The following is a 55,487-nucleotide window of genomic DNA, read 5'->3' on the forward strand; positions in this document are numbered from 1 at the left end:
AACAAAGAAAAAAGGGGAATTAATCAAACGTTTGTTTAAGAAGTATGTTCGGTAGGAAGAAAGCGATACAGCTCAAGGGTTAACAAAGAAAAAAGGGGAATTAATCAAACGTTTGTTTAAGAAGTATGTTCGGTAGGAAGAAAGCGATACAGCTCAAGGGTTAACAAAGAAAAAAGGGGAGTTAATCAAACGTTTGTTTAAGATATATGTTCGGCGAGTGATAAGAGAAGAATCTAAAAAAAATTTATATATTTATTTTTCCTTAACAAATGGCGGAAAAATAAGAAAAATTTGCAGGATTATTAAAAATTATCACGAAATAAGTAAAAGTTTAGCGAATAATCGTTTGAAATAATAAAACGTTTTCTATATGATAAAGGTAAAGGTTAGTAAAAAAGTAGGTGAATTTATGACAGTAACATTTTATTCATATCCAAAGTGTGGCACATGTCAAAAAGCAAAGAAATGGTTTGAGGCAAACGATGTAGCATATGAGATGATTCATATTGTTGAAAATCCACCATCAAAAGAAGATTTACGTAATTTACATGAAAAAAGTGAATTACCATTAAAAAAATTCTTTAATACAAGTGGAATGCGTTACCGTGAACTTGGTCTGAAAGATAAGTTAAAAGATGCAAGTGAAGACGAAATGTACGAGCTTTTAGCATCTGATGGCATGTTGATTAAACGTCCAATTGTAACAGATGGAACGAAGGTAACACTTGGTTTTAACGAAGAGCAGTTTGAAAGTGTGTGGAAAAAGTACCAATAAGGTATTTTTACATAATTAATACATTCACTGGAGGTACAGTCATGAGCATTCCAAATAATTTACGTTACTCTGAAGAACACGAATGGGTAAAAACTGAAGGTAATGAAGTTGTTATCGGTATTACTCACTTTGCACAAAGTGAGCTAGGCGATATCGTATTCGTTGAACTTCCAGAAGTAGGTGCAACAATCGAAGCTGACGAGCCATTCGGAAGCGTAGAATCTGTTAAAACAGTTTCTGAATTATACGCACCTGTAAGCGGTAAAGTTGTAGCAGTAAACGAAGAATTAAGTGACCAACCAGAACTTGTTAACGAATCTCCATACGAGGGTGCATGGATGGTTAAAGTTGAACTTTCTGATGCAAGCCAAGTTGAGAAGTTATTAACTGCTGAAAAATATGCAGAAATGACAAACCAAGACTAATTATAGTCGACTGAAGGACAGCCTTTGTGCTGTCCTTTTTTATTTTATGTAAAATAATGAACGTAGAATCATATACTAATTATCGTGTGGGAGAACGTTTTTTGGAAAAACTTTTTTGTTTTAAGCTTTATATAGTTCTAGCTGTTTTCGCTTCTTCTTGCAAGGCAAAAAGCGCCTTTACGTCAGAAGCTCCATCCCCCTCGCAATCTGAACGAGCCGCTTGCGCTTTTCTTTTGCAAAAATAAACAGGAAACAACATGAAAATAACGAATATACTATATACTAAGTTAAAGGTTGTATAGTATATGGTGATCGGGTGATGACATATGGTTTATGTAGAAAAAGTCATTATTGTAGAAGGTACATCAGATAGAAGAAAGATTGAATCTATTATTCGGGAACCGGTGGAAATTGTTTGTACAAATGGTACAATTGGTTTGTCGAAAATGGATGAGCTCGTTGATCAGTTTTTTGATAAGGAAGTGTATGTACTAGTGGATGCTGATGATGCTGGAGAAAAGTTAAGGAAACAATTTCGAAAAGAATTCCCGCAAGCAGAGCATATTTATATTGATCGCTCGTACCGAGAAGTGGCAACTGCGCCATCTTCACACTTAGCAAATGTATTATGGGGAGCTGACATTGACGTTTATACAGAATATTTACGGTAAGGAATGATAGAAGTGATTGACTGGACAGGAGCCGAAGCTACAGCTCTAATAGAGAATGAAGAAAAAACAGTGTTATATGTATATACTCCAATGTGTGGAACATGCCAATTAGCAAAAAAGATGTTAACTGTCGTTGAGATGACAATTGAAGGTTTGAAAATTGGAATGTTAGATTTAAATTATGCTCCGCATTTCGCGAAAGAGTATGGGATCGAAAGTGTACCTTGTTTACTTGTTTTTGAAAATGGGACACTGATGAAGAAGATATACGCATTTCATTCGGTTGAATATTTATATACGGAATTAAAGTAGGCGGCAAAGTTTTTGCCGCCTCGACATATTTCTCGGGAAATATGTCGAGATGCAGGGTGGTTACAGTATTTGTCGAGCGAAAATAACAGGATTGCTCTTTAGTGAGAGGGAATGGTATGTGTAATAGAAAGTGATATGAAGGATGTGATTTAGAGTGAAATTATATTCTTTGCTGCAATCATTTGTAAATTACGCTAATGGTCAATATCATTTAGAACCGCTTTTAAGACAAGGAGAAAAAACTGTTAATTTCCGCTTTGGAGATGAAAGTTGTTCGTTACAAATTTCAAGAGATTATATAGAGCTGTTAAAAGAAGAAAGAGGAACAGAGCAAATTGTGTGTGTAGATGAAGAAGATGTAAAAGAATTGGTGAACGGCAATGTACGATTGCAAATGTTAATGAACGATGGACGTGTACAATATTCGGGAACGTATCGAACGATGCTATTAGTTGAATCGATGTTTCATATATGTAAACCGATGTCAGTAGGTGCTTAAAATTCTGAAGTTTCATTTTTTGCGAAAATTTCTGTTGACATGGTGTGTGGATATTGATACAATTCAATTCATAAAATATAGATAATTTCATAAATTACAAATCAGACGAAAATGTAATCTGATTTCTCTTATCAAGAGAGGTGGAGGGACTGTGCCCTGTGAAGCCCGGCAACCGTCAACTTTATGTTGAAATGGTGCCAATTCCTGCAAAGCAAATGCTTTGAGAGATGAGAGAGAGGGATAATGTTGTTATATACGCACATAAACCTTTCTGCTTCTCTAAGGCAGAAAGGTTTTTTTGTTGTTTGAATGTGGAGGACATTCAAATAATAAAAGTAGTGATAACGGTGGACTACACGCATTAAACATAAAAAATTGCGGAGTCGATCCAAACAAAAAAGGGGTGATACACCATGATTCTATTAGAGAATGTAAAGAAAATATATAAAGCAAAAAGCGGTGATGTCACTGCTGTAGATAATGCCAATTTAAAAATAGAGAAAGGTGAGATATTTGGTGTTATCGGATATAGTGGCGCTGGAAAAAGTTCTTTAATTCGATTATTCAATCAGTTGGAGAAACCAACTTCAGGCCAAATTACAATTGCAAATCGCGTGATTTCAGCGATTACAGGAAGCGAACTTCGTAAGGCAAGGCAAGAAATCGGAATGATTTTTCAACACTTCAACTTACTTTGGTCACGAACTGTACGTGAAAATATTGAGTTCCCACTTGAAATTGCAGGTGTTGATAAGGCGAAGAGAAGAAAACGCGTGGATGAGTTAATCCATCTTGTTGGATTAGAAGGAAGAGGAGACGCGTACCCATCTCAGCTGAGCGGAGGACAAAAGCAACGTGTTGGTATTGCGAGAGCGTTAGCTAACAATCCGCAAGTACTTTTATGTGATGAAGCAACGTCAGCTCTTGATCCAGAAACGACAGATCAAATTTTAGATCTATTATTAGATATTAATAAACGTCTCGGTTTAACGATTGTACTCATTACACATGAGATGCACGTAATTCGAAAGATTTGTAATCGTGTTGCAGTAATGGAAAAAGGGAAGATTGTAGAAACAGGTCCAGTACTTGATGTGTTCCGTAATCCGCAGCAAGACATTACGAAACGATTTGTACAGCAGTTAACAGATTCTGAAGATACAAATGAAACGATTGAAAGTTTAATTGAAAAATATCCAGATGGAAAAGTAGTTCGTTTGCAGTTTATCGGTGAAGCGGTAGAAAGACCAGTACTTCAAAGATTAATGCAACGCAGTGATATAGAAGTTAGCATTTTGCAAGGAAATATCGCACAAACGAATAACGGCTCTTACGGTAGTTTAGTTGTTCATTTAAATGGTGAGGAAACAGCGATTCAGCAAGCAATAGAGGGAATACATCAAGATCAAGTAGAGCTGGAGGTGATTGCACATGGATAAGTTACTCACAAATGTTGATTGGAATCAAATGTTGGAAGCAACTGGTGAAACGTTATATATGACGGCAATCGCCGCTCTTGCCACATTTGTTTTAGGACTCATTTTAGGATTGTTACTCTTTATGACAGCGAAAGATAATTTATGGGAAAACAAAGCGGTTAACACAGCGATTGGAGCTTTCGTAAACATTTTCCGCTCGATACCGTTCATTATTTTAATCATTTTATTAATTCCATTCACAAAGATTTTGCTTGGAACAATTCTTGGAGCGAGTGCAGCACTTCCAGCTTTAATTATTGGAGCGGCACCATTTTATGCAAGAATGGTTGAAATTGCACTTCGCGAAATTGATAAAGGTGTAATTGAAGCTTCAAAAGCGATGGGAGCAAAAACAAGCACAATTATTTTGAAAGTGTTAATTCCAGAATCGTTACCAGCGTTAGTATCTGGTATTACGGTTACGACAATTGCTTTAGTGGGCTATACAGCAATGGCGGGAGTTGTTGGTGCTGGTGGTCTTGGAACACTTGCTTATTTAGAAGGATTCCAACGAGGAAATAACGACGTAACAATCGTTGCGACAATTTGTGTATTACTAGTTGTATTTTTCATTCAGTGGATTGGTGATCGTGTAACGACTCGAATAGATAAACGATAATAAAAAACGGGAGGATGTTTCAAATGAAAAAACTATTACTGACAGCACTGATTTCAACTTCAATTTTTGGGTTAGCTGCTTGTGGCGGGAAAGATAAAGATGAAAAGAAACTAGTTGTGGGGGCTTCTAACGTGCCGCATGCGGTTATTTTAGAAAAGGCTAAACCTTTATTAGAGAAAAAAGGAATTGAGTTAGAAGTGAAAAAATTCCAAGACTACGTATTACCAAATAAATCGCTAGCAGATAAGGATTTAGATGCAAACTACTTCCAGCACATTCCGTATTTAGAAAAAGAAATGAAAGATAAAAAATATGATTTTGAAGTAGCAGGAAAAATTCATTTAGAACCGATTGGTGTATATTCTCAAAAATATAAGAGCTTAAAAGAACTTCCAGACGGAGCGACAATTATTATGAGTAATTCAGTTGCTGACCATGGACGTGGTTTAGCAATTTTACAAAAAGAAGGTATTTTAAAAATTAAAGACGGAGTAGATCCAGTTAAAGCAACTCCAAAAGATATTGCGGATAACCCGAAAAACTTGAAATTCAAAACAGATATTGAGCCTGGTTTATTGCCACAAGTGTATAACAATAAAGAAGGCGACGCGGTTCTAATTAACTCGAACTATGCAATTGATGCGAAGTTAAACCCAGAAAAAGATGCAATTGCAATTGAAAGTAATGATTCACCATACGCAAACGTAGTAGCTGTTCGTAAAGGCGATAAAGATAAGAAAGAGATTAAAGCTCTTGTAGAAGTATTACATTCTAAAGAAATTGAAGATTTCATTAATAAAGAATATAAAGGGGCAGTTGTTCCTGTAAAAGAATAATTGCTGTAAAAGAGCTGGTGTATGCCAGCCCTTTTTATAACTACATAATTATACGGGAGAAGGGGACATCATATGAAAAAGATTCTATTGTCAGTTGTTACAGCGCTGTCTGTAGTTACATTAGCTGCTTGCGGAGGAAAAGAGGAGAATAAGCTTGTTGTGGGAGCTTCTAACGTACCGCACGCTGTTATTTTAGAAAAGGCACAGCCAATATTAGAGAAAAAGGGTATTAAATTAGAAATTAAAAAATTCCAAGATTATGTGCTGCCGAATAAAGCGTTAGCGGATAAGGAAATTGATGCAAACTACTTCCAGCACATTCCTTACTTAGATAAAGAAATTCAAGAAAAAGGATATAAAATTGTAAACGCAGGGAAAATTCATTTAGAGCCAATGGGCATTTATTCTAAGAAATATAAAAGCTTAAAAGACTTACCAGATGGCGGGACAGTGATTATGAGTAATAACGTAGCGGAGCGTGGCCGTATGCTAGCGCTGTTACAAAAAGGCGGCGTTATTAAATTAAAAGACGGAGTAGATGTTGTGAAAGCAACAGTAAAAGATGTTGTAGAAAATCCGAAAAACTTAAAGTTTAAAACAGATGTAGAGCCTGGTCTTTCACCGAAGTTATATGAAAATAATGAAGGTGATGCATTATTTATTAATTCAAACTATGCAATTGATGCAAAATTAAATCCAACAAAGGATGCGATTGCGATTGAAGGATCAGACTCTCCGTATGCAAATATTATTGCAGTTCGTAAAGGTGACGAGAAGAAAAAAGAAATTAAGGAGCTAGTAGAAGTGCTGCATTCAAAAGAAATTCAAGATTTTATTAATAAAGAATATAAAGGTGCTGTACTTCCGGTAAGTGAATAGATATAAGGAAAGGGCTGGAAATTTACCAGTCCTTTTTTCTTTATATAAATAAGAAGAAAGGTGTATCATATAAGGATGCAAGTGAAATACTTATATACATTTGTGAAAAAATTGTTACTTTTTTTCATCGTTTGCGATATCATTTTATTTGATATAAAATTAGAATGAGAATAAAATGAGAATATGAACGTTTTAGGAATTTTTAAAATGTATATATAGGATTAATGGAGGTATTGAGATGGCTGGTTCTACATTAACGGTTAAAGACTTACACGTATCAATTGATGGCAAAGAAATTTTAAAAGGTGTAAACCTTGAAGTAAAAGGTGGAGAAATCCACGCAATTATGGGACCTAACGGAACAGGTAAATCAACTTTATCTTCTGCAATTATGGGTCACCCAAAATATGAAGTAACAGAAGGTAGCATCATCATCGACGGTGAAGATGTATTAGAAATGGAAGTAGACGAGCGCGCGCAAGCAGGTCTATTCCTAGCAATGCAATATCCAAGTGAAATTAGCGGAGTAACAAACGCTGACTTCTTACGTTCTGCAATTAACGCACGTCGTGAAGAAGGCGATGAAATTTCTCTTATGAAATTTATCCGTAAATTAGATAAAAACATGGAATTCCTAGAAATGGATCCAGAAATGGCACAACGTTACTTAAACGAAGGTTTCTCTGGCGGTGAGAAAAAACGTAACGAAATTCTTCAATTAATGATGATTGAGCCAAAAATCGCAATCTTAGACGAAATTGACTCAGGTCTTGATATCGATGCATTAAAAGTTGTATCTAAAGGTATTAACGAAATGCGCGGCGAAGACTTCGGTTGCCTAATGATTACGCATTACCAACGTTTATTAAACTACATCACTCCAGACTTCGTTCACGTTATGATGAACGGTCGTATCGTTAAATCTGGTGGCCCTGAGCTTGCACAACGTCTAGAAGCTGAAGGTTACGACTGGATTAAAAAAGAATTAGGTATTGAAGACGAAACAACAGAGCAAGAAGCGTAAGAGAGGAGCATAAACATGACAATCGGTACATTACCTTTCGATCAAGAAACAATCCGTCAACGCGCAAGCGAAGTAAACGAAGCAGCTTGGTTGACTGAGTTCCGCTTACAAGCTCTTGCACAAGCAACTGAACTTCCAATGCCAACTCCTGATAAAACGAAAATTGACAAATGGGACTTTATCGGAAAAGGCGACGCTGCTAAGCAAGAGCCTGTAAGTTCTTTAACAGAGCTTCCAGAAGCAGTGAAAAACTTAATCGATGAAAATAACAGCGTATTAGTGCAACGTACTGGTACAACTGCATTCGTTTCTTTAGCAGACGAAGCAAAAGAAAAAGGTGTTATTTTCACAGACATCGTAACAGCTGCAACAGAGCATGCTGAACTAGTACAAAAGTACTTAATGAAAGACGGCGTGAAGGTAGACGAGCATCGTCTAACTGCACTTCATGCTGCATTAATCAACGGTGGTGCATTCGTATATGTTCCGAAAAACGTTGTTCTTGAAACTCCACTTCAAGCTGTATTCTTAGTAGACGGCGAAGAAGCTAACGTATATAACCACGTATTATTCGTAGCTGATGCGAACAGTACTGCAACTTATGTAGAAAACTACGTTGCAAATGAAAATGCTAAAGGTATTGCAAATATCGTAGCAGAAGTAATCGTGGAACAAGGCGCACAAGTGAAATTCGGTGCGGTTGATCTATTAGCAAAAGACGTAACAACTTACGTTAACCGCCGCGGTATTGTTGGACGCGACGGCCGCGTTGATTGGGCTCTAGGCCTTATGAATGACGGAAACACAATTTCAGAGAACGTTACAAACTTAATGGGCGACGGTTCATATGCTGATACGAAAACAGTAACAATTGGCCGTGGTAACCAAACACAAAACTTTACAACTAAAGTTGTTCACTTCGGTAAACATTCTGAAGGTTGGATTTTAAAACACGGTGTACAGAAAGATAGTGCAACATCTATCTTTAACGGAATTGGTAAGATTGAACACGGTGCATCTAAGTCAAATGCACAACAATCTTCTCGCGTTCTTATGTTAGATGAGAAAGCACGCGGTGATGCAAACCCAATTCTTTTAATTGACGAAGATGATGTTATGGCAGGTCACGCAGCTTCAGTAGGTCGCGTAGATCCAACTCAACTATACTACTTAATGAGCCGTGGTATTCCAAAACGCGAAGCAGAACGTTTAGTCATCCATGGATTCTTAGCACCTGTAGTTAATGAGCTTCCAATTGAAGGAGTAAAAGCACAGCTTGTTGAGGTAATTGAAAGGAAAGTTCGCTAATGAATATTCATGAAATACGCAAACAGTTTCCAATTCTTGATCAAAAAGTGAACGGCAAACAACTTGTTTATTTCGATAGTGCAGCAACTTCTCAAAAACCAATTCAAGTCATTGAAACGTTAGAACGTTACTATAAAGAATACAATTCTAACGTGCATCGCGGTGTTCATACGCTCGGTACGAAAGCTACCGACGCGTATGAAGGTGCACGCGAGAAAGTTCGCAAGTTTATTAATGCGAAATCAATGGAAGAGATTATTTTCACGCGCGGAACGACAACTGCATTAAATACAGTAGCGGCTAGCTATGGTCTTGAAAATGTAAAAGAAGGCGATGAAATCGTTATTTCTTACATGGAGCACCATAGTAACATCATTCCGTGGCAACAAGTTGCGAAGAAAACTGGTGCAACTTTAAAATATCTTCCGCTTCAACCAGATGGGACAATTTCAATAGAAGATGCTCGTCAAACAATTACACCGAATACAAAAATCGTTTCTATCATGTATGTTTCTAATGTACTTGGAACGATTAACCCTGTAAAAGAAATTGGAGCAATCGCACATGAAAATGGCGCAATTATGGTCGTTGACGGTGCACAAAGTACACCTCATATGAAAGTAGATGTACAAGATTTAAACTGTGATTTCTACGCATTATCTGCTCATAAGATGTGCGGACCTACAGGTATCGGCGTATTATATGGTAAGAAAGAATTGCTAAACAATATGGAGCCAATTGAATTTGGCGGTGAGATGATTGATTTCGTAGATTTACAAGAATCTACTTGGAAAGAGCTTCCGTGGAAGTTTGAAGCAGGTACACCGATTATCGGTAATGCAATCGGACTTGGTGCGGCAATTGATTTCCTAGAAGAAATCGGTCTTGATAATATTGAAAAGCATGAGCATGAATTAGCGCAATACGCTTTAGAAAGACTATCAGAAGTAGATGGCGTTACAATTTATGGTCCAAAGCATCGCGCTGGTCTTGTTACATTTAATATTGAAGACGTACATCCTCACGATGTAGCGACTGTATTAGATGTAGAAGGTATTGCAGTTCGCGCAGGACACCACTGTGCACAACCGCTTATGAAGTGGCTGAAAGCTTCTTCAACAGCACGTGCGAGCTTCTATTTATATAATACAAAAGAAGAAATTGATACATTTGTTGAATCGCTAATCAAGACAAAGGAGTATTTCACAAATGTCATTTAATAATTTAGATACGTTATATCGTCAAGTTATTATGGATCATTACAAAAATCCTCGTAACCATGGCGTGCTAGAAGATAGTGTTACAGTTAACTTGAACAATCCAACTTGTGGCGATCGTATTCAACTTACGATGAAAGTAGAAGAAGGTATTGTGCAAGAAGCGAAGTTTGAAGGAGAAGGATGTTCTATCTCAATGTCTTCAGCTTCCATGATGACACAAGCAGTAAAAGGTAAGAAAATTGAAGAGGCGCTTCAGCTTTCTAAAATTTTCTCTGACATGATGCTAGGAAAAGAGTACGATGACAGCATCGATTTAGGAGATATTGAAGCATTACAAGGCGTATGCAAGTTCCCTGCACGTATTAAATGTGCAACATTAGCGTGGAAAGCGTTAGAAAAGGGCTTAAACGAAGATAAGTAATGTTAAAGGTTCCTAAAAACGAGGTTATCTAAGGAGGGACACACCAACATGGCGAAGCAACTGCCAGATATCGGCGATTATAAATATGGTTTCAAAGACAAAGACGTTTCGATTTTCCGTGCTGGACGCGGTTTAACAAAAGAGATCGTTGAAGAGATTTCACGTATGAAAGAAGAACCACAGTGGATGTTAGACTTCCGTTTAAAATCACTGGATAAGTTCTATGAAATGCCAATGCCACAATGGGGCGGCGACTTAAACGACTTAGATTTCGATGAAATTACGTACTACGTAAAACCATCTGAGAAATCTGAGAAGTCTTGGGATGAAGTACCTGATGAAATTAAAGCGACATTTGATAAATTAGGTATTCCAGAAGCTGAGCAAAAATATTTAGCTGGTGTATCTGCACAGTACGAATCTGAAGTTGTATACCACAACATGAAAGAAGACCTAGAAGCTCTAGGAATCGTCTTCAAAGATACAGATAGCGCATTAAAAGAGAACGAAGATATTTTCCGTGAGCATTTCGGAAAAGTAATCCCACCAACAGACAACAAATTCGCAGCATTAAACTCTGCAGTTTGGTCTGGTGGATCATTCATCTACGTTCCAAAAGGTGTGAAAGTTGATACACCACTTCAAGCGTATTTCCGTATTAACTCTGAAAATATGGGACAATTCGAGCGTACGCTTATCATCGTAGACGAAGGCGCACACGTACACTACGTAGAAGGTTGTACAGCACCTGTTTACACGACTAACTCACTTCACAGTGCGGTAGTAGAAATCATCATTAAGAAAGATGCATATTGCCGTTATACAACAATCCAAAACTGGGCGAACAACGTATACAACCTAGTTACAAAACGTGCGGTTTGTGAAGAAAACGCAACGATGGAATGGATTGACGGTAACATCGGATCTAAATTAACGATGAAATACCCAGCAGTTATCTTAAAAGGCGAAGGCGCTCGTGGTTTAACATTATCTATCGCGATTGCTGGTAAAGGCCAACACCAAGATGCTGGTGCAAAAATGATTCACTTAGCACCAAACACGTCTTCAACAATCGTTTCTAAATCGATTGCGAAGCATGGTGGTAAAGTAACTTACCGTGGTATCGTACACTTCGGACCAAAAGCGAAAAACTCTCGCTCTAACATCGAATGTGACACGTTAATCATGGATAATCAATCTACATCTGATACAATTCCTTACAACGAAATCAAAAACGATTACGTTTCACTTGAGCACGAAGCGAAAGTATCGAAAGTATCAGAAGAACAATTATTCTACCTAATGAGCCGCGGTATTTCTGAGCAAGAAGCTACAGAAATGATCGTAATGGGCTTCATCGAGCCATTCACTCGCGAACTTCCAATGGAATACGCAGTTGAAATGAACCGCCTAATCAAGTTTGAGATGGAAGGTTCTATCGGTTAATATATGTATGAAGAAAGCGCCCTGCTGTGCAGGGCGCTTTTTTTATTGTGTGAGCTTGGCTTGGGGTGGGGTTAGCCGAGATACCCAGGTGGGTTTCTGGCTAAATATATCAGCGATTTTTCAAATATATCGACGATAACTCCGAATATATCAGCGATTATTTCAATATATCGACGATTCGACAAGGAATATCGACTTATCAACAAATTACGACATAGCAGAGCGGGCGTATACCTCTCAATATTTAGATGATATGCATGAAGTGGCCGAATGGAAGTAGTTGAGGCTAAGATATTGACAAACCCCCACAAGGCCCCCCACAAGGAAATCCACCAAACACCTCGTAAAACACTCAACAAACTTTCTGACAAATCCCCCCCACGTTCTACCAACTAACCCAACAATTAAAAAAGAAAGTTTTTCATATGAAAAGGGCAATCTTTTGCTTTTTCTCACAATGCGAGTACAATGTAAAATAGCAAGAAAAGACGAAAAGTATTTACAGGATTATTGCGTGCGCATAGCGTAAATGGCAGTAAGGAACTGAGAGGAGGTTTTTTCTCTGAATATAAATAAAGAAACAATTATCCACCTTTATCATACAAACGATATACATAGTCATTTTGAAAATTGGCCGCAAATTTCTCGGTTTGTACAAGGAGAGAAAAAGCGAAGGCAGGAAGCGGGAGAGACCGTTTTGACTGTAGATATCGGCGATCATGTGGATCGTTTTCATAGTATTTCGGAAGCGACGAATGGGCTTGGCAATACGAAGCTTTTAAATGAGGCGTTATATGATTATGTAACGATCGGAAACAATGAAGGAATTACGTTAGCGAAGGAGCATTTGAATCGTTTATATGATGATGCTGGATTTGAGGTGCTTGTCGCGAATTTATTTGAAAAAGAAGGGGTACGTCCAGAGTGGGCAAAGCCTTATAAATTACATACAACGACAGATGGGATTACGATTGCTTTTATCGGATTAACGGTTGCGTATCCAGAGTTTTATCAAATGTTAGATTGGCATATTGAAGATCCAATCGAGCATTTAGAGTCTATTTTAGAAGAAGTGAGAGGTGAGGCTCATATAACGGTTGTCCTTTCTCACCTTGGAAAAAGCATGGATGAGCATATGGCGGAGCATTATGATATAGATGTTATTTTAGGGGCACATACGCATCATTTATTTGAGCGTGGTGTTCTTATGAATAATACGTTACTATGCTGTTGTGAGAAGTGGGGACGTTACGTTGGGCACGTTCAACTTACTGTGGATAAAGAGACGAAGAAGTTGTTGAAAAAGGATGGTAGAGCGATTAAAACTGAACGTTTAGGTGCTTATAGCAAACCGTTATCCACAATTGAAGCGCTGCAGGAAGAAAGTGAACATATTATGGAAGAGCCTGTCGTTCATTTAAAGGAATCATTACCGGTTAATTGGTTTCATGAGACAGCATTTTCGCACATGTTAGCAAATGCGCTGAAAAACTGGTGTGGTGCAGAGATTGGCATGGTGAACGCTGGTGTACTTCTTGAAGGATTAGAAGAAGGCGTTGTGACGCGCGGAGATATTCACAGAATTTGTCCACATCCCATTAATCCATGTTTATTGAAAGTGCCTGGGAAAACGTTACGAGAAGTGATCTTGAAAGCACGTCGCCCGAATATGGAGAACCTTGAGGTAAAAGGATTCGGATTCCGCGGGAAAGTAATGGGAAAAATGATTTACGCTGGTGTAGAAGTCATTCCAGATACGATTCCTGGGAATAAAATTTTACTCGAAGATGTATTGATTAACGGAGAATCGCTTGAGTTAGATCGTATATATACAGTAGGAACGATTGATATGTTTACATTCGGCTACTTATACCCAGAGCTATCCACACTTTCTGACAAACAATATTATATGCCAGAACTACTTAGAGATGTGTTAACAGACATGTTAATAACTTATACATCTTCCGTCAAACTATAGGCTAGTTAACTTGTAACACTCATTTTTCTCTTGTCATACAGATAAGAAAGAGAGGAGTGTGAACTATGGTTAATGTGGAGCCAATTATAATCGATAATTATACGTTTATTGCGGTTAGCGTCAAACTTCCAAAGACAAATTTGCTAGCTGTAATGAGCGATAAAGGATATATTATGTGCGGTGCATTAGATGTAGGTCTTTTAAATGAGAAGTTAGGGGATCGAGGTATTATTGCTGGCCGCGCGGTTGGTGTAAGAACGATTGAACAACTTCTTGAAGCACCGCTAGAATCAGTAACGATTGAAGCCGAAGCGTTAGGTATTACGGCTGGCACAATCGGAAAAGAAGCATTATTAAAAATGAGATAAGCATATATCGTCCCTCCTTCTTGCATAGAAATGATATAAGAAGGAGGGTTTTGTATGAGTATATTTCGTTCGAAAAATTCGCGGTTTCGAAGGGGACCTATTTCCTTTCGGCACATACTGCTTATGTCGTTTATTCTTTTTATTATATTACTCGTGCAAGGATTATGGATTGTGAATAGCAGCATTCAGCCGACATTAATGAAATATGGAGAAGTAGAGACACATAAAATGGCGACAGCGGTTATGACGAAGGCGGTAAAAGATAGGATCGATGAGGGATTCGATGTCGATTCATTAATGAAAGTACAAAATGATAAAAACGGTAAAGTGTCTACAATTAATTTAAATACGAAGCAAGTAAATGAAATCGTAACGTCAACGACCACATACATAGAAAAATATTTACAGCAAGTAGAACAAGGGAATTTGAAGGGGCTAGGTATTTCTGAAAAAAATGGGGCAACGATGGCAGTTCCGTTTGGCCGTGTAACAAATAATGCACTTCTTGGAAATATCGGACCCGACATTCCAATTGATTTCACAACGATTGGTCATGTGAATACGGATATTAAACAAAAAATTGAGCCGCACGGAATCAATACGACAGCGATTCAAATTATTATGGAGATGGAAGTGACGTTGCAAGTCATTATTCCATTTCATACGAAAGAAATAAAAGTAAAACAAGATGTTCCGATTGCGACGCGTATCGTTCAAGGGGAAGTGCCTACGTATTATGGAAGCGGAAGTGTTGCTGTACCTGATAAAAAGAAAACGGATAGTTAGTCGAATATAAAAAATAACCGTAGCAATGTGCTACGGTTATCGTTTTGTATTCGCGCGTTCTTTTCGCTCCCAAAGACTTAAATGCATGTATGGATCGAAAGCCCATTCTGTATAACCATTGTCTTTATACATGCCGAAATGTAGGTGGGGCGGGAATTTTCCAGCTGTGCCGGGAGGTCCGTAACCGGTGCTACCAACAAATCCGATTACTTTTCCAGGCTCGACAATTTGCCCAAGCTGTATTTCTTTTGAGAATCCGCCTAAATGAGCGTAATAATGGTAATTATTATGAAGGTCGCGAATGCCGATGCGCCATCCGCCAAGGCGGTTCCAGCCTTTTGTTTCAATAATGCCATAGCAAGTGGATCTTACTGGTACGCCATAGCCTGCAAAAATATCAGTTCCTTCATGAACTCTTCTTCCTCCAAAGCTTCTTCCAGCGCCGAATGTACTACGGTAGCTATGGTCACTGCGAATAGGGAGAGGAAACGCATTTCCTTCTAAATTAATACGTCCATAATGTTTATAAATTTGGGCGTATTCGGTAATTAATTCAACTGTTTTCGCACGTCTATAATATTCCCAGAGCATGATTTTAATACGTTCTTCTGACGTTCCTTGTTTCTTTAAAATCGTTGCTGCTGTATGCAAAAGATCACGGTCGTTATTTGCATTTGCAAATCCATCTTTGTCACCATCTAAACCTAACCCGCCAAATAGAGCAATTGTATGGGGGAGAGTGTCGTTACCATTAACAGGTCCAGCCCATATTTCTGGTTTGAAATAAAGGGAAATGATGGCATCTGGTTTTTTCGGAATATCTTTTCTTACGCTCCGTATATTTCTTTCGTATTGATCCATTGCAGCTAAGTAATACCACGGAATGCCTGAAGATTGCTCGGTTTCTTTATATAGTGCCATGCGCTTTTCGTATATGCTTTGCTGATTATCTTCACCGTAAGCGATGTTTTGGTGGAGAAGAAAGCAAATCGAAAGCAAAAGAGAAATTTTTCGAAGCATGAAATAGACTCCTTTCACATCATCACTCTTTTTAGTGTGGGATATACGGAGTATTTCATTATAGGGAACGATTGGAAAAAATCTTAGAATCTTCATTTGAGCAAATCGCTTTCATACGTTAGAATAGATATGTTACATTGAAAGAAGCGAACACGGTAAACTATTTCATATTGTGCGGAGTTGATAACCATGACAAAACAAACAGAATATAAGCGCAAGCCCGAATGGTTGAAAATTAAGTTAAACACGAATGAAAACTATACAGGCTTAAAGAAAATGATGCGTTCTAAAAATCTTCATACAGTTTGTGAGGAAGCAAAATGTCCGAATATTCATGAATGCTGGGCTGTAAGAAAAACAGCAACATTTATGATTTTAGGTGCGGTTTGTACACGTGCTTGTCGTTTTTGTGCGGTTAAAACAGGCTTACCAACTGAGCTTGATTTACAAGAGCCAGAACGCGTAGCAGATTCTGTAGTACAAATGGGCTTAAAGCACGTTGTTATAACAGCGGTTGCACGTGATGATTTAAAAGATGGTGGAGCAGCTGTTTTTGCTGAAACAGTACGCGCTGTACGTCGTAAAAATCCATTTACGTCAATCGAAGTATTACCATCTGATATGGGTGGAGTAGAAGAAAACTTAAAAATGTTAATGGATGCAAAACCAGATATTTTAAACCATAACATTGAAACAGTACGTCGATTATCTGACCGAGTTCGCGCTAGAGCAAAATATGATCGTTCATTAGAGTTTTTACGTCGAGCAAAAGAAATGCAGCCTGATATTCCAACTAAATCGAGCATTATGGTGGGCTTAGGTGAAACGAGAGAAGATTTAATTGAAGCAATGGATGACTTACGTGCAAACAATGTGGATATTTTAACTCTTGGACAATACCTACAACCATCTAAGAAGCATTTACCAGTTCTTAAATATTACCCACCAGCAGAATTTGCAGAGCTAAAAGAAATTGCACTTAGCAAAGGCTTTAGCCACTGTGAAGCTGGCCCACTTGTGCGTTCTTCTTACCATGCGGACGAGCAAGTTCGTTCTGCAAAAGAAAACACAGCAGAAGCAAAATAATGAAAAAAGGGAGCTAATGATTAGCTCTCTTTTTGTTTGTACTCCAAAACAGTATTTGAACATGTTAATAAAATCTTTTTTAATTCTTCTGTGGATAATTCAATTGTAAATTCAGGTACACCAGGTGTAATTAAAATTTTATCGTACGTATAAATAGCGTTATCCACAATAATTGTTACATCGTGTGAATACCCGAAAGGAGCTACACATCCCGGCGTACAACCAGTTTTGTCTCGCAGTTCATCAGGAGAACAGAGAGATAAGCGTTCTCCCGTTAGTTCTTTCATCTCTCCGCGGTTAAGCCTTGTGCCCTCTAACGTGAAAAATACGTAATAATCTCCAGCCTTTGATTTTAAAAATAAGCTTTTACTTGGAGTGCCTTGTAAGCCAAGCCTCTCGCGTACGATCCGATCTGTCTCATAATCGAGTACCGGTTCATGTTCAAACTTTTCATAAGAAACATTTGTTTTATGTAGTAAAGCAAGTACATCTTCGTACATATGGAGTGATACCCCTTTCTATTATTAGTACAGTTTCTTCTCGTGGCGTCAACTGAATGTGTTGGAAAGAGATATTACTTGGACGGTGCTTTCCATAATCGTTTTAGGCTACATTGTTCATCAATTGTAATTTCGTACATATCAGGATTCGTTAAAGCTTTCCATTCATGAAAGCCGATCGTATGATCAAAGTGCTTTAAAATGAGCGTAAGTAAGTTTCCATGTGTAACGAGTAATATTGTAGTATGGTTTAATTTTAAAACGTCTTCGATAATCGATATAGCACGGTCCGTTGCTTGTTTTGTTGACTCTCCGCCTGAAAAGGCAATATCTATATTTATAAAAGTAGATTCTAGTTTTTGCATCCAATCGTCCATTGGAACGTCGCTTAATATGCGTTCAGCTAATCGTTCATCTTCTTGGATAGACAAATTAGCTTGGAGTGCATAGGGCCGAATAGAATCGATAGCTCGCACAAATGGGCTTGAAATAATATGATCTATTTGTAGTTGGTTTTCTAAGAGGAATGTAGCAAGGGTGTTTGCTTGTTTTTTTCCATCGGTCGTTAATTCGGCATCACGTTCTTGGCCAGTTGCTGAACAATGTCGTATTACAATAATTTTCTTCATAATTCATCCCCATCTTTCAAGTTGACGCTATATACTTCGACAAATGCGAAAAAAATTCCTTTTTATTGGAAACGGCATAGTGATTTATATATGTGGAAAAGTAATGTGGATAATGAAAATTGAGGTGCCAGTATGAAAAAAATGATATGTATCGTACTCATGATGTGTTTTCTGACGCAAATGTCCACAACATATGCACAGTCCAATCAAAAGTTAGGTTATCCAAGTAATCGAAATAAGCCATTTGTGAGCGAAGATGTGTTTTACGAACAGTTAGATAAGAAAATGTATAAAGAATACAATAATGCAGCGTATAGTGTTCGAAAAAAGATTTTATTTAAAGAAGTACCCGATGAAGAACTTTCTTTTCTACAAAAAACAGCCGCGGGTTGTCGGGGTGAAGTGGTGCTTCAAGATTCTTTTATTCACCCTGATCGCCAAGTTTATTTTTTCGCTTCCTTTTCTCAAAATGAAGTAGAAGAGTTACACAAGTACATCGTTATAGATGCAGAAACAAAGAAGGAGCTGCAAAGTGGCAAAAGTTATCATCACTATGATAATCCTTATAAAAAATAACCCACCAATTGGCGGGTTATTTTTTATTCCGGCACACTCATTAATTTCTCTTTCATTTTACGAATAAGAATGATAGCACCAATTGTGAAGAGAAGGGTGATTCCTTCTGCAACAAAGATGTTAATTGTTTTCGTTTGGTAAAGTGCCGCGAAGAAGTCTACAAGTGCGTGGAATAGTATAGCGTACACAAGGAAGATATATTTCTTCTGCTTCACTGCGTATAAGACAAGCATTGTAAAGGCGATTTGCAGCACGAGTGCCATAATTCTTTCTAAGCTACCAAGGAAGTATAAGTAGGCAGGTTGCTGAATTAACATGTCTTGTAGGCGGCTTAGTTCTGGCATTTTTTCGACCATCTGGGCGAAGCTACCGTTGTTAATTGAATTCGCAAATATAAGTGCTTGGAATGCAGAGAATCCGCCAACTAAAATGGATTCTATCCCGCCGTGACCTATTCCGTAAGCAAAGCCATCTTTATATTCTTGATATTTTTTTAGTAGGAAGAAGAAGGCAACGAAGCGTCCTAATTCTTCAAAAATACCAGCAGTGAGTCCGCCATAGAGTGCGAAGACAAATGGATTTTCTAAAATTGGAGCGATTGCTGGATTACCGCGCATAAATAGGTGGAATGGTGTTTCGAGAATTTGGGTAAATCCGATAAAGATAAGAACACCAACGCCGACCACTTTCCAATTTATATTATATTTTTTACGGAAATAAACGAGTACAATAATTGGGACCAGAATCGAGACAATGAGTTGAAAGATGATGCTGGCAATTACAGTATTTGAAACCATACTTTCACCGCTTTCTAATATATGTACATATCTATTATGCATGAAATATAGGAGAGATGAAACTTTTTAAGATAAAATGAATTTACTTATTGACTCTAACGTTGCGTCATACTTTATCGTATGTATTAAGGGGGAGATACACATGACAATGAAGGTAAAAGAAGTAGCTAGTTTAGTTGGAATTAGTGTGCGCACACTGCATCATTACGATGAAATTGGGTTGTTAACCCCAGACGAGACGACAGAGTCTGGATATCGTTTGTATTCCAATGAAAATTTAGAGACGTTGCAGCAAATTTTATTTTTTAAAGAACTAGGCTTCCCTTTGAAGAAAATTAAAGACATTATCATGAGTCCATCATTTGACCGGAAAGAGGCACTGCAGCTTCATAAAAAAATGCTTCTTGAAAAGCGTGCTCGGTTAGATAAAGTGATTGCGACGATTGATAAGACAATTCAGCATACAAAAGGAGAGATTGAAATGACGAACAAAGAGAAATTTGAAGGCTTCGATTTCAGCCATAATCCGTACGAAGAAGAAGCGCGTGAAAGATGGGGAGACGCAGCTGTAGATAAAGCGAATGAATATGCGAAAGGTATGTCAAAAGACAATCAAGAAGAGTTTAATACGATTTATAGAAACTTAGCGGCGCTTAGACATGGTGCACCAGATTCTAAAGAGGCACAAGAAGCAATTGGAGTATGGTACAATTACTTGCAAAACTTCGGTGAATATTCATTAGATGCTTTTAAAGGACTTGGTCAAATGTACGTCGCTGATGAGCGCTTTACGAAAAATATCGATAAGTTTGGTGAAGGATTAGCTCAGTTTATGTGTGATGCGATGGAGGTTTACGCAAATCGTAAGAAATAGTAAAAAAATAAAGAAGATGGAGGTTTTCTCCACCTTCTTTATTTTTTTATCATATCATTCAAAGTCTGATCCCCCGTATTGTTCAAATGAGGATTTTTACTCATTTCACGTTTTAACATATCGAGGCTCTGTGTATATTCTGTATCATTTAAGGCACCAGATTGAAGGCCTTGAATTTGAGAAATCAACTTTTGGTCTGTTGATACATATGCTTTATAATAGCGAGGGACGATGGACAAAGCAGCTCGATATACTTGATCCGCTACGAGTTTTGGATCTGTTGTGTTTGCACGGTATACAACAAATACTTCATCATCGGTAACGAGCGTAGCAGCGTTTGTAACGTCAGGAAGTTTGACTGTCATGCTTGTAATCATTTCAGCGACTTTCTCACGGTTAATGGCTCCTACTTGTTTGTTAGACACTTCATGCTTTTGTTTAGATGAATAACCGACTCTTGTAAGCCGTGTATTTGTATTTTCCGTATGATACATGTCGTTTTTATTGGAAACAAGAACACGACTTCCTTCTTCACGTTCCATTTCGGCTTTATTCGTTGATTGGCAGCCTGCAAATAAGGAAAGAGTGAGAAGAGAAAGGATAATTTGTTTTTTCACGATGTATCACCTCCTTCTCCATAGCATGCACTAATTTTCAATTTTTTGTATTTGAAATTGTTGGTTGGTATGCTTTGTGATACGATAAAAAGAAGAATGCTTAGAGAGGAAGTTAATGATGGAGCAAAAGCAAGAGATTCATGCTACGGTGAGCATTAATAATGTGCAGTACGAAGTAATTAAAAACTTTCGTGACGGTTTTAGTGAAGAAGCATTTAAAGAGCGCTATGCAGAAATTTTAAATAAATATGATTACATCGTTGGGGACTGGGGTTATGAGCAACTTAGATTGCGCGGCTTCTTTGATGATAGTAACCAGCGTGCGACATATGATACGAAAATTAGTACGTTATCGGAGTATTTATACGAGTACTGCAACTTCGGTTGTGCACATTTCGTATTACGAAAAGTGAAGAAATAAAAAAATCCTCTTACGATTGTAAGAGGATTTTTTGCATTATAAACAAATCGAGATACGATCGCCTTCAGAAAGTATTGTATTTGGTTTCATTTGTTGTCCGTTCAATTGAATATCACCGTTTTTAATTTTATTCACAATGCGTGTACGGCTCCAGTCGGAAATATATGTGGATAAAGTTTTATCCATCCGGTGGGAACCGAAAACGAGGTCTAATACAATTGTGATTTCGGCTATGCCACTTTCTTTATGCTGTGTAATGGAAATGGTAGTAGTTGTTTCCGTTTGATCTTGCTGAGGCATATCGACTGTTTCCACATGATCAGTAAATGATTTATAAATACGAAGTTTTTGATTCCACGTATGATCTTTCGGGCATTTATAAATAGCAAAACGATATATATTTTTTCCGTTGGCATTATGCCTACGAATATTTGTGTCGGTAAATAGGGTAGTGCGTCTGCAATTTTTACAATACTTTTCGATTGTGTTTTGTTCGTTTTCATATAAACTCCAAGAAAGTTGTACTTTCTGCATTTTCCTTCACCTCTTATAGTAGTGGCAAAGAAACGTAATACAGCTATTTGGATGTCTTGTAGTATGAAGACATGAGGAAAAGACAAAAATAAAAGGAGGTTCCCCAAAGAGGAACCTCCGTAAACATCATACTACAGATGCAATACGTTCCTTTGTAATGGGAATGGGCAGACTACTCCCTTGAAAAAGCATGGTGCTTTTTTGAGAGTAATGCTATCCAATTGCTGGTCCATTACAAAGTAGTTATTGGCATACGTAGATAACGTCCTTTCTATCCAAATAGATTTATTTTTCATTATAACACAGAAGATTGAAAATTGAAAATTCTTATGATAAAAAACACCAGCTAAAAAGCTGGTGCCTAAAATAAATTATATAAGTTCAAATAAAAATGAGCGTAGTTCTTCTGCAATTTCTTCAGTCATAGAAAATGCGTGCTCTAAGTAGCCTGGTTCGTTTAAATCGTCAGCGCCGATGATTGCGAATTTATTACGCTGCATATCAAGGACAATTGTTTTACCGTAATGACGATCGGAGTATAATAGCGCTAAATCGTGACGCTCATTTTCTCCCATAAAGCTTACGAAACGAGTTTTTGTAGCGACAGTGTCGTCGTACAGAAAGAAACGTTCTTCCATACACATGGCTCCTTTTATTAAATATCTAAGTTTAAGTGTGGCTTATGATCTAAATGGTGATGCGTTTTAATGAATCGTACTGTTCTTGTTTTGTAACGCATTACGATAGAGTATGTTTCAGCTAAATCTCCGCCTAGGAATTTTACGCCGTCTAATAATTCACCAGCAGATACACCAGTTGCTGAGAAGATTGCGTCATCACCAGATACTAAGTCTTCTAGCATTAGAAGTTGACGAGGGTCTTCTAATCCCATTTCACGGCAACGAGCTTCTTCTTCTTCGTTCATTGGAACTAAGCGAGCTTGCATTTCACCTTCAAGGCATTTTAATGCTGCTGCAGAAATAACACCTTCTGGAGCTCCGCCGATACCTACGAATAAGTCGATACCTGTTCCAGGTAGTGCTGTTGCGATTGACGCACCAACATCACCATCACCAAATAATTTTACGCGTGCACCTTTTGCACGAACACGATCAATAATATCTTGATGACGTTCACGTTCTTGAACGATAACTGTTAGATCGCGAATCTTTTTATTGTTAGCTTCTGCTACAATTTCAATTGTTTTTTCAATTGGATCATCTAAGCTAATTTTACCAGCTGCTTTTGGACCAACCGCGATTTTTTCCATGTACATATCAGGAGCATGAAGAAGGTTTCCTTTATCTGCGATTGCGATAACTGCCATTGCATTTGCAAGACCTTTTGCAACGATGTTTGTACCTTCTAATGGGTCAACGGCGATATCTACTTCTGGACCGTTACCTGTTCCTAGTTCTTCACCAATATATAACATCGGTGCTTCATCAAGTTCTCCTTCACCAATTACAACTGTACCTGCCATGTTTACTGAATCGAACATATCACGCATTGCTGTAGTTGCTGCATCATCTGCTTCGTTTTTCTTTCCGCGGCCCATCCACTGTGCGGATGCTAATGCTGCTGCTTCTGTTACACGGACAATTTCTAGTGCGAGTTCACGTTCCAAGGTTCCATTCCTCCAATTTCAAAAATCATACAAATATAACTATAACAAATAACGGAGAAAAGGTGAATTCGAAAAATTGTCGATTTTTTCAGAAGAAAGCGTTACAATTAAAATGTAAATGCTTTAATTTCCAGGTAGGTGACATTCATGTATTTTGTAGACAGAAAGAAAATAGAACAAATGCTAGTATGTTTAGAACGAGCAACAAGTACATTTCAAGAGAAAAAGATATATGAAACCGAGTTTGAATTTTACGCATTAGAACGCATAGCTCATCTAATGATTGATTGTGTATTAGATGTAGGGAATGCGATGATTGATGGATTTATTATGCGCGATCCAGGAAGTTATGAAGATATTATCGATATTTTAATGGACGAGCGAGTGATAAGTACAGAAGATGGACAAGGGATGAAAGAAATTATCCTTCTTCGAAAAATGCTTACGCAAGATTATATTCAAATGAATCATGATGAATTATATAAGACGATTCAAAAACATATTGCAGTGGTAGAGAAATACCCAGCAAATATTCGCAGTTATTTAGAGAAGGAATTAGGACCTGTATCTGCATTTGTACCAGAATAATTATGCTTATAAGATCCCCAGGGAATGCCTTTTGGGGGTCTTATATTGTATGTGAGGGAGAAGGGTGAAGCATGGGGGAAGCACGTACGACGAAAGATGAAATTGTGCAGTTGTTGAAAGTAAAGGGAGAGCACACCGTAGCGGAACTAGCTGAAATTTTAGAGATTACAGAAATGGCAATTCGAAGACATTTAAGTAATCTTGAGAAAGATGGTTTCATCTATTCCAAGATGGTAAGGCAACATGTCGGAAGACCAACTTATTTGTATGGATTAAGCGAAAAGGGAGAAGATACATTTCCGAAAGAGTATAAGCAATTTGCGATTGATATGCTAGAAGATTTAGCTCGAATGGGCGATGAAAAAATACTTCGTTACGTTTTAAAAGAGAGAACGAAGCGTATGGAAGAACAGTTGCAAAAGCGAGTGAGTAATCAAAAGAATTTAGCATATAAAGTGCAAGAGATAGCAGCTATGCAAGAGAAAAATGGTTATATGGTTCAAATCAAGAGAGATGGAGAGAACTCTTTCGTAATTGAAAAACAAAACTGTCCGTTAAAGGAAATTGCAGAGAGATTCCCGCAAGTGTGTGAAGATGAAAAAGAGATGTATAATCGTTTATTTGCGAACGCAGATGTGAAAACGCTAGCAAACATGTGCGAGGGCGATTGTAGTTGTTCTTACCAAATAAAAGAGAAAAAATGAACGTTATGGGGCGCTTTAAGGTAAAGCGTTTTTTTCTTTTGGAAAAGCGGGTAATATAAGAGTGGTATGATAAGGTGAGAACGTTAGCATAGAAGGAGAGACATAATCGATGTATAAAGGTTACTTAATTGACTTAGACGGTACAATGTATCGCGGAGAAGAACAAATTGAAGAAGCAAGCGACTTCGTCAAAGCGTTAGGAGAGCGCGGCATTCCGTATTTATTCGTTACGAATAACTCAACTCGTAAACCAGAACAAGTGGCAGAAAAACTTGTTCGTTTCGATATTCCAGCGAAAGCAGAGCAAGTATTCACAACGAGTATGGCAACAGCAAACTTCATTTACGAACGTAAACAAGACGCAACTGTATATATGATTGGTGAAGAAGGTTTACACGATGCGCTTGTGGAAAAAGGATTTGAACTTGTAGATGAAAATCCTGATTTCGTTGTTGTTGGTTTAGATCGTGACATCACATATGAAAAATTAGCAAAAGCTTGTCTTGCTGTGCGTAACGGCGCAACGTTTATTTCTACAAATGGAGACATTGCCATTCCGACTGAGCGCGGATTATTACCAGGTAACGGTTCATTAACATCAGTTGTAGCAGTATCAACAGGTGTGGATCCAATCTTTATCGGAAAACCAGAATCAATCATTATGGAACAAGCCTTGAAAGTGCTTGGCATAGAAAAGAATGAAGCATTAATGGTTGGGGATAACTACGATACAGACATTTTAGCAGGAATAAATGCTGGTATGCATACACTTCTTGTCCACACTGGAGTAACAACTGTGGAGAAGTTAACAGAATACGAAGTTCAACCGACGCAAGTTGTGCATAACTTGACGGAATGGATTGAGAAGATGTAATGAAAAAAGCTGTTCCAAACTTTGGAGCAGCTTTTTTCTAATATTTGCGGGTAGCCCGATTGGTGTGGGCTAATATTCAGTTGTAATTAGTGTCGTTTTTTGTCGATAAGTCGATATATTTAGAAAATCGCCGATATAATTTGAGTTGCGCTGATATATTAAAAAAATCGCTGATATAATGTTATTTAAAACGCACGATTCACAACATCTTTAACCTCTTCAAGATATTGTTTACGCACACTGTCATCCACAGAAGGGACACTTGTATAGAATGTATGCTCAATTGTTTCAATGCCTGTAAATTCAAAAATACCAACATCCGCTGTTTTTTTCATTGCTTCAAACATACCGCCTGCTGTGTATGCCTCTTTCGTATTTCCCATTGTAGATAATAATAATCCTTTTTTACCGCTTAATAACTTTTCAATACCATTCTCACCGTAAGCATAAGCGAAGCCGTGGCTAAATACACGATCAACGTATCCTTTTAAAATAGCAGGAAGTCCCGCCCACCAAACTGGGTAAATGAATGTAATGCTATCAGCCCAAGAGATATGCTCTTGCTCTTCTTTAATATCTGCTGGTGTGTTTCCTTGAGAAAATGAGATGAAATCGGAAGCGCCTAATACTGGGTTGAAGTTTAATTCGTATAGATCGCGAACGCGTACCTCATGATCTTTTTCTTCTAATTCCTTTTTTACCGTTTCTAAAATCGCATGGTTGAAGCTTTCTGTATTTGGGTGTGCATAAACGATTACATGTTTCATTGTTCTTCCTCCTATTTGTGGATATGTGAATGGTTTCACTGTAACCATTATTGTTACTTCTTTTGCGAAAGTCAAGTAATACATATGTATAAAAAGACGCCTCAAATCGTCTTTCTACACTCCGCTCATACAAAGAACAAAGAAAACAAATAAAATGATAACAATACCAATGCCGAAGTTAAATACGAGAGTACTATCCATATTATGTAACCTCCTTGTTTGAAAGTAAAAAGCACTCTAGCCAAGAGTGCTTCTTTATTTTGAGTCTACTTCGCAACTTTTAGAAAGGGATTCATGCGTGTAAAGAGTTACATTATTTTATGTGTTTATGCTTTGAAATGAGTAAGTCCTTGTAAGGTATAGAAAAAAAGACACTCTTTCGAGTGTCTTTCAAGATGACAAAATGTGCCAATTGCTTGAGTTTGATAAGGCGCTAATATCCGTTTTAACGCCTTTTCTTTGATCAAGAAGTGTAGCAACAGCGATTCGAATAAATTGTACCATTTGTTCCATGGGCGTGCGTATGCAATTGTGCATATTTCAATTATGAGGTAGGTGATGAACTGTGAATGATTTGAAGTGATTTACTTACGATTTCTTCTGCGGCATATATGCCGATTGCATCTGTTTTTACAATATGGGGTTGTAAATGATTATATGTTGCCCCTAATTCACCATGAAGTGGTGCGAAGGCATAGTTCGCCTTTTCAAGCATGCATAAATCAAGTAAAGAATCCCCAGCTGTAATAATAGTATCCATTTGTAGTATTTCTTGTATATATTGCACGGCGTCCCATTTGTTAATTGGTTTTGGTACAAAGTATAGTTTCCTACCTTGAAGTGAATGATTCCAGCCCTGTTTGTCTAACCAGGAAGTGAAGGATGATAATTCATCATAAGGAATGTTCTCTCGTTTAATGATGCAATAGTGGAATAAATCATCAGCCGTTTTTTGTGATATAACCCAATCTTTATGAGCGATTTGTTCAAATTCCTTTAGTATATCGTTCCTCTCTATACATTCTACTGAAATTCTTTTTTTTATTTCTTTGTTCCAAGTAACATCTTGCTTACCGTTATGAAGGATATTACCGCCGTTACTTGTAATGGCATATTCAGGAATGATTTCATTTTGGAATAAAGTAATACGTTGAAATTGTTCAATCGTTCTTGTTGTAACTGGGATAAAATATGAATGCAGTTGCAATTTTATTAGTAGTGTAATGGTTTTATATGTTATGAAAGAAATTTCTTTTCCATCTAAAGTTTCAATGAGCTGAATTGAATTATCTTCTATATGAGCACGAAATGATTTACGGGAATAAATAAGTGTCTGATCAAGATCACTGGCGAAAATCATATCGTATTCCCCCTAAGAGGCTTAATGAGTCCGCAACATGAATAAGTCATATTCTCATATATTTCAACAGGGACATTCTTTTCTTTAGCAAGAAGTAAAATATGCTTTAAATCAGGAGTGTCTTGCTTTCGTATTAAAATTTTCCACGGTATTCTCCGGAGTAATACGCGAGTTGTTTCACCGACTCCTGGTTTAATTAGATTAATATCATCAATTTCAAAGTGAGTTTGGATAGATTGTATATCTTTTAATCCTTGCCAAGATGGATCGGTGTATGTTGAAGCAATATAATGTAATTGATTATCTATATGAGAATGAACAGAAGGGAATAAATCTGTTATCTCATCGATAAAGAAATTTGATAAATCTTCTTGTTCTAGCTCTTTATAATATTTAACACCATGAAAATCATTTGGGTCAATATAGGTGTCATTTAGTACAGTGCGGCTAATTAGTCCAGAGACGGTCGCATTTAAGCAAGCACTAGGGATAAGAAAATCTTCGCGTGTACCGTAAATTGAAGTACAGTAACCGGGATCAGCAAGTACAGCCATACAATGAGAAAGGTGTGTATTATTTCTCTCGTTAAATGTATGTACTGCCTGTTCCAATTCCTTTTTTATTGCGCCCTTTCCAGTCCAGCCATCAATGAATTGAATTGTTTCTGTAGGATGATGTTCTAAAATATAGTGAAGTGCATTTTCATCGATGCCGCGTCCACGAATAATAGAAATACAATAGTGAGGTACATCAAGGTTATATTGATAGCGTATGTAGCGTTTTATAAGAATACCAATAGGTGTACCAGCACGCGCTAATGAGACGAGGACGAGATTCGTTCCTTTAGTCTGTATAATTTGTTCAGCGACAACTCCGACAGCGATGGCTAGTTTGTGTTTGTAATGTTGCAGGGAAGAAAAGAATAAATCCATATATGCTTTAGATGGTTTATATTCCGTTGGTAACATTTCAGAATAATGTATGCCAGCTTGAATGGCTTGTTCTCTCGTTTCTGTGGAACTTTCTTTCATTAAATCACTAATATCTTTTAATAGAAGAATAGCATCATTTGGATCGTAACTACTAATATGGGAATTTACCTTTACCATAATTATCAACCTTCCTTTTCTATGCTATTTGAAAATGAGACGATATGAATACAAGGAATAACTGTTTGTAAATGCTGTAGAAGAGGTGATAAGGCTTCTTCTCCTACATCACGTTCCATAAACACAAATACTTCATCGTATTCATGGGGTGAAATATTATAAAAGTAATTTGTAATAGTAGAATCTTCGGGATTTGGATAAGAGAAATGATTATGAATGGCGTAGTTCACATCATTTGAAACAGGGTGGATAGGGCTTCGTGTTGTAGATTGATATAAAATATTTTCACCCATTTCAGCAGCAATTTTCATTGGAATATACATAAACTCACCCGTTCCGAGGCAGAGTGTTCGTTTTCCAATTCTTTTTCTTTGTAACATTTTTCCTGCTTCTTGAGCAAAAGAATGAATGTGCTTTTGTTCATATGATGAAATGCCAAAGCGTCCAGTATATTTTATATAATTTGATGTATAGGATAATGCTGGACAAATAATCGTATGTTTTTTGAAATAAGGTTTTGTTTCTTCAATATGAGTATCTGTTTTTGTAATATTCAATGGCTGGCCAGTTGTGTGAATGCGGCCTTCTAATAAAGAAATAACATGAATTTTTATTTGAAGTTCTTCTTCTAGTTGTTTAAATTGTCTTCTATTAGTATTAGAACGCCAGTCTAATAAAGAAGCGATGGTATACTCTTCTCGTGGAAATTGCTGTTGAATAGACCTGATAATATTTAGTGCGGTTTTCCCAGTTGTCATCTCATCATCTACGAGAATGATTGGATTGTTGTTTTGAAAAAAGCTTTTATCCACATAACAACGGTGTGATGTTGCATGGGAATGTTCTTCCTCAAATGTAATGACAGATTCGAGATTGGGTATCGATTCCCTAGTTGTATGTACATACTTTGCATTTTGAAAGCATTGAAACATAGAATGGCCAAGTGCTGTTGCTGTTTCAGCGAATCCGATAAATAAAACTTCTTCTGGCAAGGGATATTGATAATGAAATATTTCTTCTGGAATTTCATCAACTTCTAATGAAATAAGATTTAAAATTTCTTTTTGAAATGGATGAAAAGTATTATGTAGTATTTCCATATATCTTGCAGCGAGAGCAAATCCACTTGCTAGAGAGACTGCAGGTTTAATAGGAAGATGCTTTCCAAGAATTGTACTTACAAATAAAAAACTCCGCTTCTTATTGATTCTCGCAGCCATTTGAAAAAGATTGTCTAATTCTAAGTTATATGGATTATCACGTACTTCTACATGAACCTTTATATTATTCAAAACGTTATACGTGTTGTTTTGCGTTTGTAATAAGGAGATCGGTGAATTGTTTGTTTTCATGTAGCACCCCGTAAATATTAGATTTTAAAATGGTTTTGCGAGCCCAGTTATAATGGGGCTTTACTTCATTCATTTTGTTAGCAAAACTGCTTTTTAGCACTCCGTTATACGTATTTGCATGTTGTAAAATTGACCTTGCGTCTAAATAATCTTCCATTGTAACAATGTGCATTGCTTGTACAACTTTAATATGAGATGGGTGAATGACTGTCTTTCCAATTAATCCATTTGCATGGTCAAGCGATACCTCTTGAATGAGCCCTTCTTCGTAATCATTAGAAAAATATTCCCATACACATCCTGAAATAACATATCCATTTGTTGCTCTGGAGAAAATATTAATAATGTCGGAAATACAATCACGAACAACAGTAATATGATAGATAGGGGTGTGTTTATTACGCCGAATACCAAATATGCTTGAAAAATCAGTAGCACCAATGCGTACATTTAAGATGTAATCACGATAGGAATCTAGTAGATCTTTTATTTGTAACAATGATTTTACACGTGTTTCTCTATACATAATTTCTGGGGATTCTAAAATCGGCATTCCGTAAAGGGATAATGAATATAGCTTGTTTATATAGGCAAGCTGATCGATATAAGACTTTCCATTAACGGGTGTGAATTTTGGAAAGACAAAACCACATAAGCAATGAACCGCACTACCTAATTCAGTAACAATTGTCCTCATTTGACTTGGCTGTCTAACTCTAATAAAAAGAAGGGGGATGTCTGCTTGATTTAGTATGTTATCACTGACCAAGTTGGAGATTTGCTGTATTTGAAAGACGATATTTTGCTCTGCAAACTTTACTTCCTTATCGCTGATAGAGTCTTCTAGACAAAAAATAATCGAGGTAGCTTCCACATGTTTTTTTCTAATTATATCTTCCGCGATAGTTTCTTTCGTGCCAGGAGTATATAGTGTAGCACCTAATGCGTACGCTAATTGCTCTTTCTCTATATTTTTTGAAAAACTAAGAGGTTCTTTATAGAAAAAATTTTGACGTTCTTCTAAGGAGAGATAAGAAAAATAATTCAAATTGTCACCACCTTATTTCAAATGATTCTGTTTAATCGTAACATAATAAGAAATATCTTCCATGGAAATAAAGCGAGAAATTAAAAAAATATATTGAGAAAGATGAATTATAAGATGAGTATCGAATATTGTTAGTAGAAATATAATAGGGGGAAGAGAAAGTGGAAATACATGAGCTGACGGTAGAAGAAGCAAATGAGATAAATACGTGGACGTACGAAGAACCTTATAATTTGTATAGTTTTTCAGGCGAGAAAGAAGTAATAGAGGAATTATTAGATGGGACGTATTATGGCTGTTGTGACGATAATGGAGAGTTTATCGGTTATTTTTGTTTTGGGGAAAATGCACAAGTGCCAGGGGGAAGAGATGCTCATTTATATGGTGGAGAAGATGTAATGGATATCGGACTTGGCATGAAGCCGGAGTTAACAGGGAAAGGGCTGGGGAAAATATTTTTTCAAGCTGGGATAGCTTTTGCAGCGAAAGAATATAAGCCGAAAACGTTTCGACTTAGCGTAGCGACATTTAATACAAGAGCGATTACGCTATATAAAAAAATAGGTTTTCAACAAGGTCCTATTTTTTTGAGCCGTCGAAGAGAATTTATGCTCATGGAATACGAAAGACCGTCAGTATGACACTGACGGTCTTTCATATTTCACTCCGAATGCTCAGCTCTATGCGCTAAACGGCTTGAAGCAGCGGCAGCAATTCCGCCAACGATATCATCAAGGAATGTATGCACCTTTCCAGTTGATTTATCATTTAAGTATTCTAAAATACCAGGTTTTAATTTATCGATATATCCAAAGTTCGTGAAACCGATAGAACCGTACACGTTAACGATAGAAAGTGCGATCACTTCATCAATTCCGTATAAGCCTTCATCACGTTTTACGATATCTTGTAATGGCTCACTTAACATTCCTTTTTCAGCGAGAACATCGAGTTCGATACCAGTAATTAGTGCGTTTTGTACTTCGCGTTTTGATAATACACGCTCAACGTTATAACGGCATTCTGACATCTCTAAATTTGGATGATATTTTTTTTGAAGAAAATGAACAAGCTCAGCAATATCGTCAATTGTTACACCGCGTTCTTGTAATAGTTGTAATGCTCTTTCTTGTAGTTGATTTGATTCTTTCATGTTTATCACCTTTTTTTCTTTTTAGTATTTGTATACGTTTCGTTGCTTTATCATGTGCATAGGAATGAAAGGCGAGCACAAGCTCATATATATAAAGAAAAACCATAGGTGGCGACTGCGATGATTCATCATATTTATGAGCATTATCATATGCATGTTAAAGAATTAATCCCCCTTGGCCCCTATAAAAGCTTTTGGATTCGCAACAAAATTTATGTACTTGTTCCAATTGGAGAAATGGAGGAAGAAGTACTTGTAGAGATGAAAAAGCTCAGTGATTATATGAACCAGCAAGGGGATATAACTGTAGCGACTTTCGTTCCGACTATACACGGCTACTATGTAAGTGAGATAGAAGAACAAAATTACTGCTTATTAAAAGGTATGCGTACGTTAGAGCGGCATGCTATATCATTAGGAAGTGAGCTTTCCATATTCCATAAACGAGGTGCATTCTTTCCAGAAGAAATTGAGCAACTAAGCCGCATTGGTGAATGGAAAGCGTTATGGGAAAAAAGGCTCGATCAGTTAGAAAAGTTTTGGCAGTCACAAGTGATGAACCACCCTACAGACGTATTCGATCAATTGTTTATTGAATCCTTCCCGTATTACTTAGGAGTTGCGGAAAATGCCATTCAATACGTTGTTGATACAGAGATGGATGATACGCCGCAACTAACGGATGCAGCAACAATTTGCCAAGAACGATTCACACCTTTATTATGGCATCAAACGAAGCGTCTCAAACTTCCTTTTGACTGGGTGTATGATCACCCGACTCGAGATATAGCAGAATTAATCCGCTATATGATGATTGAAAAAAAGAAAGACTGGGAGCAAACAATCGTTCAATTTGTTACAGATTATGAACGGAACTATTCGCTATCCTCATTTGGGTGGCGCCTATTATTTGCAAGGCTCCTGTTCCCGCTTCACTATTTTGAAACAGTCGAACGATATTACCAAACTGGAAACGAAGAACAAAAAAGCATATATAGGGATCGCTTAGAAGCCATTTTACACGATGTGAACCGCTCTGAGCAATTTATGAAACATTTTTATGGCTCACTTCGTTTACCAGTTGATAAGCTCGGGATTAGAAAATTAGATTGGCTGTCTTAAAAATATAAAAAAGAGACCGATTGAGGTCTCTTTTTTATATACCACAATTATATGTAATACATTATGCCCCTACCTGTTGATCTGCACATATATTTAAAATGAATTGATGTTGTTCGATTTTTTCATTTACTTTACTCAATAATTCTTGCTGGATTTCTTTAAATAAAAATTGATAGCTCGCATTCCATGTCGGTATAACGGATGAAAGGTCTAATAAATACTCTTTTTTCTTTTCTAGTTCTTGAATTGTTAAAAACGTGTTCCCCATTTTTGGCATGTGTCGTCCCCCTATGTTTTTTACTTTATATGTGTGAACGATTCACTATATAGTATCAATTATCGCATTTTTTGAGAAGGATTTCCAATTTTGTTTTATGATGTTAACGGATAAATGTGATTTGTATAAAAAAAGGAGACCAAATTTGGTCTCCTTTTAGAAGGCGATTCTGAACGAGCCGCTTCTGCTTTTAGATTAAAATACTTGTTCTACTTCGATAACGCCTGGTACTTCTTCAAGTAATGCGCGTTCGATACCAGCTTTTAGTGTGATTGTAGAACTTGGGCAGCTTCCGCATGCACCCATAAGGCGTAATTTTACGATACCTTCTTCAATGTCTACTAATTCAACGTCTCCGCCATCGCGAAGTAAGAATGGACGTAATTTATCTAATACTTCTAGTACTTGTTCTTGCATATGTGGGTTTTCCATTTTTATCGACTCCTTTCATCAGTTTTATTATAATCAAGATAGAGGGGAAAATCTATTTTTTCTGTTCTTGTTTTATTGCCGAAATTTTTTATCATGTTTACAACGTGTTTTTTCAGTATAGGGGTATGGAATGAGTTTGTAAAATGATGTGCTTATGTAATAAGGTATCTGAATATACTGTTAGAACAAGAAGTGGGGGAGAAGAAATGGTTAATGTGCAAGTGTATGGGACGAAAGTAATTTGTGCGAGCTGCGTTGGAATGCCATCTTCAACAGAAACGTTTGAGTGGTTACAAGCGGCGATTGGTCGTAAATATGAAGGACAAGAAAATAAATTTAATTTCGAGTATATTGATTTTCAAGAAGAACAAGAAGATGAAGATAAAAAAGCATTCGCAGAGCGCGTAGTGGAGGAAGATTTATTTTATCCGGTCGTTCTTGTAAATGGAGAAATTGTTGGAGAAGGAAATCCTCGTTTGAAGGATGTTTACGAAGAAATCGAGAAATATTTATAAAGCAGGAAGCCTTTGCGAATTTGCAAAGGCTTTTTTTATTGGAGGGATAGATGTGGAGAATGTAGTGAAGCATGCGTTACTGAAAGAAGTAGAGCAGTTGATGGAGCAGTACATAGGAGGACTGAAAGAAATTTTTTTAGATGAAAAAATAGTCGGGGTATATATTTACGGATCCATCGCACTCGGTGCATTTCATGCAGAAACGAGCGATGTTGATTTTGTCACGGTAATAAGTGATCCCGTGAATGAAGCTGAAAAACAGCAACTTGTAGAGCTTCATAAGAAACTTAGTGGTAGTACGTTAGGGAAAAGAATGGATGGTATGTATATTCCGCTTGCTGATTTAGGAAAATACAATGATGAAATGAATGAGTACGTGTATTGTGCAGATGGTAAGGCGAATATAGGACATTGGGATATTAATGCAGTCACATGGTGGACATTGAAAAATCAAGGTATTACAGTGATCGGGAAAGAAGCAGAAGACCTTTCGTTCCAAATAAGGTGGGATGATGTAGTAAATACGATGAAATACAACGTAGAACAGTACTGGAGCGGGAAGGCGAAGCAGCCATATTTATTCTTTATAGAAGAATGGGTAGAATCAGCGGTCGTTACGATGGGGCGTATTTTATATACACTAGATCATAAAACAATCGTTTCAAAAGATAGAGGATTGCAATACTTGTTAGAACATTCATCGGAAGAATGGGGACCTTTATTAAAAGAAGTAGAGAGAATACGGCAGAATCCAAAAGAAAAGCGAATGCTCTCAAGATGGAGAAGGGCAGATATGACGAAGAGATTTTTATTGCATTTAATTGAGACGTGTAGAGGGAAGTGGACGATACAGTAAATTGTATCGTCTCTTTTTGTGTCGTAATTGGTATATAATGGTTTTAAAAGTTTAATTATACTGGAGGGGATAGGATGGAAACGGAATTAGTTACATATAAAGAAAAGAATGTACAAATGAGTATGCTAGAAGTAATCGGTATGATCGGAATTATTTTTGGGGTAATGTATGGAATTGGTTATTTGAACTTTTTATATGAATTCTCATTATATCCGTGGTATGTAAATCATCTCATTTCACCCTTCACGTTTTGTATGATTATTGTAATGTATGCACCAGCAAGAAATTACTGTGTGCAGTTAGTAAAATCAATACAGTTCAACCATTTTAAACATTATGTAACAATAGTAATGACGATGATCGTACTGCTTATATATCTTGCGGTATTAAATTTAGTTTTACCACATGGGCTTGGTGTGGAGGGATCTAATATAGTAATAGAGCCTACTAAAAATGAAATCATTTTATATGTAGTTGTACTCACGATTTTTGCGCCGATTTGGGAAGAGCTTGTATTCCGAGGTATGTTTTTTATGAAATTATCTCAGCGCTTCTCTACACTTAGTAGTGCCGTTATAAGTGCTTTCATATTTACTTTAGGGCATCCCCTTACAGTAGGGAGTATTTTATATATTTTTGGTATAGGGATATGTTTAGCCTACACCTATAAGAAAACAAACAATTTACTCGTTCCAATTGGAATTCATGTATTAAACAATTTATTTAATTTATTAGTAAATTTTCAACTGTAAAAAAGGCGCCTTTTTGAAAGGGCGTCTTTCGTATTTTGTAGAGGAAAGATAATACGAAATATGGATAGTTTCATGTGAAACATTTTTATTATCAAATATACAAAATGGTTAACCTAGTGTATTAAAACTATCATTCATAAGTATTCTAATATATTTAAAAGTAACATGGAATAAGAAACGGATAATTGTCGGAATATATTCGATTTCTGTTCATTTTTATGAAATATATGTACTTTTTGTTAGATTCCTTCTTTTTATTTCTATAAAATACACGTATGTAGATATGAGAAAAGGATGATGTACGTGAAGGACACTGTTTTACAAGAAACGATTTCTCCACAAGAATTACATAAAGTTGTTCAAAAGAATACAGCTTATTATGACTTTAAGTGGGGCAAAGTAGAAAATCCAGCGCAAGGGAATACGTGGAATTGGGTAGCCTTTTTCTTCCCACCTTTTTGGTTAGCTTACCGTAAAATGTATAAATTTTTTATTATCCTTATGTTATTATCGGTTCCTAGTATACTTATACCTCCTTTTATAGACATTCCAGATGGAATTTTTTTATCAATTGGTCTAGTTTTTCAATTAGGAATGATGATATTTACTGGATGGCAAGGAAACCGTTTATATTATAAGCACGCTGTTCGTGTATTACATAAGGGAGAAGATATGCCAGATCATGAGAAGGCATATTATTTACAATCAAAGGGTGGAGCTAGTTTTGCTGGTATGATTGGTTTACACATTATAGTAGGGTTAGTATTTGGCGGAGCAACCTTTGGACTTTCCTTATTACCAACTGAGCCAAATATTAAAAATGTTGTTCGTTCAAGTGGTGAAGGTGTGACTTTAGAGATTATGACGGATAATCCGACTTGGAAGTTTGTGAAGAAAGAACAAGATTATGATGTAGTAGAATTTACTGGCTATGATTATACAGAGAAGAAAAATGTGAAAATTAAATTTGCTGTTTATTTTAGTGAAGACTATTTTGAATGGAAAGAAGTATATGAGAATAATAAGAAATTGAGTGAAGATGAGTTAGAAGAGTATCAATTTTACATTGAAGAAAATGGTTGGGGATTCTAGTTAGAACGCGCTCATTTTGAAAAGGAGAATCTTGTGAGGGTTCTTCTTTTTTATTGTAAAACACCATACGAATTGAAATTTTGTAAAATACAATAAAAAATGAGAATTCCAGGTAGGCTTGTCAATAACGTGAGACTATGGCACTATAAAGAAATGCTGTACAAATTTTATTTATCGAGATGTAAACATCAATTTTGATTTTTACGTATAAATAATGAACGGAGGAAATGAATTTATGGCTACTTTACCAAATTGTCCAAAATGTAATTCAGAATATACGTATGAGGATGGCGTTCTTTTCGTATGTCCAGAATGTGCTCATGAGTGGGGCCAAGAAGCAGAAGCTGAAAATAATGATGGTGCAAAAGTTGTAAAAGATGCGAACGGAAACGTTCTTCAAGACGGCGATGCTGTTACTGTCATTAAAGATTTAAAAGTAAAAGGAACTTCTTCAGTTGTGAAGATCGGTACGAAAGTAAAGAGCATCCGTCTAGTTGATGGTGATCACGATATTGATTGCAAAATCGACGGTTTCGGAGCTATGAAGTTAAAATCACAATTCGTGAAGAAGGCGTAAGTAAAAAGAGGAGGCGACTAGCCTCCTCTTGTTTATTGTCATTTTTTGTCGGTAAGTCGATATTCCTTGTCGAATCGTCGATATATTTCAAAAATCGTTGATATATTTTGAGTTATGATAGATATATTCGAAAAATCGTCGATATAATTTCACTCACCGAGAAAGGTGCATCATTTACCGAGCAAAAAGCCAGATTACCGTCCGCCATAGTCAATCTCCTTCAACTGACACCGCTTATTAAAGAAAGTTTTATATCCAAGCTGCAAGAAGATAATAACAGCAAAAGCGGTACTTCCTGAAATACCGAGTATAATGGCAATTTGATATTGAATGGCTGTAAATGGTGATACACCAGATAAGATTTGACCGGTCATCATGCCCGGTAAGCTTATAATTCCCATTCCGACCATAGAATTGATTGTTGGTAAAATAGCAGAGTCAAAAGCGTCGCGTATGAGCGGAGCAGCGGCTTCTTTCGGTGTGGCACCGAGCATAAGTGCCCCCTCGAGTTGACCTCTTTGCGATTTCATATTGTTTAAGAACGTATTTGCACCGAGAGAAACACCTGTCATCGCGTTCCCAACTAACATTCCGGTAATCGGAACGATATATTGCGGTGCATACCACGGATCGTGTCCGATAATAACAAAGATAAATAGTAGAAGTGGCCCAATTGATCCGGCGACCATGGAAAGAGCGGCTACTCGTTTTAATTCTTTAGACATTGGGATATTAACTCGTTTATAAATATTAAAAATTGCAAAGGTAGTAATAGAAGTAATGAGAGCAATTGTATAAAATGGATTACTGTTTTCAAATACGTATGTAAGGACATAGGCAACGAGTACGAGCTGAATCGTCATACGGAACGTTGCGAGCGCGATTTGTTTTTCGCGAGGTATCCCTTTTAATTTCACGAGCCCGATTAAAATAAGAATAAAAATATATGCAGCGGCAAGTTGCCAAATTTGGAGTTCAATAACGCCCTTCAACTGAGAGCACGTCCTTTCTAGTTGCACCGTTTGCTTTACTAATCTCAATAATATCGTCTGCAATTTCTTCTGGAAGTTGTTGCGAGTGTGTGATGAAGATAACTGTTTTGTTCTTTTCTCTTGCTAGCGTAGTGAATTGCTTCATAACGCGTCGTTCTGTATCGCTATCTAGCGCCGAAGTTGGTTCATCTAATAAATAAACAGGTGGATCCATAAGTACGATACGTGCAAAAGCAAGTCGTTGTTTTTCCCCGCCTGATAATGAATTAGCGTTGTCTTCTAAATTTTTTTCTAAGCTAACAGTCGTTAATGCACTTCGCAAGGCAGCATCATTTAGAAATGGTTTTTCGGAAAGACGAAGTCCCATTAATAGATTGTCTTTAATGGTTCCATCGAAAATAGGTGGCGTTTGCCCAAGCATGACTACGTCACGTCGTAATTGAATAGGGGGATAGTCAGAAATCAATTTTCCGTTATATTCAATTGTTCCAGATGTTGGAGATTGTAGATCATTTAACATACGGAGCAATGTGCTTTTTCCGCTCCCACTCTCACCGATTATACATGTGATTTTTTCTTTTTGAATCTGTAAATAAGGAATGTGCAGTATATCTTTATATGTAACGTCTTTTAATATAAACATAGATGGCTCCTTTCTGATTCTAGTTCTATCGTATCAAAAAAGAGAAGGTAACGGTTATAAAGAGCAACGTTTTTTCTTCGTCTTGATTTCTATTAATAAGTTAAGTAAACGATCTAATTCTTGGCTGAAAGAAATTACTTTATGATGAGTGAATCCATATTGTTCAACGAGATGAATCAACTCTTTCTTCTTCGCTTCTATTCGATCGTTTAGTTTCGTAACGTTCATAAGTGAAATGGAATGCCTCCTGTAAAAGTATTTACAACACAAAAAATAAGACCGAATGAATTCGGCCTTAAAGGAAATAAAACAACTTATAAATAGCATACACTGTTTATTGGTAGTTTTTAATATGAAAATGAAAAATAAATCATGATTCATATTGAGAAAGATGTGTCTGATAATTATATTTTAACGAATAAGAGAGGCTGCCTACTTAGTAGACAGCCTGTAAAGTATTAACCGTTATGATATTTGTACATCCAGAGGATACCGGATTTTAGTAACCTTGGTACACGTCCCATTAATGGTTGGTTTGCTAGCAAACCAAAGCCATGCTTCTTACCAAGAGAGCCGAGAACACCTTTTAATTTAATGACAGGTAGTTCGTCAGGAAGTGGTTCATTATTCCAACGTTTTAATAATATTTGGACAATTTGTTCTCCTTGCCCTTCAGCAAGTTGTGCAGATGGTGCGTGTGGAAGTGCTGCACAATCTCCTACAACATATACGTGCTCGTTATTTGGAATATTGTGATATTTTGTTAAAACAACCCGTCCGCTACCATCTTGTTCAACTGGAAGGTTTCGAACAACTTCATTTGCTTGAATACCAGCTGTCCAGACAATTGCATCACATTCAAGTGGTTCATCGTGGTTGTACACAATATTTGGCTCTACTTTTGTAATGTTAGAGTTTCGTATGATAGTAACTTTATGTTTTACGAACCATTCTTCTACATATCTACTTAATTTCTCTGGATATGGGAATAGAATTCTATCTTTTCGATCAAATAAGTAGATTTTTAAATCAGAACGACTCTCGCGAAGTTCACTTGCAACTTCAACGCCACTTAATCCAGCGCCAACGACAGCTACTGTTGCATTTGGTTCTAGACTATTTAATTGTTCATATGTCTTACGTGTTTGTTCAATCGATTGTAGGCTATGTGTATATTCCTTCGCCCCAGGAACGTTATGGTATTTATCCTCACAGCCAAGTCCAATAATTAAATCATCATATTGGATCGCTTCGCCGCCATCGAGATGAACAGCTTTTTCTTCGAGATCAATATTTGTTACTGTGCCGTATTGAATATTGAGGCGTGGGTGTTCAGGAAACGGTATACGAATATGCGTTTCTGAAATAGTACCCGCAACTAATGCATAATATTCAGTTTTGAAGCAATGATATGGTACTTTGTCGATTAATGTCACTTGTACATCATCTGGAAGTTGGTTGCTTGGAAGTAGCCGCTGCAGAATTCTCATTCCACCGTAGCCGCCACCTAATATTACGAGGTGTTTCATGATGGATTACCCCTTTTCTGTTGAAATATCCCCTAATCATAAAATTTTATATTAATAAAATATTTTGACTTTACTCAATCAAATTATATCGAATTTGTGAACAAATAACAATGCATGAATGAATACTCTGTTGTACAATAAGAAGAAAAGTAGAGTAAACTGTTTTTCTTATTTAGTTACCATTTCATCGCAAGTAGCATGTTATATAGAAGGAATCATCTATTTTGAAGTGAAATAATGAAGTAACTAAATAGTTTAGAAGGTGTAATGAAAACAACAAGAAACAGCTTAGTTTTTTTCTTATAGATGAAGTCAGAAAGTAATTTGTTTTGTAGTACAGGGGGGAGAATTTTGATTAAACCATTAATTGAATTTTGTGTAGGTAACCTTGCAAGTGGTTCACAAGCAGCTTTAGAGAAATTAGAAAAAGATCCGAATTTAGATGTAATGGAGTATGGTTGTTTAGGATATTGTGGCATTTGTTTTGAAGGACCGTTTGCACTTGTAAATGGTGAAGTAGTACAAGGTGCTACAGTAGAAGAACTTGTTAATAATGTATATGAGTATTTGGATGAAAATCCAATGTTTTAAGGTGTTGCAATCGGCAGCACCTTTTTCTTTTTCTATGAGATAAAATCTTCTTTCGCAGGGAGATAATATTGTATATAAATAAAAAAAGGCCCTTTTAGAAGGGCTTTTTTCTTACACAATTTGCGCAAGACTGGCTCATCGCCAAATGTTGTCAAATATGAGAAACGGGGGACATTCATATTGTGTTCTAAAAGCGTGCATTTTATACTTGAAATAACAAATTATTTTTGGAGTGAATACAAATGAGCCAATTTTCTTTTACAAAAATGCATGGTCTTGGCAATAGTTATATATATGTAAATATGTTTGAAGAACAAATTCCTGAAGAAGATTTAGCTCTTGTGGCGGAAAAGGTTTCAAATATTAATACTGGTATTGGAGCAGATGGAATGATTTTAATTTGTCCATCTGACGTAGCGCCGGTGAAAATGCGCATGTTTAATAATGATGGATCAGAAGGAAAGAGCTGTGGTAACGGTTTACGCTGCGTAGCGAAATATGCGTATGAGCATAAACTAGTAGAAGATACAGTTTTCACAATTGAAACGTTAGCTGGCATTGTAACGGCGGAAGTAACGGTAGAAGAAGGGAAAGTTACATTAGCGAAAATCGATATGGGAGCACCTCGTTTAACACGTGCAGAAATACCGATGCTTGGTGAAGGTGAAACACCATTTATTCGTGAAAACTTCTTATACAATAATCATCGTTATGCATTTACAGCTGTTTCAATGGGAAATCCGCATGCAGTTATTTTTGTTGATGATGTAGACCAAGCACCTCTTACAACGCTTGGTCCAGTCCTTGAGACACATGAAATGTTCCCGGAACGAGTAAATGTTGAATTCATCGAAATCTTAAATGAGGAAGAGATGAACTTCCGCGTTTGGGAACGTGGATCTGGTGTAACACAAGCTTGCGGAACAGGGGCGTGTGCTGCAGTTGTAGCCTCTATTTTAAATGGAAAAATGGAACGTGGTAAGGAAATTACAGTTCATTTAGCTGGCGGCGATTTAATGATTGCATGGACAGAAGAAGGCAACGTGTTAATGAAAGGACCAGCGGAAGTAATTTGCCGCGGAGTGTATGAGTACAAGATAGAAGCGTAAAGATGTATAATAGAATGAGAACAGAAAGGATGGTGTATTTCATGATTGAAGTTACAGAACAAGCAGCTTTTCAAATTAAAGATATGTTAAAAGATGCTGAGGATGGAGAGAAGTACGTGCGCCTTGCTGTACACGGCGGCGGATGTAGTGGTCTTTCTTACGGCTTAGGATTTGAAGTAGAACCAAACGAAGACGACACAGTTCTTGAGTTTTTCGGTGTCGAATTTGTTATCGATAAAGAAAGTGCTCCCATTGTTAAAGGAGTAAAAATTGATTATAAACAATCTATGCTTGGCGGCGGATTCACAATCGACAATCCAAACGCAATCGCATCATGCGGATGTGGATCATCTTTCCGTACAGCGACGAATGCTGGTAAGCCAGAAGAGTGCTAAGTTTTTAGCTGAAATAGAAAAAGACCTTTTTAGCGATGGAATGCAATCGTTAAGGAGGTCTTTTCTTTTGGCATAAAAGTCCAAAATGAAACTTATGTAAAAAACTTTCGCTCAAAAGTTAGAAAACAATATATAGTCACTTCATCATTTAGAAATTTCTTTTCACATATTGAAAACGAAACTGCTAAAGTAGCTTTAGGTTGTTCAATTCATTCATTGCTAGTTATTTGAGCTTCTTTTAAAGTTCTCTTTTTTCGAGTTATAATTGAAGGGCAGAAAGAGAGGATATATGCTGGAAAATATTTTTGAATTTATATTGAAGTACATTATAGGTCCTATTCTTAGATTTATAAGATACATTGTGATAGATATTATAATAGAATGCATAATAGAAGGTGTAATAAACGGTATAAGGAAATTACGTGATAAAGCCCATGATAAGTGGCGAAACTGGCGTGAAAGACGTTATTGGCGGTAATCGGTACATAAAAAATTGGTAGTAAAGAGATAGTGGAGAAAAAGCCTTAAGGGAGATGAATGATAAAATTCATCTCCCTTAAGGCTTTTTCTTTTGATATTATGTATACAAACGTATACACTTGTGATTAATAAAATAAACGTATACATTTGTATACAAAGGGGGATTTGAAATGAGAAAAGATAAGTTCATGAAAGAAGGACACCACCGTGGTGAGCGTCATAAAGGGAGAGATGGATCGCATCATCGCGGGCCGAAAACATTTCGACGCGGGAGAGCAATTGCTTTTTTAGAAATGATGAATTTGAAACGAGCGACAATTAAACAACAGTTAAGTGAGCCAGAATTCCAGTCTATTCAGCAAATTTTAATTGGGGAATTAAAAGCAATTGATATGGTTATTAATGAATTTACACAACTATTTGAAATACATGAGAGTGAAACAGAAGAAGCGCCTATGTTAGATGAGAAGGCAGATTTAGAGAAAGGGACTGCATCTGATGAAACAAATTAATCGTTATATTGATTCCGTATTTTGTAGTCAAGATACACTTTTGGATGAAGTGATTGCTTCCATAAAAGAAAACGAAATGCCGCCCATATCGGTATCGCCTTCTTCTGGTAAACTTTTGACGATGTTAGTTTCTATTTCTGGAGCGAAAGATATTTTAGAAATAGGTGCATTAGGTGGGTATAGCGGAATTTGTCTTGCGAAAGGTTTTGGAGAAGGGGGGACGTTAACTTCACTGGAACTAGAAGAAAAATATGCAAAGGTAGCACATAGCAATCTACATAAAGCGGGATTCGGAAAACAAGTGTCATATATGACTGGTGCTGCCTTACAAAGTCTTGAAATATTAGCTACAGGTAATAATCGATTTGATTTTTTCTTTATCGATGCCGATAAGGAGAATTATGAAAATTACTTAACGTACTGCATTAAGCTTGCTAAGCCAGGTGCTTTAATTGTTACAGATAATGTTCTAGCTGGTGGTAGTGTAGCTGATGAAGGTGCGAAACAAAAACGTTATACAGAAGTTATGAAGAAGTTTAATGAAGTAGTAGCAGCTCATCCAAATTTAGAATCTGTACTTATTCCAATTGGTGACGGGATGACGGTTTCTAAAGTGAAGAAATAATTACTATCTTACAAAAGTGTAATGTTCATGTCATGTTTTTGAATTTCTTCTTTAAGCTCTGGGCTTTAAGATAACAATATAAGAAAAACACATGAGGTGAAGGAAATGAAAAGATATATTGCACTTTTTAGTATTTTAGTTGTATTTGCGAGTCTTTTAGTTGGCTGTGATTTAAATCGTATGGGTAAAGATGAGTACTACGTTCAAATTACAGTAGATGGAAAAGAGTATAATGGTAAATCTGATAATGGTGAACCATATAAAGATTACCAATATAAATTAACTGGATTTGATAAAGAAGGTAAAGAAAAAGAATTAGAATTTATGGCACAAAAAAACCTTCGTAAAGAAGCATTCTTACGCGTATACCACTCAGATAAAAAAGGTGTATCAGCTTGGGAAGAAGTGAAGAAAGACGAGCTTCCAGCGAAAGTGAAAGAAAAATTAAATGTGAAATAAGACAGAAAAAAGGAATTGACGAACAGGGTCAATTCCTTTTTATATTCTCAAAATCCTCTTCTGAAATGACTTTCAATCCATGTCTTTTGAATAAAGCGGTTGTTACCCCGTAACCAGTTTGTTTATTTCCGTTAAATTCTCCCGTATAAATTGTAGAACTACCACAAGAGGGACTACGTTCTTTCAAAATAATATATTCTGGTTGTAAATTTTTAATTTGTTCTAGCGCTTTATAAGCGCCACTCACGAAAGATTCCGTGACATCTTCACCGTCTTTTGTCATCACTTTTGCTTTTCCATCCAAAACGTCATCGCCATTCCCGCCGATAATCTCAGCCGAAGGACGAGGCGTCGGTAATCCTCCTAATACTTCAGGACAAATGAGGACTGTATCTTCTTGTTGCAGCAAATCCTCTATTTTTGAAACGAGATTGTCATTTCCATCATACCGACAAGCAATACCACCTAAACAAGCGCTAATTACGATCATATTTTCATCTCCACTAAAAAAATATTAAATAGCACGCCAAATTCCCTTCCTGCCTCTTACTTATAAATGAGGTGATAAAAATGGGCAGCTTATATAACTTAATGAAACCATATAGTGAATTTCGAAGTAAAGAAGAGTTTAATACATATCAAAAACAAGTTTTGAAACATTATCAATTTCAATTAAATAAAACGGATGCTATCATTATTCATTTTTTAGGAAAGTATGCAGTGAATGAGAAACAGAAAACAGTGGGAGTTACTTGTCCGTTAATGGAGACAATTGCTACAAATGTTGGAAAAAGTATTCGTACAGTACGTCGCTCCATTGCAAAGTTAGAGGAATTAGGAATTATAAAGCGTGTTGCAACAAAAGAAAGACATAGGCGAGGCGGATATAGTGCGAACTTATATGTTTTTCTTACATCTGCAATTGACCGCATGGATGACCGTATGAAAATGTCCGCATGTGAAAGTGAGAATGATGCAGCTAGCTGTAGTAAAAATGAGCAAAAAAATGAGGGGGAAACAATTCTTTTTAAAAACTTTCCACAAATAAAAGAGAATAGAAAAGGAACGTACGAGCTTGATGAGACGTATTGCCGTCATGATATACCGAAGCCTTTTATATATGCACTTCTACCGATGACGAGTAATCCGAAGAAGATTAATATATTTTGGAGTAAGGTGGAACTTGCATATAAAAAGAGTGGGTTACTAGAGCGAGGTGTTTTACTGGAGCAAATATTAGCTGATGAAGAAGTGTATGGAAATTTCATTTGGCGCGTGAAAAGTGTTGTGAGAGCTTATAAATACGGGGAAATCCGTAAAAATGTGAAGGCTCTTTTATATAGTACAGTGCGGGATTTATTTTTAGAAGTTGGATTAGAATGGGGAGCAGCCGTGAGAAGAAGTAAGGGGATACCGTTATTTGATCCGTTTAAAAAAGAGCCATGCGTATAACACATGACTCCAAGTAGTTAATCAAACTTCCTTACAACTGGAACACGAATCGCTACAAATAGTACGAAGACGATAACGGCGATTGCACCACTTTTCATAACGGTTACGATTGGAATTCCAATTGCAAGCGCGATGGATGTGAATGCATAAGAAAGCGGGATAAAGCCCATTGATGATAGCATAAGCAAACTCATTACGCGTCCCATCATTTCTTCTTTTACTGTCGATTGAATCATCGCCATAAGTGGAACGATAGCCATTGCGATTGTAATACCATAAAACATGCCAGCTAATAATGCTTGCCATAGTACAGTGCTAAAGTTGATGGATAAGAAGAATACACCAGACAGTAGCATCATGATAATGCAAAATAGACCGCGTCTACGATTAATATTTTTTAAACCGACAATGACAGCACCTATCGCCATACCGCCACCTACAGATGCTTCTAAGTAACTAAACTGAAGCGAGTCACCATGCAGAATATTTTTAACGAAAAGCGGGAAACCGACTTGCATCGGACCGATTAAAAATAAGTTTAGAAAGGCGCTACAAATAAGGAAAGTTGAAAGGAATGGCGATTCCTTTACATATAAAATTCCTTCTTTAATAGAAGTGAACATGCCTTTGTCTGTATTTTGCTGCTCTGGCATCGTAAATTGTATTTTTTGAACGAGTATCGCTGCGATAATGAGTAATAAAATTGTAATTGAGAAAATCGTTTCATAGTTCGTAAATTTGATAAGAATGCCGCCAAGTACAGGGCCTAAGATGACCGATGCTTGGTTTGTCATTTGTGTAAGTGAGTTTGCTTGTGTTAAACGGCTTTTTTCTACAAGTTCAGGCAAGATAGATCCATCAGCTGACCAGAAAAAAGCATCAGCAAGCCCGAAGAATAGAGCGAATAAAGCAAATGTATATAGTGTTACATCACCTACGATAAACCATGTAAGGATGGTTGCGACAAGAATAGCACGAACAATATTAGAATAAAACATAATGTTTTTTTTCGGGAATTTATCAGCTACAGCGCCGCCGATAATCATAAAAATAAGCCTTGGAACACTAAGAGCTACGAAAACAACACCGAGTGATGCCTCAAGGTTTAATGTTTTTGCTATGTACCACGTTTGTGAAAAAGTAAAAAAGGCTAAAGCGAAACTTGAAAAAAGAGTAGCTGCCCAAAGAAAAAGGAAATTCGTATTTTTTAATAACGGTTTTCCGCTTCCTTCTAAAGCAGATTTATTTTGTTGTAGTTCCTCCATATTGCTTCCTTTCTATGCGACAAATTTAAACTAAAAAACTTGTTAACAATCACTTTATCCCGCGTTAACGGGCAGTAAAACTCCCACCTCAAAATTTGGCTCGAGCAAAGAAGTTAGGTGGGAGACTAACTGCCCGTAAACGTCCGATTGGTTCAACTAATACTCAGTGGTGGGGGATGAATCCCCCCCACCACTGAGTATAGTTTCACTTTATACAGTTTCTAATATTTCTATACTGCACTTTCTCATTGTAGACAATTATGCTGGATTTGCACAGTGGCTATTTAACGACAAAAGAGAAGATACCATTTGGTATCTTCTCTTTTGTCGTTTAGGCTAATGCAATATAAATATCCAATTGTGCGTTGTTTGGATCTGTTGCTTTTTCATCGTATAGCTCGAAGTCTATTGTGAAAGCACGTTTGTTTCCTTTTGACCATTTCCAAATATATTCCCAAGCTTCGCAAACGACTTCAGCAACTGGTCCTTTTCTCGTTGTAAATACCGCATACGTAGCGGCAGGTATTGTTAAAGTTGTCATATTTTCAGGAACGTCTTCTAATGAAGAAACGGGCATACCAATTGTGAATTGATATGTACCAGTTTCATCTGATTCGTAGTTTGAGTAAAAAGCGAATGTTTCTTTCGTTTGTTGATTTGGGATGTGATGCATGATTTGTTCGTGGAAGTAGCGATTCCAAAGCCCGGGAATTTTTCCTTCAGTAGATGCCTCTTTTTCATTGGTCGTCGTAATCGAAATGCCGATTGCTTGGAAAGCTTCTTTTTTTACGATAGTAGGTTCTTTCATTTTTAAATATCCCCCTTATTAGATAGAACGTTTGTTCTTATTTATTGTAACATATTTTGGAAGGGAACGATAGCGTAATAAAAAAGAACTCCTTCGCATAAAAGGAGTTCTTTTCATTTCTATATTAAAACATACTAGAGCTATGCATCGGTTGAAGTTTTGCGTTTGGATCGAAGTAAGCTTTTGCATTGTTTACTGCTGTCGGTGCTTCACCGAAGCCGCAAGCAATGAGTTTTACTTTTCCTTCATATGTACAAATGTCACCAGCAGCGTAAATGCCAGGAATATTTGTTTCCATTTTCGAGTTCACGAGAATGCTGTTTTTTTGTATATCTAAGCCCCAGTTTTTTATTGGTCCAAGGGAAGAAACGAAGCCGTAGTTTACGATTACATCATCAACATCGATGATAATTTTTTCTTCCGTTTTTACATGCTGAAGAACGACTTGTTCAATTTTGTCATCACCAATGAGTTCTACTGGAACGTATGGTGTGCTTACTTCTGCACGAGAGTTCATTAAGCTTTCTACGCTATGTTCATGCGCACGGAATTTATCACGACGATGAACGATTGTAACTTTGTCGGCGATTGGCTCTAACATCATTGTCCAATCAACAGCTGAATCGCCGCCGCCAAATACTACGACGCGCTTACCAGCAAATTTATTCATATCATCAACGAAATAATGTAAGTTTTTCTTTTCATACTTTGCTGTTCCTTCTAATTCTAAGCGGCGTGGTTGGAAAGCACCATTGCCAGCAGTAATAATTACTGATTTAGAATAGTGAGTTTGCTTATTTGTAACAAGTTTAAATATACCGTCAGCTTGTTTCTCAAGCGTATCAACAGCTTCTTCTAAACAAACGGTTGGATCAAATTTCTTCATTTGCTCTTTTAAGTTATCAACTAATTCTTGTGCACGCACTTTCGGGAATCCGGCTACATCATAAATATATTTTTCAGGGTAGAGCGCGGATAATTGTCCTCCAAGCTGAGGTAAGCTTTCAATAATTTTTACACTTGCTTGTCTCATACCACCATAAAATGCTGTGAATAGTCCTGTTGGACCACCACCAATAATTGTTATGTCGTAAACTTTTTGATTTTCTGCCACTTTCATTCCCCCTATAGATGGAATTTTGATATTGATTTCATATATTGTTCATATGTACACGAAAATCCTGCAAATGATGACACTTTCAAATAAATGATAGCATATTTGAGTTCATAATACTTCTGAAAACGACTGAATTGTGTGTAAGTTTTCGCATAGATGTTTTTTACATTGTATAAAATATACAGAAAGGAAAATACATGAAAAAAAGGCTGAAAAACCCTTGAAAACGCTATGTTATTTTAAAATATTGATAATTCTCCAGACGCTTGAATTCTGGAATAAAACCGACTAATATAGGGAAGTATTATGTTAAATTTCTATGACAAAATTCGTACGATTTTTTGACTGCGTTTTGTTATGATATAGAATGTGATAAATTCCACATTCTTGACAAATAGAGTTTTTAGTACTTGGTATTATTTTTCATTACTATTATATAAAGAAAAGGGTTGTGATTTGGTGAAGACTCCAAAAATCGTAGTTTTAGGTGCAGGTTATGGCGGGATGATTACGACTGTTCGTCTGCAAAAAGCATTATCTGTAAATGAAGCTGAAATTACGTTAGTAAACAACAACAGCTATCACTACCAAGCGACTTGGTTACACGAGAGCGCAGCTGGTACATTACAAGATGAAAAAATCTGTCTAGATATTCAAGACGTTATTGATACAAATAAAGTGAACTTTGTACAAGATACAGTAGTAGAAATTAAAGCTGCTGAAAAACGCATTATCTTAAAAGACGGCGAGTTAGAATATGACTACTTAGTAATCGGTCTTGGTTTCGAATCAGAAACATTCGGAATTACAGGATTAAAAGAGCATGCATTCTCAATCGCTAACATTAATGCAACTCGTCAAATTCGTGAGCATATGGAAGCTAGCTTCGCTAAATATGCAGATGAAAAGCGCGATGAGTTAGTAACAATCGTTGTTGGTGGTGCTGGATTTACTGGTATCGAGTACGTAGGTGAGCTTGCAAACCGCGTTCCTGAACTTTGTAAACAGTACAATGTACCACGTGAAAAAGCACGTATTATTTGTGTAGAAGCTGCTCCAACAGCACTTCCAGGTTTCGATCCAGCGTTAGTAGAATACGCTGTGAAACAACTTGAGAAAAAAGGTGTAGAATTCCGCATCGGTACAGCAATTAAAGAAGCAACTGAAGAAGGTATTATCGTTGCGAATGGCGATGATACTGAATTAATTAAGTCTGAAACAGTAGTTTGGGCTGCAGGTGTTCGTGGTAACGGTATTGTGGAAGAGTCTGGTTTTGAAGCAATGCGCGGACGTGTAAAAGTTGATGAGTACATGCACGCTCCAGGATACGAAGATGTATTCATGGTTGGTGACGCAGCGTTAATCATTAACGAAGAAATTAACCGTCCATACCCACCAACAGCACAGATCGCAATTCAACAAGGTTACAACATTGCGCACAACTTAACTGTGTTAGTTCGTGGTAAAGGTGAAATGAAGAAATTCGTATTCGACAATAAAGGATCTGTATGTTCTTTAGGTCATGACGATGCAATGGGCGTTGTCATGGGCAAAAAGTTAACAGGTTGGAAAGCTTCCTTCATGAAGAAAGTTATCGATAACCGTTACCTATTCTTATTAGGTGGACCTTTATTAGTTCTTAAAAAAGGTAAATTAAAGTTCTTTTAATATATAGTAGAGAAAGCAGAAACGGCTAAGAGCTGTTTCTGCTTTTTTCATTTTAAAAATATAGTATAATGTATAAAAAGAAAGAATATTCTGTCCGTTCTAATAGAGGAGGGTACTGCATCATGGAGAAGCGAGGAAAAGTATGGTTAGCTGTCAGTGGGCTAGTAGCTACAAAAGATGGCAGGTGGCTATTCGTTAAGAAGAAATACAGTGGATTAAAGGGGAAATGGTCTTTACCGGCTGGATTTGTAAATGAAGGTGAGACCGTTGATGAAGCTGTGAAGCGTGAAGTGTTAGAAGAGACAGGTATTGTCGCTCATGTGAAGGGGATCATTGGTGTTAGATCGGGCGTGATTCGCAATGAGATTAGTGATAATATGATTATTTTCCTTTTGGAGCCTGAAGGGGAAGAGATTATTGTACAGGAGAAGGAATTGTCTGAAGTAGCGTTTCTACATCCGGATACGATTGCGGACGATCCAAATACGTCTGTGCTTATTACATATTTGTTAGAAAGACAATCAGAATTACATCTTGAAATGGACAAAACATTAAATCCAGGAGAGCAATTTGGTTATACAGCCTATCACGTATTTACGGCATGTACGAAGGAGAGGGAGAAAGAGTGAGTATACCAGTACTACTTATTTCAATGATGTTATTTTTTATTTTGTTTTTTGGAATTGGATTTTTACTCAACATGATATTACGAGCGACATGGGTAATGGTTATTGTGTATCCGATTGTTTGTATGCTTATTATTAATAAGGCGAGTGTGTGGGATTATTTTTCAAAGCCAAAAGAAACATTCTCTTCATTTGGGACAAGTGTATCGCATTTAGGACAAGCAGATGTGTTTATTTTATCTACTGGATTGATTGGTGCTGCTTTAGCCGGAATCGTTATTAAGAAACTTCGGAAAAGCGGATATCAAATGTTTTAATCTCCAATGCAATTGGAGATTATTTTTTTGCATATTCTTTCATCGTATAGGGAATGATTAACGATGAAGGAGTGTGGAATATAAAAATGTTAAAACGATATTGTATTCGCATTATGATGACTTGTTTACTTGTATCCGCATTATGCGTAACATGGAATGCTTTCACAGGAGTTTCTTTATTAGAGATTGTAAAGAAATATGAGGGAACGAGTGCAAAAGAAGTACATGCAGCAGAAGTTAAGAGAAATGTTGCTCCGAGTAAAGAAGTGATAAATGCTTTAGAGCAGGCAAATGACTGGTCTAAATATCGTTCAATTGAAATGACTGCAACAGGTTATACATCGGGAATTGAGTCAACTGGTAAGAGGCCAGGACATCCGGAGTATGGTATTACATATTCAGGTGTTAAGGCGAAAAGGGATTTATATTCCACAATCGCAGCGGACTTACGCGTATTCCCGATTGGAACAATTTTATTCATACCAGGTTATGGGTATGGTGTAGTAGCTGATAAGGGCGGTGCAATAAAAGGAAACCGTCTTGATTTGTATTATGATACGGTGAAAGATGTTTATAGCCAATGGGGTAAGAAAAAAGTAAATGTGTATATAGTTAAGCTAGGAAATGGTAAGTTTTCAGAAGAAGAGTTAACGATGTTAAATCAAGACGAAACGATGCAAGTGTTTCGTGGTCAATATTTAAAACAAAGATAGTCTAGTGGTAAGTACGCTAGACTTTTTTTATTTTATATAGGATATAACAGAAGTTAGAATTGTCGCATTTTATCGAAAATAAAGTTATAATAAAGATAGAGTAGAGAAATTTAGGGGGTCTGAACATGTTTCACGTACAAAAAGAATTAGGAAGCCATGAAGCGGTGATTGTTGCCTTATTTGAAGAAGAGAAAACGAGTAGTTTTGTACAAGAACTGGACAAAGCGTTTGAAGGACAATTACAAGTTTTATTAGAAGAGAAAGAACTTTCTACGAAGAAGAAAGCTATTTCAAAAGTACATAGTTTAGGAAAAACAAATGTGAAACGCTATTATTTCGTTGGTTTAGGTAAGAAAGAATCTTATACGACAGAAACATTACGTGCAGCTCTTGGTAAGGCATTTAAAACATTGCAAGCAGCAAAAGTACAAGATGCAGCAATCTTGCTTGATTCTTTCGTAACAGAGAAATTAGACGCGATTGATGTCGCTCATATCGCAGCAGAAGTACAAGGCCTTGGTACATATGAGTTACAAACGTATAAATCAGATAAAAAGGATCGTGTGGAGCTAGAGAAGTTCACGGCTATTACAGCGGAAGATACACAAGAAATTGAAGCTGCATTAACAGTTGGCTACGTACATGGACGTGCAACAAATTCAGCTCGTACACTTGTAAATATGCCGCCAAACGTATTAACAGCGACAAAGCTTGCTGAGTATGCCGTTGAGTTAGCTGAGAAGTATGATATGGATTATAAAGTTCTTGAGAAAGAAGAGATGGAAGAGCTCGGTATGGGTGCGCTACTTGCAGTAAACCAAGGTAGTGTAGAGCCACCAAAAATGATCGCTCTTATTTATAAAGGAAAAGAAGAGTGGACAGATGTTATTGGATTCGTTGGAAAAGGAATCACATACGATACAGGCGGTTATTCTTTAAAACCACGTGAAGGCATGGTCGGTATGAAAGGTGATATGGGCGGTGCGGCTGCTGTATTAGGTGCGATGGAAATTATCGGTGAACTTCGCCCAGAGCAAAATGTGATCGCTGTTATTCCATCAACAGATAACGTTGTAAGTGGTACAGCATTTAAGCCAGACGATGTAATCACATCTATGAGCGGAAAAACAATTGAAGTATTAAATACAGATGCAGAAGGTCGCTTAGCATTAGCTGACGGTATTACGTATGCGAAAAAATTAGGTGCAAACTATCTAATTGATGTTGCGACATTGACAGGTGGTGTAATTGTCGCACTTGGAAATCATACGACAGGTGCAATGACAAACAATGAAGAGTTATTCGAGCAAGTACTAGAGGCATCTATGGAAACAGATGAATCAATTTGGCAATTACCGATTTTTGATCGTGATAAAGAGCGCGTGAGAAACAGTAAGTTTGCTGATTTAAATAACTCACCAGGCCGCGAAGGACATGCGGTTATGGCAGGTACATTCCTAGGTGAATTCGCTGAAGATACACCTTGGGTACACTTAGACATCGCTGGAACATCTGAATCATCAGGAGCGCATGATTTAGGACCAGCTGGAGCGACAGGTGCAATGGTACGTACACTTGCAACGCTTGTTGAACGTTTCGGAGAAGAATAGGATAATAAGAGAAGGCTGTTCCTACATTTTGGAACAGCCTTTTTTATTGATATATGGTGTTACGGCCGATGTAACTTTACTTTATAGAGAAATTGTATATAAAGTCCCGTTTAAAGCGAATGAAGTGCGGCCCGTTTCTTCAGAGACAACTAAAATAAGGGCATCGCTTTTTTCTGATAAGCCAATTGCAGCTCTGTGACGTGTTCCGAGTTCAGGATCAACTTCTGTACTTTTTGTTAATGGAAGAATATTAGCAGCAGAAACAATATGGT

The 55,487-nt window shown here is 36.9% G+C and carries 69 protein-coding genes and 1 riboswitch (1 of these 70 running past the window's edge); of the genes, 44 read left to right on the top strand and 25 right to left on the bottom strand.

The window, feature by feature from the left end; translation table 11 throughout:
• The first annotated feature begins 409 nt into the window (after positions 1–409).
• From MR083_RS12200 to yunB, 17 genes are all read left to right on the top strand, one after another.
• Complete coding sequence (locus MR083_RS12200) at positions 410–775, top strand: arsenate reductase family protein (protein ID WP_000218967.1); 366 nt, start codon at positions 410–412, stop codon at positions 773–775.
• Between the two features lie 41 nt (positions 776–816).
• Positions 817–1,200, top strand: coding sequence for a glycine cleavage system protein GcvH (gene gcvH, locus MR083_RS12205; protein ID WP_000026900.1), 384 nt, complete (start codon positions 817–819; stop codon positions 1,198–1,200).
• 326 nt (positions 1,201–1,526) lie between these two features.
• Positions 1,527–1,871: a toprim domain-containing protein gene (locus MR083_RS12210; RefSeq protein ID WP_000263237.1), complete on the top strand. Its 345-nt coding sequence runs from the start codon at positions 1,527–1,529 to the stop codon at positions 1,869–1,871.
• A gap of 3 nt (positions 1,872–1,874) precedes the next feature.
• Positions 1,875–2,183, top strand: coding sequence for a thioredoxin family protein (locus MR083_RS12215; protein ID WP_001974355.1), 309 nt, complete (start codon positions 1,875–1,877; stop codon positions 2,181–2,183).
• 154 nt (positions 2,184–2,337) lie between these two features.
• Positions 2,338–2,682, top strand: a complete 345-nt coding sequence (locus tag MR083_RS12220; RefSeq protein WP_000781222.1) for a hypothetical protein — start codon at positions 2,338–2,340, stop codon at positions 2,680–2,682.
• Between the two features lie 125 nt (positions 2,683–2,807).
• Positions 2,808–2,916, top strand: a riboswitch (SAM riboswitch).
• Between the two features lie 179 nt (positions 2,917–3,095).
• Positions 3,096–4,121 carry a methionine ABC transporter ATP-binding protein gene (locus MR083_RS12225; protein WP_000601777.1) on the top strand — a complete coding sequence of 342 codons (1,026 nt, stop codon included), beginning with the start codon at positions 3,096–3,098 and terminating at the stop codon, positions 4,119–4,121.
• The gene (locus tag MR083_RS12230) at positions 4,114–4,779 is read left to right on the top strand and encodes a methionine ABC transporter permease (protein WP_000359556.1); all 666 of its coding nucleotides are present in this window, start codon (positions 4,114–4,116) and stop codon (positions 4,777–4,779) included. The genes MR083_RS12225 and MR083_RS12230 overlap by 8 nt, the downstream gene beginning before the upstream one ends.
• 23 nt (positions 4,780–4,802) lie before the next feature.
• Positions 4,803–5,615, top strand: a complete 813-nt coding sequence (gene metQ / locus MR083_RS12235) for a methionine ABC transporter substrate-binding lipoprotein MetQ (RefSeq protein ID WP_000735105.1) — start codon at positions 4,803–4,805, stop codon at positions 5,613–5,615.
• Between the two features lie 72 nt (positions 5,616–5,687).
• Positions 5,688–6,494, top strand: coding sequence for a methionine ABC transporter substrate-binding lipoprotein MetQ (metQ, locus tag MR083_RS12240; RefSeq protein ID WP_242269378.1), 807 nt, complete (start codon positions 5,688–5,690; stop codon positions 6,492–6,494).
• A gap of 238 nt (positions 6,495–6,732) precedes the next feature.
• The gene (sufC, locus tag MR083_RS12245; protein WP_000929157.1) at positions 6,733–7,518 is read left to right on the top strand and encodes a Fe-S cluster assembly ATPase SufC; all 786 of its coding nucleotides are present in this window, start codon (positions 6,733–6,735) and stop codon (positions 7,516–7,518) included.
• Positions 7,519–7,533: 15 nt separating this feature from the next.
• Positions 7,534–8,826: a Fe-S cluster assembly protein SufD gene (gene sufD / locus MR083_RS12250; RefSeq protein WP_000152165.1), complete on the top strand. Its 1,293-nt coding sequence runs from the start codon at positions 7,534–7,536 to the stop codon at positions 8,824–8,826.
• Positions 8,826–10,046 carry a cysteine desulfurase SufS gene (gene sufS / locus MR083_RS12255; RefSeq protein WP_001020761.1) on the top strand — a complete coding sequence of 407 codons (1,221 nt, stop codon included), beginning with the start codon at positions 8,826–8,828 and terminating at the stop codon, positions 10,044–10,046. Before sufD ends, sufS begins: the two co-directional genes overlap by 1 nt.
• Entirely contained in the window at positions 10,036–10,467 is a 432-nt protein-coding gene (sufU, locus tag MR083_RS12260; RefSeq protein ID WP_000009523.1) for a Fe-S cluster assembly sulfur transfer protein SufU, read from the top strand. Before sufS ends, sufU begins: the two co-directional genes overlap by 11 nt.
• A gap of 48 nt (positions 10,468–10,515) precedes the next feature.
• Positions 10,516–11,913 (top strand): Fe-S cluster assembly protein SufB, encoded by a 1,398-nt coding sequence (gene sufB, locus MR083_RS12265; RefSeq protein ID WP_001118823.1) that lies wholly within the window; start codon positions 10,516–10,518, stop codon positions 11,911–11,913.
• A gap of 586 nt (positions 11,914–12,499) precedes the next feature.
• Positions 12,500–13,891 (top strand): bifunctional metallophosphatase/5'-nucleotidase, encoded by a 1,392-nt coding sequence (locus tag MR083_RS12270; protein ID WP_071713399.1) that lies wholly within the window; start codon positions 12,500–12,502, stop codon positions 13,889–13,891.
• Between the two features lie 65 nt (positions 13,892–13,956).
• The gene (locus tag MR083_RS12275) at positions 13,957–14,259 is read left to right on the top strand and encodes a YunC family protein (RefSeq protein WP_000248463.1); all 303 of its coding nucleotides are present in this window, start codon (positions 13,957–13,959) and stop codon (positions 14,257–14,259) included.
• Positions 14,260–14,313: 54 nt separating this feature from the next.
• A complete protein-coding gene (gene yunB / locus MR083_RS12280) occupies positions 14,314–15,045 on the top strand; it encodes a sporulation protein YunB (RefSeq protein WP_011040810.1) in 732 nt (243 codons plus the stop codon).
• Positions 15,046–15,081: 36 nt separating this feature from the next.
• Here the strand turns inward: yunB and MR083_RS12285 are convergent, their stop codons facing one another.
• Positions 15,082–16,065 (bottom strand): M23 family metallopeptidase, encoded by a 984-nt coding sequence (locus MR083_RS12285; RefSeq protein WP_000944674.1) that lies wholly within the window; start codon positions 16,063–16,065, stop codon positions 15,082–15,084.
• A 189-nt stretch (positions 16,066–16,254) separates the two neighbouring features.
• Here MR083_RS12285 and lipA point away from each other — a divergent pair, with 189 nt between their 5' ends.
• Positions 16,255–17,151: a lipoyl synthase gene (gene lipA / locus MR083_RS12290; protein ID WP_000166370.1), complete on the top strand. Its 897-nt coding sequence runs from the start codon at positions 16,255–16,257 to the stop codon at positions 17,149–17,151.
• Positions 17,152–17,171: 20 nt separating this feature from the next.
• On the opposite strand, the gene MR083_RS12295 is transcribed toward lipA, so the two are convergent.
• Together MR083_RS12295 and MR083_RS12300 are read right to left on the bottom strand one after the other, a co-directional pair.
• On the bottom strand, positions 17,172–17,651 hold the full coding sequence (locus MR083_RS12295; protein WP_000272744.1) for a YbaK/EbsC family protein: 480 nt from the start codon (positions 17,649–17,651) through the stop codon (positions 17,172–17,174).
• 74 nt (positions 17,652–17,725) lie between these two features.
• Positions 17,726–18,280: a histidine phosphatase family protein gene (locus MR083_RS12300; protein ID WP_000721033.1), complete on the bottom strand. Its 555-nt coding sequence runs from the start codon at positions 18,278–18,280 to the stop codon at positions 17,726–17,728.
• A gap of 132 nt (positions 18,281–18,412) precedes the next feature.
• Here MR083_RS12300 and MR083_RS12305 point away from each other — a divergent pair, with 132 nt between their 5' ends.
• The gene (locus MR083_RS12305) at positions 18,413–18,856 is read left to right on the top strand and encodes a hypothetical protein (protein WP_000738183.1); all 444 of its coding nucleotides are present in this window, start codon (positions 18,413–18,415) and stop codon (positions 18,854–18,856) included.
• Positions 18,857–18,879: 23 nt separating this feature from the next.
• On the opposite strand, the gene MR083_RS12310 is transcribed toward MR083_RS12305, so the two are convergent.
• Positions 18,880–19,695, bottom strand: a complete 816-nt coding sequence (locus MR083_RS12310; protein WP_011040809.1) for a YhfC family intramembrane metalloprotease — start codon at positions 19,693–19,695, stop codon at positions 18,880–18,882.
• 100 nt (positions 19,696–19,795) lie between these two features.
• Between MR083_RS12310 and MR083_RS12315 the strand changes: the two genes are divergently transcribed.
• Complete coding sequence (locus MR083_RS12315; RefSeq protein ID WP_000178117.1) at positions 19,796–20,527, top strand: MerR family transcriptional regulator; 732 nt, start codon at positions 19,796–19,798, stop codon at positions 20,525–20,527.
• A gap of 38 nt (positions 20,528–20,565) precedes the next feature.
• Here the strand turns inward: MR083_RS12315 and MR083_RS12320 are convergent, their stop codons facing one another.
• Complete coding sequence (locus tag MR083_RS12320; protein WP_000744038.1) at positions 20,566–21,144, bottom strand: YhcN/YlaJ family sporulation lipoprotein; 579 nt, start codon at positions 21,142–21,144, stop codon at positions 20,566–20,568.
• Between the two features lie 118 nt (positions 21,145–21,262).
• Here MR083_RS12320 and MR083_RS12325 point away from each other — a divergent pair, with 118 nt between their 5' ends.
• Entirely contained in the window at positions 21,263–21,565 is a 303-nt protein-coding gene (locus tag MR083_RS12325) for a YutD family protein (RefSeq protein WP_000435941.1), read from the top strand.
• A 36-nt stretch (positions 21,566–21,601) separates the two neighbouring features.
• Here the strand turns inward: MR083_RS12325 and MR083_RS12330 are convergent, their stop codons facing one another.
• The 3 genes from MR083_RS12330 to glpX form a co-directional block, all read right to left on the bottom strand.
• Positions 21,602–22,099: a hypothetical protein gene (locus MR083_RS12330; RefSeq protein WP_001174570.1), complete on the bottom strand. Its 498-nt coding sequence runs from the start codon at positions 22,097–22,099 to the stop codon at positions 21,602–21,604.
• Positions 22,100–22,470: 371 nt separating this feature from the next.
• Positions 22,471–22,737, bottom strand: a complete 267-nt coding sequence (locus tag MR083_RS12335) for a DUF3055 domain-containing protein (protein ID WP_000392606.1) — start codon at positions 22,735–22,737, stop codon at positions 22,471–22,473.
• A gap of 17 nt (positions 22,738–22,754) precedes the next feature.
• Positions 22,755–23,726, bottom strand: a complete 972-nt coding sequence (gene glpX / locus MR083_RS12340; protein WP_000439091.1) for a class II fructose-bisphosphatase — start codon at positions 23,724–23,726, stop codon at positions 22,755–22,757.
• Positions 23,727–23,873: 147 nt separating this feature from the next.
• On the opposite strand from glpX, the gene MR083_RS12345 reads away from it, so the two are divergent.
• The 3 genes from MR083_RS12345 (at position 23,874) to MR083_RS12355 (ending at position 25,892) form a co-directional block, all read left to right on the top strand.
• A complete protein-coding gene (locus MR083_RS12345) occupies positions 23,874–24,314 on the top strand; it encodes a DUF86 domain-containing protein (RefSeq protein ID WP_000274011.1) in 441 nt (146 codons plus the stop codon).
• Between the two features lie 71 nt (positions 24,315–24,385).
• Positions 24,386–25,018: a helix-turn-helix transcriptional regulator gene (locus tag MR083_RS12350; RefSeq protein ID WP_000503352.1), complete on the top strand. Its 633-nt coding sequence runs from the start codon at positions 24,386–24,388 to the stop codon at positions 25,016–25,018.
• A gap of 109 nt (positions 25,019–25,127) precedes the next feature.
• On the top strand, positions 25,128–25,892 hold the full coding sequence (locus MR083_RS12355; RefSeq protein ID WP_000276467.1) for a TIGR01457 family HAD-type hydrolase: 765 nt from the start codon (positions 25,128–25,130) through the stop codon (positions 25,890–25,892).
• 185 nt (positions 25,893–26,077) lie between these two features.
• On the opposite strand, the gene MR083_RS12360 is transcribed toward MR083_RS12355, so the two are convergent.
• The 5 genes from MR083_RS12360 to MR083_RS12380 all read right to left on the bottom strand — a co-directional run bounded on the left by MR083_RS12360 (position 26,078) and on the right by MR083_RS12380 (position 31,528).
• Positions 26,078–26,659, bottom strand: coding sequence for an NAD(P)H-dependent oxidoreductase (locus MR083_RS12360; protein WP_242269381.1), 582 nt, complete (start codon positions 26,657–26,659; stop codon positions 26,078–26,080).
• Positions 26,660–27,203: 544 nt separating this feature from the next.
• Positions 27,204–28,019 (bottom strand): HAD family hydrolase, encoded by an 816-nt coding sequence (locus tag MR083_RS12365; protein WP_000575371.1) that lies wholly within the window; start codon positions 28,017–28,019, stop codon positions 27,204–27,206.
• Positions 28,016–29,128 (bottom strand): cysteine protease StiP family protein, encoded by a 1,113-nt coding sequence (locus MR083_RS12370; protein ID WP_061529068.1) that lies wholly within the window; start codon positions 29,126–29,128, stop codon positions 28,016–28,018. The genes MR083_RS12365 and MR083_RS12370 overlap by 4 nt, the downstream gene beginning before the upstream one ends.
• A gap of 5 nt (positions 29,129–29,133) precedes the next feature.
• Entirely contained in the window at positions 29,134–30,480 is a 1,347-nt protein-coding gene (locus MR083_RS12375; RefSeq protein WP_000856289.1) for a phosphoribosyltransferase family protein, read from the bottom strand.
• On the bottom strand, positions 30,425–31,528 hold the full coding sequence (locus tag MR083_RS12380) for an HpcH/HpaI aldolase/citrate lyase family protein (RefSeq protein WP_001106074.1): 1,104 nt from the start codon (positions 31,526–31,528) through the stop codon (positions 30,425–30,427). The genes MR083_RS12375 and MR083_RS12380 overlap by 56 nt, the downstream gene beginning before the upstream one ends.
• A gap of 161 nt (positions 31,529–31,689) precedes the next feature.
• On the opposite strand from MR083_RS12380, the gene MR083_RS12385 reads away from it, so the two are divergent.
• Positions 31,690–32,169: a GNAT family N-acetyltransferase gene (locus MR083_RS12385; RefSeq protein ID WP_000402410.1), complete on the top strand. Its 480-nt coding sequence runs from the start codon at positions 31,690–31,692 to the stop codon at positions 32,167–32,169.
• A 20-nt stretch (positions 32,170–32,189) separates the two neighbouring features.
• On the opposite strand, the gene MR083_RS12390 is transcribed toward MR083_RS12385, so the two are convergent.
• Positions 32,190–32,681: a phosphatidylglycerophosphatase A family protein gene (locus MR083_RS12390; protein WP_000665103.1), complete on the bottom strand. Its 492-nt coding sequence runs from the start codon at positions 32,679–32,681 to the stop codon at positions 32,190–32,192.
• Between the two features lie 120 nt (positions 32,682–32,801).
• Between MR083_RS12390 and yutH the strand changes: the two genes are divergently transcribed.
• Complete coding sequence (gene yutH, locus MR083_RS12395; RefSeq protein WP_000581277.1) at positions 32,802–33,803, top strand: spore coat putative kinase YutH; 1,002 nt, start codon at positions 32,802–32,804, stop codon at positions 33,801–33,803.
• A 61-nt stretch (positions 33,804–33,864) separates the two neighbouring features.
• On the opposite strand, the gene MR083_RS12400 is transcribed toward yutH, so the two are convergent.
• Positions 33,865–34,080: a hypothetical protein gene (locus MR083_RS12400; RefSeq protein WP_001125488.1), complete on the bottom strand. Its 216-nt coding sequence runs from the start codon at positions 34,078–34,080 to the stop codon at positions 33,865–33,867.
• 195 nt (positions 34,081–34,275) lie between these two features.
• Positions 34,276–34,512 (bottom strand): NifU family protein, encoded by a 237-nt coding sequence (locus MR083_RS12405; RefSeq protein WP_000431159.1) that lies wholly within the window; start codon positions 34,510–34,512, stop codon positions 34,276–34,278.
• Positions 34,513–34,718: 206 nt separating this feature from the next.
• On the opposite strand from MR083_RS12405, the gene MR083_RS12410 reads away from it, so the two are divergent.
• From MR083_RS12410 to phnA, 5 genes are all read left to right on the top strand, one after another.
• Positions 34,719–35,027 carry a YuzD family protein gene (locus MR083_RS12410; protein WP_000248590.1) on the top strand — a complete coding sequence of 103 codons (309 nt, stop codon included), beginning with the start codon at positions 34,719–34,721 and terminating at the stop codon, positions 35,025–35,027.
• Positions 35,028–35,079: 52 nt separating this feature from the next.
• A complete protein-coding gene (locus MR083_RS12415) occupies positions 35,080–35,883 on the top strand; it encodes a nucleotidyltransferase domain-containing protein (protein WP_041184796.1) in 804 nt (267 codons plus the stop codon).
• Between the two features lie 74 nt (positions 35,884–35,957).
• The gene (locus tag MR083_RS12420; RefSeq protein ID WP_242269383.1) at positions 35,958–36,635 is read left to right on the top strand and encodes a CPBP family intramembrane glutamic endopeptidase; all 678 of its coding nucleotides are present in this window, start codon (positions 35,958–35,960) and stop codon (positions 36,633–36,635) included.
• Positions 36,636–36,932: 297 nt separating this feature from the next.
• Positions 36,933–37,727 carry a DUF2628 domain-containing protein gene (locus MR083_RS12425; protein ID WP_242269386.1) on the top strand — a complete coding sequence of 265 codons (795 nt, stop codon included), beginning with the start codon at positions 36,933–36,935 and terminating at the stop codon, positions 37,725–37,727.
• Between the two features lie 235 nt (positions 37,728–37,962).
• Positions 37,963–38,304 carry an alkylphosphonate utilization operon protein PhnA gene (phnA, locus tag MR083_RS12430; RefSeq protein WP_000212737.1) on the top strand — a complete coding sequence of 114 codons (342 nt, stop codon included), beginning with the start codon at positions 37,963–37,965 and terminating at the stop codon, positions 38,302–38,304.
• Positions 38,305–38,498: 194 nt separating this feature from the next.
• Here phnA and MR083_RS12435 read toward each other — a convergent pair whose 3' ends face one another.
• The 4 genes from MR083_RS12435 to MR083_RS12450 form a co-directional block, all read right to left on the bottom strand.
• On the bottom strand, positions 38,499–39,296 hold the full coding sequence (locus MR083_RS12435) for an ABC transporter permease (RefSeq protein WP_016718809.1): 798 nt from the start codon (positions 39,294–39,296) through the stop codon (positions 38,499–38,501).
• Positions 39,280–39,939, bottom strand: coding sequence for an ABC transporter ATP-binding protein (locus MR083_RS12440; RefSeq protein ID WP_242269389.1), 660 nt, complete (start codon positions 39,937–39,939; stop codon positions 39,280–39,282). Before MR083_RS12440 ends, MR083_RS12435 begins: the two co-directional genes overlap by 17 nt.
• A gap of 54 nt (positions 39,940–39,993) precedes the next feature.
• The gene (locus MR083_RS12445; RefSeq protein ID WP_001103326.1) at positions 39,994–40,167 is read right to left on the bottom strand and encodes an aspartyl-phosphate phosphatase Spo0E family protein; all 174 of its coding nucleotides are present in this window, start codon (positions 40,165–40,167) and stop codon (positions 39,994–39,996) included.
• Positions 40,168–40,397: 230 nt separating this feature from the next.
• Positions 40,398–41,468, bottom strand: coding sequence for an NAD(P)/FAD-dependent oxidoreductase (locus tag MR083_RS12450; protein ID WP_000682074.1), 1,071 nt, complete (start codon positions 41,466–41,468; stop codon positions 40,398–40,400).
• A gap of 351 nt (positions 41,469–41,819) precedes the next feature.
• Between MR083_RS12450 and MR083_RS12455 the strand changes: the two genes are divergently transcribed.
• The 7 genes from MR083_RS12455 (at position 41,820) to MR083_RS12485 (ending at position 45,639) form a co-directional block, all read left to right on the top strand.
• On the top strand, positions 41,820–42,059 hold the full coding sequence (locus MR083_RS12455; RefSeq protein WP_000595026.1) for a YuzB family protein: 240 nt from the start codon (positions 41,820–41,822) through the stop codon (positions 42,057–42,059).
• Between the two features lie 242 nt (positions 42,060–42,301).
• Positions 42,302–43,168: a diaminopimelate epimerase gene (dapF, locus tag MR083_RS12460; RefSeq protein WP_000077382.1), complete on the top strand. Its 867-nt coding sequence runs from the start codon at positions 42,302–42,304 to the stop codon at positions 43,166–43,168.
• A 41-nt stretch (positions 43,169–43,209) separates the two neighbouring features.
• The gene (locus MR083_RS12465) at positions 43,210–43,563 is read left to right on the top strand and encodes a HesB/IscA family protein (protein ID WP_000573827.1); all 354 of its coding nucleotides are present in this window, start codon (positions 43,210–43,212) and stop codon (positions 43,561–43,563) included.
• A gap of 289 nt (positions 43,564–43,852) precedes the next feature.
• Positions 43,853–44,041, top strand: coding sequence for a hypothetical protein (locus MR083_RS12470; RefSeq protein WP_000892291.1), 189 nt, complete (start codon positions 43,853–43,855; stop codon positions 44,039–44,041).
• A gap of 172 nt (positions 44,042–44,213) precedes the next feature.
• On the top strand, positions 44,214–44,555 hold the full coding sequence (locus tag MR083_RS12475) for a hypothetical protein (protein ID WP_001224264.1): 342 nt from the start codon (positions 44,214–44,216) through the stop codon (positions 44,553–44,555).
• A complete protein-coding gene (locus MR083_RS12480) occupies positions 44,542–45,180 on the top strand; it encodes an O-methyltransferase (protein WP_000809688.1) in 639 nt (212 codons plus the stop codon). Before MR083_RS12475 ends, MR083_RS12480 begins: the two co-directional genes overlap by 14 nt.
• A 105-nt stretch (positions 45,181–45,285) precedes the next feature.
• Positions 45,286–45,639, top strand: a complete 354-nt coding sequence (locus tag MR083_RS12485) for a YxeA family protein (protein WP_000833156.1) — start codon at positions 45,286–45,288, stop codon at positions 45,637–45,639.
• Positions 45,640–45,667: 28 nt separating this feature from the next.
• On the opposite strand, the gene MR083_RS12490 is transcribed toward MR083_RS12485, so the two are convergent.
• A complete protein-coding gene (locus MR083_RS12490) occupies positions 45,668–46,129 on the bottom strand; it encodes a 2-thiouracil desulfurase family protein (protein WP_000635476.1) in 462 nt (153 codons plus the stop codon).
• 80 nt (positions 46,130–46,209) lie between these two features.
• On the opposite strand from MR083_RS12490, the gene MR083_RS12495 reads away from it, so the two are divergent.
• Positions 46,210–47,091: a helix-turn-helix domain-containing protein gene (locus MR083_RS12495; protein WP_242269391.1), complete on the top strand. Its 882-nt coding sequence runs from the start codon at positions 46,210–46,212 to the stop codon at positions 47,089–47,091.
• Positions 47,092–47,108: 17 nt separating this feature from the next.
• On the opposite strand, the gene MR083_RS12500 is transcribed toward MR083_RS12495, so the two are convergent.
• The 3 genes from MR083_RS12500 to MR083_RS12510 form a co-directional block, all read right to left on the bottom strand.
• Positions 47,109–48,356 (bottom strand): MFS transporter, encoded by a 1,248-nt coding sequence (locus MR083_RS12500; protein ID WP_000391919.1) that lies wholly within the window; start codon positions 48,354–48,356, stop codon positions 47,109–47,111.
• A gap of 331 nt (positions 48,357–48,687) precedes the next feature.
• Positions 48,688–49,164 (bottom strand): GyrI-like domain-containing protein, encoded by a 477-nt coding sequence (locus MR083_RS12505; protein WP_000662716.1) that lies wholly within the window; start codon positions 49,162–49,164, stop codon positions 48,688–48,690.
• Positions 49,165–49,288: 124 nt separating this feature from the next.
• Positions 49,289–50,278 (bottom strand): NAD(P)/FAD-dependent oxidoreductase, encoded by a 990-nt coding sequence (locus tag MR083_RS12510; RefSeq protein WP_000829779.1) that lies wholly within the window; start codon positions 50,276–50,278, stop codon positions 49,289–49,291.
• Positions 50,279–50,740: 462 nt separating this feature from the next.
• On the opposite strand from MR083_RS12510, the gene MR083_RS12515 reads away from it, so the two are divergent.
• From MR083_RS12515 to pepA, 5 genes are all read left to right on the top strand, one after another.
• Positions 50,741–51,949, top strand: a complete 1,209-nt coding sequence (locus tag MR083_RS12515) for an NAD(P)/FAD-dependent oxidoreductase (protein ID WP_000856615.1) — start codon at positions 50,741–50,743, stop codon at positions 51,947–51,949.
• Between the two features lie 122 nt (positions 51,950–52,071).
• Positions 52,072–52,578, top strand: coding sequence for an NUDIX hydrolase (locus tag MR083_RS12520; RefSeq protein WP_061183239.1), 507 nt, complete (start codon positions 52,072–52,074; stop codon positions 52,576–52,578).
• Positions 52,575–52,892: a YuiB family protein gene (locus MR083_RS12525; protein WP_061183240.1), complete on the top strand. Its 318-nt coding sequence runs from the start codon at positions 52,575–52,577 to the stop codon at positions 52,890–52,892. The genes MR083_RS12520 and MR083_RS12525 overlap by 4 nt, the downstream gene beginning before the upstream one ends.
• Positions 52,893–52,978: 86 nt before the next feature.
• Positions 52,979–53,605 (top strand): 3D domain-containing protein, encoded by a 627-nt coding sequence (locus MR083_RS12530; protein ID WP_000920108.1) that lies wholly within the window; start codon positions 52,979–52,981, stop codon positions 53,603–53,605.
• A 125-nt stretch (positions 53,606–53,730) separates the two neighbouring features.
• Entirely contained in the window at positions 53,731–55,215 is a 1,485-nt protein-coding gene (pepA, locus tag MR083_RS12535; RefSeq protein ID WP_242269393.1) for a cytosol aminopeptidase, read from the top strand.
• A gap of 81 nt (positions 55,216–55,296) precedes the next feature.
• On the opposite strand, the gene cdaS is transcribed toward pepA, so the two are convergent.
• Positions 55,297–55,487, bottom strand: partial view of a sporulation-specific diadenylate cyclase CdaS gene (gene cdaS, locus MR083_RS12540; protein ID WP_001158738.1) — the 3' portion only. Its footprint extends 415 nt past the window's final position; only the last 191 of its 606 coding nucleotides appear in the window; its start codon lies off the right edge, out of view — the gene reads right to left on this strand; it ends in the stop codon at positions 55,297–55,299.

Origin of the sequence: Bacillus cereus group sp. BfR-BA-01408, assembly GCF_022663305.1 — a bacterium.
In the GTDB taxonomy this organism is placed as follows: Bacteria; Bacillota; Bacilli; order Bacillales; family Bacillaceae_G; genus Bacillus_A; species Bacillus_A pacificus.

Excerpts from the sequence above, each read along its gene's own strand:
- MR083_RS12200 (WP_000218967.1), top strand. The coding sequence starts at position 410 with ATGACAGTAACATTTTATTCATATCCAAAGTGTGGCACATGTCAAAAA.
- gcvH (WP_000026900.1), top strand. The coding sequence starts at position 817 with ATGAGCATTCCAAATAATTTACGTTACTCTGAAGAACACGAATGGGTA.
- MR083_RS12210 (WP_000263237.1), top strand. The coding sequence starts at position 1,527 with ATGGTTTATGTAGAAAAAGTCATTATTGTAGAAGGTACATCAGATAGA.
- MR083_RS12215 (WP_001974355.1), top strand. The coding sequence starts at position 1,875 with ATGATAGAAGTGATTGACTGGACAGGAGCCGAAGCTACAGCTCTAATA.
- MR083_RS12225 (WP_000601777.1), top strand. The coding sequence starts at position 3,096 with ATGATTCTATTAGAGAATGTAAAGAAAATATATAAAGCAAAAAGCGGT.
- MR083_RS12230 (WP_000359556.1), top strand. The coding sequence starts at position 4,114 with ATGGATAAGTTACTCACAAATGTTGATTGGAATCAAATGTTGGAAGCA.
- metQ (WP_000735105.1), top strand. The coding sequence starts at position 4,803 with ATGAAAAAACTATTACTGACAGCACTGATTTCAACTTCAATTTTTGGG.
- metQ (WP_242269378.1), top strand. The coding sequence starts at position 5,688 with ATGAAAAAGATTCTATTGTCAGTTGTTACAGCGCTGTCTGTAGTTACA.
- sufC (WP_000929157.1), top strand. The coding sequence starts at position 6,733 with ATGGCTGGTTCTACATTAACGGTTAAAGACTTACACGTATCAATTGAT.
- sufD (WP_000152165.1), top strand. The coding sequence starts at position 7,534 with ATGACAATCGGTACATTACCTTTCGATCAAGAAACAATCCGTCAACGC.
- sufS (WP_001020761.1), top strand. The coding sequence starts at position 8,826 with ATGAATATTCATGAAATACGCAAACAGTTTCCAATTCTTGATCAAAAA.
- sufU (WP_000009523.1), top strand. The coding sequence starts at position 10,036 with ATGTCATTTAATAATTTAGATACGTTATATCGTCAAGTTATTATGGAT.
- sufB (WP_001118823.1), top strand. The coding sequence starts at position 10,516 with ATGGCGAAGCAACTGCCAGATATCGGCGATTATAAATATGGTTTCAAA.
- MR083_RS12275 (WP_000248463.1), top strand. The coding sequence starts at position 13,957 with ATGGTTAATGTGGAGCCAATTATAATCGATAATTATACGTTTATTGCG.
- yunB (WP_011040810.1), top strand. The coding sequence starts at position 14,314 with ATGAGTATATTTCGTTCGAAAAATTCGCGGTTTCGAAGGGGACCTATT.
- MR083_RS12285 (WP_000944674.1), bottom strand. The coding sequence starts at position 16,065 with ATGCTTCGAAAAATTTCTCTTTTGCTTTCGATTTGCTTTCTTCTCCAC.
- lipA (WP_000166370.1), top strand. The coding sequence starts at position 16,255 with ATGACAAAACAAACAGAATATAAGCGCAAGCCCGAATGGTTGAAAATT.
- MR083_RS12295 (WP_000272744.1), bottom strand. The coding sequence starts at position 17,651 with ATGTACGAAGATGTACTTGCTTTACTACATAAAACAAATGTTTCTTAT.
- MR083_RS12300 (WP_000721033.1), bottom strand. The coding sequence starts at position 18,280 with ATGAAGAAAATTATTGTAATACGACATTGTTCAGCAACTGGCCAAGAA.
- MR083_RS12305 (WP_000738183.1), top strand. The coding sequence starts at position 18,413 with ATGAAAAAAATGATATGTATCGTACTCATGATGTGTTTTCTGACGCAA.
- MR083_RS12310 (WP_011040809.1), bottom strand. The coding sequence starts at position 19,695 with ATGCATAATAGATATGTACATATATTAGAAAGCGGTGAAAGTATGGTT.
- MR083_RS12315 (WP_000178117.1), top strand. The coding sequence starts at position 19,796 with ATGACAATGAAGGTAAAAGAAGTAGCTAGTTTAGTTGGAATTAGTGTG.
- MR083_RS12325 (WP_000435941.1), top strand. The coding sequence starts at position 21,263 with ATGGAGCAAAAGCAAGAGATTCATGCTACGGTGAGCATTAATAATGTG.
- MR083_RS12330 (WP_001174570.1), bottom strand. The coding sequence starts at position 22,099 with ATGCAGAAAGTACAACTTTCTTGGAGTTTATATGAAAACGAACAAAAC.
- MR083_RS12335 (WP_000392606.1), bottom strand. The coding sequence starts at position 22,737 with ATGGAAGAACGTTTCTTTCTGTACGACGACACTGTCGCTACAAAAACT.
- MR083_RS12345 (WP_000274011.1), top strand. The coding sequence starts at position 23,874 with ATGTATTTTGTAGACAGAAAGAAAATAGAACAAATGCTAGTATGTTTA.
- MR083_RS12350 (WP_000503352.1), top strand. The coding sequence starts at position 24,386 with ATGGGGGAAGCACGTACGACGAAAGATGAAATTGTGCAGTTGTTGAAA.
- MR083_RS12355 (WP_000276467.1), top strand. The coding sequence starts at position 25,128 with ATGTATAAAGGTTACTTAATTGACTTAGACGGTACAATGTATCGCGGA.
- MR083_RS12360 (WP_242269381.1), bottom strand. The coding sequence starts at position 26,659 with ATGAAACATGTAATCGTTTATGCACACCCAAATACAGAAAGCTTCAAC.
- MR083_RS12365 (WP_000575371.1), bottom strand. The coding sequence starts at position 28,019 with ATGATTTTCGCCAGTGATCTTGATCAGACACTTATTTATTCCCGTAAA.
- MR083_RS12370 (WP_061529068.1), bottom strand. The coding sequence starts at position 29,128 with ATGGTAAAGGTAAATTCCCATATTAGTAGTTACGATCCAAATGATGCT.
- MR083_RS12375 (WP_000856289.1), bottom strand. The coding sequence starts at position 30,480 with ATGAAAACAAACAATTCACCGATCTCCTTATTACAAACGCAAAACAAC.
- MR083_RS12390 (WP_000665103.1), bottom strand. The coding sequence starts at position 32,681 with ATGAAAGAATCAAATCAACTACAAGAAAGAGCATTACAACTATTACAA.
- yutH (WP_000581277.1), top strand. The coding sequence starts at position 32,802 with ATGATTCATCATATTTATGAGCATTATCATATGCATGTTAAAGAATTA.
- MR083_RS12400 (WP_001125488.1), bottom strand. The coding sequence starts at position 34,080 with ATGCCAAAAATGGGGAACACGTTTTTAACAATTCAAGAACTAGAAAAG.
- MR083_RS12405 (WP_000431159.1), bottom strand. The coding sequence starts at position 34,512 with ATGGAAAACCCACATATGCAAGAACAAGTACTAGAAGTATTAGATAAA.
- MR083_RS12410 (WP_000248590.1), top strand. The coding sequence starts at position 34,719 with ATGGTTAATGTGCAAGTGTATGGGACGAAAGTAATTTGTGCGAGCTGC.
- MR083_RS12420 (WP_242269383.1), top strand. The coding sequence starts at position 35,958 with ATGGAAACGGAATTAGTTACATATAAAGAAAAGAATGTACAAATGAGT.
- MR083_RS12425 (WP_242269386.1), top strand. The coding sequence starts at position 36,933 with ATGTACGTGAAGGACACTGTTTTACAAGAAACGATTTCTCCACAAGAA.
- phnA (WP_000212737.1), top strand. The coding sequence starts at position 37,963 with ATGGCTACTTTACCAAATTGTCCAAAATGTAATTCAGAATATACGTAT.
- MR083_RS12440 (WP_242269389.1), bottom strand. The coding sequence starts at position 39,939 with ATGTTTATATTAAAAGACGTTACATATAAAGATATACTGCACATTCCT.
- MR083_RS12445 (WP_001103326.1), bottom strand. The coding sequence starts at position 40,167 with ATGAACGTTACGAAACTAAACGATCGAATAGAAGCGAAGAAGAAAGAG.
- MR083_RS12450 (WP_000682074.1), bottom strand. The coding sequence starts at position 41,468 with ATGAAACACCTCGTAATATTAGGTGGCGGCTACGGTGGAATGAGAATT.
- dapF (WP_000077382.1), top strand. The coding sequence starts at position 42,302 with ATGAGCCAATTTTCTTTTACAAAAATGCATGGTCTTGGCAATAGTTAT.
- MR083_RS12465 (WP_000573827.1), top strand. The coding sequence starts at position 43,210 with ATGATTGAAGTTACAGAACAAGCAGCTTTTCAAATTAAAGATATGTTA.
- MR083_RS12470 (WP_000892291.1), top strand. The coding sequence starts at position 43,853 with ATGCTGGAAAATATTTTTGAATTTATATTGAAGTACATTATAGGTCCT.
- MR083_RS12475 (WP_001224264.1), top strand. The coding sequence starts at position 44,214 with ATGAGAAAAGATAAGTTCATGAAAGAAGGACACCACCGTGGTGAGCGT.
- MR083_RS12480 (WP_000809688.1), top strand. The coding sequence starts at position 44,542 with ATGAAACAAATTAATCGTTATATTGATTCCGTATTTTGTAGTCAAGAT.
- MR083_RS12485 (WP_000833156.1), top strand. The coding sequence starts at position 45,286 with ATGAAAAGATATATTGCACTTTTTAGTATTTTAGTTGTATTTGCGAGT.
- MR083_RS12490 (WP_000635476.1), bottom strand. The coding sequence starts at position 46,129 with ATGATCGTAATTAGCGCTTGTTTAGGTGGTATTGCTTGTCGGTATGAT.
- MR083_RS12495 (WP_242269391.1), top strand. The coding sequence starts at position 46,210 with ATGGGCAGCTTATATAACTTAATGAAACCATATAGTGAATTTCGAAGT.
- MR083_RS12500 (WP_000391919.1), bottom strand. The coding sequence starts at position 48,356 with ATGGAGGAACTACAACAAAATAAATCTGCTTTAGAAGGAAGCGGAAAA.
- MR083_RS12505 (WP_000662716.1), bottom strand. The coding sequence starts at position 49,164 with ATGAAAGAACCTACTATCGTAAAAAAAGAAGCTTTCCAAGCAATCGGC.
- MR083_RS12520 (WP_061183239.1), top strand. The coding sequence starts at position 52,072 with ATGGAGAAGCGAGGAAAAGTATGGTTAGCTGTCAGTGGGCTAGTAGCT.
- MR083_RS12530 (WP_000920108.1), top strand. The coding sequence starts at position 52,979 with ATGTTAAAACGATATTGTATTCGCATTATGATGACTTGTTTACTTGTA.
- pepA (WP_242269393.1), top strand. The coding sequence starts at position 53,731 with ATGTTTCACGTACAAAAAGAATTAGGAAGCCATGAAGCGGTGATTGTT.